The 56,203-nt window shown below is 67.7% G+C and carries 54 protein-coding genes and 1 tRNA gene (2 of these 55 cut by a window edge); 35 read left to right on the forward strand and 20 right to left on the reverse strand.

Annotated elements, in window-relative coordinates; all coding sequences use genetic code 11:
* Positions 1 to 418: the start of a HEAT repeat domain-containing protein gene (locus AAF604_00905; GenBank protein MEM7048179.1), read on the reverse strand. Its footprint begins 1,697 nt before the window's first position; only the first 418 of its 2,115 coding nucleotides appear in the window; its start codon is at positions 416 to 418; its stop codon lies beyond the left edge, outside the window.
* A 190-nt stretch (positions 419 to 608) separates the two neighbouring features.
* Between AAF604_00905 and merB the strand changes: the two genes are divergently transcribed.
* Together merB and AAF604_00915 are read left to right on the forward strand one after the other, a co-directional pair.
* Positions 609 to 1,049, forward strand: coding sequence for an organomercurial lyase (gene merB, locus AAF604_00910; GenBank protein MEM7048180.1), 441 nt, complete (start codon positions 609 to 611; stop codon positions 1,047 to 1,049).
* Between the two features lie 6 nt (positions 1,050 to 1,055).
* Entirely contained in the window at positions 1,056 to 1,283 is a 228-nt protein-coding gene (locus AAF604_00915) for a hypothetical protein (GenBank protein ID MEM7048181.1), read from the forward strand.
* 81 nt (positions 1,284 to 1,364) lie between these two features.
* Here the strand turns inward: AAF604_00915 and AAF604_00920 are convergent, their stop codons facing one another.
* Together AAF604_00920 and AAF604_00925 are read right to left on the reverse strand one after the other, a co-directional pair.
* Positions 1,365 to 2,408 carry a fatty acid desaturase gene (locus tag AAF604_00920; GenBank protein ID MEM7048182.1) on the reverse strand — a complete coding sequence of 348 codons (1,044 nt, stop codon included), beginning with the start codon at positions 2,406 to 2,408 and terminating at the stop codon, positions 1,365 to 1,367.
* Between the two features lie 118 nt (positions 2,409 to 2,526).
* Positions 2,527 to 3,051 (reverse strand): hypothetical protein, encoded by a 525-nt coding sequence (locus AAF604_00925; protein MEM7048183.1) that lies wholly within the window; start codon positions 3,049 to 3,051, stop codon positions 2,527 to 2,529.
* 325 nt (positions 3,052 to 3,376) lie between these two features.
* On the opposite strand from AAF604_00925, the gene AAF604_00930 reads away from it, so the two are divergent.
* Together AAF604_00930 and AAF604_00935 are read left to right on the forward strand one after the other, a co-directional pair.
* Positions 3,377 to 5,242 carry a response regulator gene (locus tag AAF604_00930; GenBank protein ID MEM7048184.1) on the forward strand — a complete coding sequence of 622 codons (1,866 nt, stop codon included), beginning with the start codon at positions 3,377 to 3,379 and terminating at the stop codon, positions 5,240 to 5,242.
* Between the two features lie 42 nt (positions 5,243 to 5,284).
* Positions 5,285 to 5,977 carry a class I SAM-dependent methyltransferase gene (locus tag AAF604_00935; GenBank protein MEM7048185.1) on the forward strand — a complete coding sequence of 231 codons (693 nt, stop codon included), beginning with the start codon at positions 5,285 to 5,287 and terminating at the stop codon, positions 5,975 to 5,977.
* A gap of 11 nt (positions 5,978 to 5,988) precedes the next feature.
* On the opposite strand, the gene AAF604_00940 is transcribed toward AAF604_00935, so the two are convergent.
* The 4 genes from AAF604_00940 to AAF604_00955 all read right to left on the reverse strand — a co-directional run bounded on the left by AAF604_00940 (position 5,989) and on the right by AAF604_00955 (position 8,515).
* Positions 5,989 to 7,146, reverse strand: a complete 1,158-nt coding sequence (locus AAF604_00940; protein ID MEM7048186.1) for a DJ-1/PfpI family protein — start codon at positions 7,144 to 7,146, stop codon at positions 5,989 to 5,991.
* Between the two features lie 109 nt (positions 7,147 to 7,255).
* Positions 7,256 to 7,639, reverse strand: coding sequence for a hypothetical protein (locus tag AAF604_00945; GenBank protein ID MEM7048187.1), 384 nt, complete (start codon positions 7,637 to 7,639; stop codon positions 7,256 to 7,258).
* A gap of 216 nt (positions 7,640 to 7,855) precedes the next feature.
* On the reverse strand, positions 7,856 to 8,161 hold the full coding sequence (locus tag AAF604_00950) for a hypothetical protein (protein MEM7048188.1): 306 nt from the start codon (positions 8,159 to 8,161) through the stop codon (positions 7,856 to 7,858).
* Between the two features lie 69 nt (positions 8,162 to 8,230).
* Positions 8,231 to 8,515, reverse strand: a complete 285-nt coding sequence (locus AAF604_00955) for a hypothetical protein (GenBank protein ID MEM7048189.1) — start codon at positions 8,513 to 8,515, stop codon at positions 8,231 to 8,233.
* Positions 8,516 to 8,606: 91 nt separating this feature from the next.
* Here AAF604_00955 and AAF604_00960 point away from each other — a divergent pair, with 91 nt between their 5' ends.
* The 6 genes from AAF604_00960 to AAF604_00985 all read left to right on the forward strand — a co-directional run bounded on the left by AAF604_00960 (position 8,607) and on the right by AAF604_00985 (position 16,574).
* Complete coding sequence (locus AAF604_00960) at positions 8,607 to 10,814, forward strand: S46 family peptidase (GenBank protein ID MEM7048190.1); 2,208 nt, start codon at positions 8,607 to 8,609, stop codon at positions 10,812 to 10,814.
* Between the two features lie 190 nt (positions 10,815 to 11,004).
* Positions 11,005 to 12,366: a replicative DNA helicase gene (gene dnaB, locus AAF604_00965; GenBank protein ID MEM7048191.1), complete on the forward strand. Its 1,362-nt coding sequence runs from the start codon at positions 11,005 to 11,007 to the stop codon at positions 12,364 to 12,366.
* A complete protein-coding gene (gene alr, locus AAF604_00970) occupies positions 12,335 to 13,588 on the forward strand; it encodes an alanine racemase (GenBank protein ID MEM7048192.1) in 1,254 nt (417 codons plus the stop codon). Before dnaB ends, alr begins: the two co-directional genes overlap by 32 nt.
* Complete coding sequence (locus AAF604_00975) at positions 13,585 to 14,322, forward strand: ABC transporter permease (protein MEM7048193.1); 738 nt, start codon at positions 13,585 to 13,587, stop codon at positions 14,320 to 14,322. Before alr ends, AAF604_00975 begins: the two co-directional genes overlap by 4 nt.
* Positions 14,323 to 14,325: 3 nt before the next feature.
* Positions 14,326 to 15,081 (forward strand): ABC transporter ATP-binding protein, encoded by a 756-nt coding sequence (locus tag AAF604_00980; GenBank protein MEM7048194.1) that lies wholly within the window; start codon positions 14,326 to 14,328, stop codon positions 15,079 to 15,081.
* 17 nt (positions 15,082 to 15,098) lie between these two features.
* Positions 15,099 to 16,574 carry an MlaD family protein gene (locus tag AAF604_00985; GenBank protein MEM7048195.1) on the forward strand — a complete coding sequence of 492 codons (1,476 nt, stop codon included), beginning with the start codon at positions 15,099 to 15,101 and terminating at the stop codon, positions 16,572 to 16,574.
* A gap of 174 nt (positions 16,575 to 16,748) precedes the next feature.
* Here AAF604_00985 and AAF604_00990 read toward each other — a convergent pair whose 3' ends face one another.
* Positions 16,749 to 17,609, reverse strand: coding sequence for an AraC family transcriptional regulator (locus AAF604_00990; GenBank protein ID MEM7048196.1), 861 nt, complete (start codon positions 17,607 to 17,609; stop codon positions 16,749 to 16,751).
* A 143-nt stretch (positions 17,610 to 17,752) separates the two neighbouring features.
* On the opposite strand from AAF604_00990, the gene AAF604_00995 reads away from it, so the two are divergent.
* The 3 genes from AAF604_00995 (at position 17,753) to AAF604_01005 (ending at position 21,534) form a co-directional block, all read left to right on the forward strand.
* Positions 17,753 to 18,523, forward strand: coding sequence for a nuclear transport factor 2 family protein (locus AAF604_00995; GenBank protein MEM7048197.1), 771 nt, complete (start codon positions 17,753 to 17,755; stop codon positions 18,521 to 18,523).
* Positions 18,524 to 18,772: 249 nt separating this feature from the next.
* Positions 18,773 to 21,031: a TonB-dependent receptor gene (locus AAF604_01000; protein MEM7048198.1), complete on the forward strand. Its 2,259-nt coding sequence runs from the start codon at positions 18,773 to 18,775 to the stop codon at positions 21,029 to 21,031.
* Positions 21,019 to 21,534, forward strand: a complete 516-nt coding sequence (locus AAF604_01005) for a TlpA disulfide reductase family protein (protein ID MEM7048199.1) — start codon at positions 21,019 to 21,021, stop codon at positions 21,532 to 21,534. The genes AAF604_01000 and AAF604_01005 overlap by 13 nt, the downstream gene beginning before the upstream one ends.
* A 37-nt stretch (positions 21,535 to 21,571) precedes the next feature.
* On the opposite strand, the gene AAF604_01010 is transcribed toward AAF604_01005, so the two are convergent.
* The 3 genes from AAF604_01010 to AAF604_01020 all read right to left on the reverse strand — a co-directional run bounded on the left by AAF604_01010 (position 21,572) and on the right by AAF604_01020 (position 24,880).
* Entirely contained in the window at positions 21,572 to 23,833 is a 2,262-nt protein-coding gene (locus tag AAF604_01010) for a hypothetical protein (protein ID MEM7048200.1), read from the reverse strand.
* A complete protein-coding gene (locus tag AAF604_01015; GenBank protein ID MEM7048201.1) occupies positions 23,830 to 24,117 on the reverse strand; it encodes a hypothetical protein in 288 nt (95 codons plus the stop codon). Before AAF604_01015 ends, AAF604_01010 begins: the two co-directional genes overlap by 4 nt.
* A 148-nt stretch (positions 24,118 to 24,265) precedes the next feature.
* Positions 24,266 to 24,880 carry a TetR/AcrR family transcriptional regulator gene (locus tag AAF604_01020; protein ID MEM7048202.1) on the reverse strand — a complete coding sequence of 205 codons (615 nt, stop codon included), beginning with the start codon at positions 24,878 to 24,880 and terminating at the stop codon, positions 24,266 to 24,268.
* A 170-nt stretch (positions 24,881 to 25,050) separates the two neighbouring features.
* On the opposite strand from AAF604_01020, the gene AAF604_01025 reads away from it, so the two are divergent.
* On the forward strand, positions 25,051 to 25,596 hold the full coding sequence (locus tag AAF604_01025) for an SDR family NAD(P)-dependent oxidoreductase (GenBank protein ID MEM7048203.1): 546 nt from the start codon (positions 25,051 to 25,053) through the stop codon (positions 25,594 to 25,596).
* Between the two features lie 18 nt (positions 25,597 to 25,614).
* The gene (locus AAF604_01030; protein MEM7048204.1) at positions 25,615 to 25,941 is read left to right on the forward strand and encodes a hypothetical protein; all 327 of its coding nucleotides are present in this window, start codon (positions 25,615 to 25,617) and stop codon (positions 25,939 to 25,941) included.
* A gap of 12 nt (positions 25,942 to 25,953) precedes the next feature.
* Here AAF604_01030 and AAF604_01035 read toward each other — a convergent pair whose 3' ends face one another.
* From AAF604_01035 to AAF604_01045, 3 genes are read right to left on the reverse strand one after another with little or no spacing between them, the layout of a single operon-like run.
* Positions 25,954 to 27,411, reverse strand: a complete 1,458-nt coding sequence (locus tag AAF604_01035; protein ID MEM7048205.1) for a DoxX family membrane protein — start codon at positions 27,409 to 27,411, stop codon at positions 25,954 to 25,956.
* Entirely contained in the window at positions 27,411 to 28,301 is an 891-nt protein-coding gene (locus AAF604_01040) for a phosphoribosylaminoimidazolesuccinocarboxamide synthase (GenBank protein ID MEM7048206.1), read from the reverse strand. Before AAF604_01040 ends, AAF604_01035 begins: the two co-directional genes overlap by 1 nt.
* A gap of 31 nt (positions 28,302 to 28,332) precedes the next feature.
* Positions 28,333 to 30,357, reverse strand: a complete 2,025-nt coding sequence (locus tag AAF604_01045) for a hypothetical protein (GenBank protein MEM7048207.1) — start codon at positions 30,355 to 30,357, stop codon at positions 28,333 to 28,335.
* 210 nt (positions 30,358 to 30,567) lie between these two features.
* On the opposite strand from AAF604_01045, the gene AAF604_01050 reads away from it, so the two are divergent.
* The 7 genes from AAF604_01050 to AAF604_01080 all read left to right on the forward strand — a co-directional run bounded on the left by AAF604_01050 (position 30,568) and on the right by AAF604_01080 (position 39,466).
* Complete coding sequence (locus tag AAF604_01050) at positions 30,568 to 32,049, forward strand: leucyl aminopeptidase (GenBank protein ID MEM7048208.1); 1,482 nt, start codon at positions 30,568 to 30,570, stop codon at positions 32,047 to 32,049.
* Positions 32,050 to 32,112: 63 nt separating this feature from the next.
* Positions 32,113 to 33,726, forward strand: coding sequence for an ABC transporter ATP-binding protein (locus AAF604_01055; GenBank protein MEM7048209.1), 1,614 nt, complete (start codon positions 32,113 to 32,115; stop codon positions 33,724 to 33,726).
* A gap of 241 nt (positions 33,727 to 33,967) precedes the next feature.
* Entirely contained in the window at positions 33,968 to 35,593 is a 1,626-nt protein-coding gene (locus AAF604_01060) for a TolC family protein (protein ID MEM7048210.1), read from the forward strand.
* Between the two features lies 1 nt (position 35,594).
* Complete coding sequence (locus AAF604_01065) at positions 35,595 to 36,311, forward strand: YIP1 family protein (GenBank protein ID MEM7048211.1); 717 nt, start codon at positions 35,595 to 35,597, stop codon at positions 36,309 to 36,311.
* Positions 36,312 to 37,529: an efflux RND transporter periplasmic adaptor subunit gene (locus tag AAF604_01070; protein ID MEM7048212.1), complete on the forward strand. Its 1,218-nt coding sequence runs from the start codon at positions 36,312 to 36,314 to the stop codon at positions 37,527 to 37,529.
* Complete coding sequence (locus AAF604_01075; protein MEM7048213.1) at positions 37,526 to 38,239, forward strand: ABC transporter ATP-binding protein; 714 nt, start codon at positions 37,526 to 37,528, stop codon at positions 38,237 to 38,239. The genes AAF604_01070 and AAF604_01075 overlap by 4 nt, the downstream gene beginning before the upstream one ends.
* A gap of 3 nt (positions 38,240 to 38,242) precedes the next feature.
* Positions 38,243 to 39,466, forward strand: coding sequence for an ABC transporter permease (locus AAF604_01080; GenBank protein MEM7048214.1), 1,224 nt, complete (start codon positions 38,243 to 38,245; stop codon positions 39,464 to 39,466).
* A gap of 36 nt (positions 39,467 to 39,502) precedes the next feature.
* On the opposite strand, the gene AAF604_01085 is transcribed toward AAF604_01080, so the two are convergent.
* The 3 genes from AAF604_01085 to AAF604_01095 are packed head-to-tail and all read right to left on the reverse strand — an operon-like array spanning position 39,503 to position 43,150.
* The gene (locus AAF604_01085) at positions 39,503 to 40,762 is read right to left on the reverse strand and encodes an aspartate kinase (protein ID MEM7048215.1); all 1,260 of its coding nucleotides are present in this window, start codon (positions 40,760 to 40,762) and stop codon (positions 39,503 to 39,505) included.
* Positions 40,763 to 40,775: 13 nt separating this feature from the next.
* A complete protein-coding gene (metX, locus tag AAF604_01090) occupies positions 40,776 to 41,831 on the reverse strand; it encodes a homoserine O-acetyltransferase (GenBank protein ID MEM7048216.1) in 1,056 nt (351 codons plus the stop codon).
* Positions 41,828 to 43,150, reverse strand: a complete 1,323-nt coding sequence (locus AAF604_01095) for an O-acetylhomoserine aminocarboxypropyltransferase/cysteine synthase (protein MEM7048217.1) — start codon at positions 43,148 to 43,150, stop codon at positions 41,828 to 41,830. Before AAF604_01095 ends, metX begins: the two co-directional genes overlap by 4 nt.
* A 662-nt stretch (positions 43,151 to 43,812) precedes the next feature.
* Between AAF604_01095 and AAF604_01100 the strand changes: the two genes are divergently transcribed.
* Genes AAF604_01100 through AAF604_01110 form a run of 3 tightly spaced genes read left to right on the forward strand, consistent with a single transcriptional unit; the run spans position 43,813 to position 45,946 of the window.
* The gene (locus tag AAF604_01100) at positions 43,813 to 44,106 is read left to right on the forward strand and encodes a DUF3649 domain-containing protein (protein MEM7048218.1); all 294 of its coding nucleotides are present in this window, start codon (positions 43,813 to 43,815) and stop codon (positions 44,104 to 44,106) included.
* The gene (locus tag AAF604_01105; protein MEM7048219.1) at positions 44,103 to 45,683 is read left to right on the forward strand and encodes a PepSY-associated TM helix domain-containing protein; all 1,581 of its coding nucleotides are present in this window, start codon (positions 44,103 to 44,105) and stop codon (positions 45,681 to 45,683) included. The genes AAF604_01100 and AAF604_01105 overlap by 4 nt, the downstream gene beginning before the upstream one ends.
* A complete protein-coding gene (locus AAF604_01110; protein ID MEM7048220.1) occupies positions 45,680 to 45,946 on the forward strand; it encodes a DUF3325 family protein in 267 nt (88 codons plus the stop codon). Before AAF604_01105 ends, AAF604_01110 begins: the two co-directional genes overlap by 4 nt.
* Positions 45,947 to 46,291: 345 nt before the next feature.
* On the opposite strand, the gene AAF604_01115 is transcribed toward AAF604_01110, so the two are convergent.
* A complete protein-coding gene (locus tag AAF604_01115) occupies positions 46,292 to 46,537 on the reverse strand; it encodes a hypothetical protein (GenBank protein ID MEM7048221.1) in 246 nt (81 codons plus the stop codon).
* Between the two features lie 184 nt (positions 46,538 to 46,721).
* Positions 46,722 to 46,808, reverse strand: a tRNA-Leu gene (locus tag AAF604_01120).
* Positions 46,809 to 47,094: 286 nt separating this feature from the next.
* On the opposite strand from AAF604_01120, the gene AAF604_01125 reads away from it, so the two are divergent.
* Genes AAF604_01125 through priA form a run of 5 tightly spaced genes read left to right on the forward strand, consistent with a single transcriptional unit; the run spans position 47,095 to position 51,717 of the window.
* Positions 47,095 to 47,610, forward strand: coding sequence for a CarD family transcriptional regulator (locus tag AAF604_01125; GenBank protein MEM7048222.1), 516 nt, complete (start codon positions 47,095 to 47,097; stop codon positions 47,608 to 47,610).
* A 15-nt stretch (positions 47,611 to 47,625) separates the two neighbouring features.
* Positions 47,626 to 48,426: a hypothetical protein gene (locus AAF604_01130; protein ID MEM7048223.1), complete on the forward strand. Its 801-nt coding sequence runs from the start codon at positions 47,626 to 47,628 to the stop codon at positions 48,424 to 48,426.
* Positions 48,423 to 49,019: a tetratricopeptide repeat protein gene (locus tag AAF604_01135; GenBank protein MEM7048224.1), complete on the forward strand. Its 597-nt coding sequence runs from the start codon at positions 48,423 to 48,425 to the stop codon at positions 49,017 to 49,019. Before AAF604_01130 ends, AAF604_01135 begins: the two co-directional genes overlap by 4 nt.
* Positions 49,020 to 49,046: 27 nt before the next feature.
* A complete protein-coding gene (locus tag AAF604_01140; protein ID MEM7048225.1) occupies positions 49,047 to 49,271 on the forward strand; it encodes a PP0621 family protein in 225 nt (74 codons plus the stop codon).
* Positions 49,272 to 49,281: 10 nt separating this feature from the next.
* Entirely contained in the window at positions 49,282 to 51,717 is a 2,436-nt protein-coding gene (gene priA / locus AAF604_01145) for a primosomal protein N' (protein MEM7048226.1), read from the forward strand.
* Here the strand turns inward: priA and AAF604_01150 are convergent.
* The gene (locus tag AAF604_01150; protein MEM7048227.1) at positions 51,703 to 52,455 is read right to left on the reverse strand and encodes a winged helix-turn-helix transcriptional regulator; all 753 of its coding nucleotides are present in this window, start codon (positions 52,453 to 52,455) and stop codon (positions 51,703 to 51,705) included. The genes priA and AAF604_01150 overlap by 15 nt on opposite strands.
* A 112-nt stretch (positions 52,456 to 52,567) precedes the next feature.
* Between AAF604_01150 and AAF604_01155 the strand changes: the two genes are divergently transcribed.
* The 5 genes from AAF604_01155 to AAF604_01175 form a co-directional block, all read left to right on the forward strand.
* The gene (locus AAF604_01155) at positions 52,568 to 53,890 is read left to right on the forward strand and encodes a vanadium-dependent haloperoxidase (GenBank protein MEM7048228.1); all 1,323 of its coding nucleotides are present in this window, start codon (positions 52,568 to 52,570) and stop codon (positions 53,888 to 53,890) included.
* An 84-nt stretch (positions 53,891 to 53,974) separates the two neighbouring features.
* Positions 53,975 to 54,370, forward strand: coding sequence for a hypothetical protein (locus tag AAF604_01160; protein ID MEM7048229.1), 396 nt, complete (start codon positions 53,975 to 53,977; stop codon positions 54,368 to 54,370).
* A gap of 60 nt (positions 54,371 to 54,430) precedes the next feature.
* On the forward strand, positions 54,431 to 55,687 hold the full coding sequence (locus AAF604_01165) for a TolC family protein (protein MEM7048230.1): 1,257 nt from the start codon (positions 54,431 to 54,433) through the stop codon (positions 55,685 to 55,687).
* Positions 55,684 to 55,980, forward strand: coding sequence for a hypothetical protein (locus AAF604_01170; GenBank protein MEM7048231.1), 297 nt, complete (start codon positions 55,684 to 55,686; stop codon positions 55,978 to 55,980). Before AAF604_01165 ends, AAF604_01170 begins: the two co-directional genes overlap by 4 nt.
* Positions 55,964 to 56,203 carry the start of an HlyD family efflux transporter periplasmic adaptor subunit gene (locus AAF604_01175; GenBank protein MEM7048232.1) on the forward strand. Its footprint extends 1,377 nt past the window's final position, so 240 of the gene's 1,617 nt are visible here — the first part of the coding sequence; the start codon lies at positions 55,964 to 55,966; the stop codon falls past the right edge of the window. Before AAF604_01170 ends, AAF604_01175 begins: the two co-directional genes overlap by 17 nt.

Genomic DNA, 56,203 nt, shown 5'->3' on the forward strand with positions numbered 1-56,203 from the left:
CGACCGAATCGAAGGCGATGGTGGTCACGCCGCGGTCGCTCAGCTGCTGCGCTAGCTCCTCGGCGCCAGAATCCTCGGGGACGTCCTCCTGCAATTGCTCGAGGAGCGTCAGGAGATCTCCGGTGGCGATCCCCTCGCTGAAGGTGATGACCGCAACGTTGCGCAGATAGAGGGCATTGGCGACCAGCGCCACTCCGACTCCGTCGATGTGCTCTTCGTCGGAGATCAGGGCTTCCTTCGCCACTCCGAGCTTGATCTCGGCGACCGGCGCCACCAAGCCCTGGATGATCGCACTGCACTTCTCGAGGGCACCCTCGCGCGCCGGATGGCCCTCCGGATAGAAGAGGAGCTTGCGCCAAGCGATAGCCAGCTCGCTGACGAACTCCCGCAGTGAGAAGGTCGGCCCCGTAGACTCCATAATCTTGCCGACAGTCTACCGTTCCGGCGCCGACGACTGAAGAAGCCTTGCGGCGACTCCGCGATCATGCAAGCGCGCAATCAGCGAGGAATCAGGGGGTCGCCTTCTCTTCATTTCTCCGCGAATCTCGCAATTGGGGTTCGCTGCGCAGTCGGCCATGCCCTCCGTCCCGCCGTGCTAGCGTCGAGGAATGGCAGTCGAAAGAGAGGTTCGGCTGGCGGTATATCGCCACTTCACGGACTGCGCAGCGGCGCCGACGGTGGCCGAGACGGCCAGGCGTACCGGCTTGCCGGACAGGCAGGTGCGCACCGCCTACGGCGCCCTTGCCGAGCAGCGCATCCTGGTGCTCGAAGAGGATGGCGAGACCCTTCGCATGGCGCCGCCCTTCTCGGCGGTGGCGACGCCGCATGTCGCGACCATCGACGGCAGGAGTTACTTTGCCAACTGCGCTTGGGATGTTTTCGGCGTGGTCGCGGCTCTGGGTGGAGAAGGAGTGGTCGAGTCGCGCTGCGAGCACTCCGGGACAGCCCTCCGGCTCGAGCTTCGAGGCAACGGCCCCGAGGCCTCACCCTGGCGGTTTCACTCCCTCCTTCCGGCCTCTCAATGGTGGCGAGACATCGTCTTCACTTGACAGAACATGGTTTTCTTCCGGTCGGAAGAAGCGCTCCAGAGCTGGTGTCGAGATGCTCGTCAGGCGCGCCGCCCCTGCCTCGGCCTCCCCACCCTCTGGCGCCTCGCCGAGGCCTGGTACGGCTCTCGGCTACAGCCCGATTGGCGGCGCTTCGAAGCGGCGGAGGTGCGGCAGCTGTTCGATCGACTCGGGATGGTCGACCCCTTCTGGGATCCTGCTACGAATCACAACTGAGCGCGTCTTGCAGGGCCGGCGGGCGGCGAGCGGGGGAAGAGACCGACCCCCGCATTCGCGAGCCCGCGGCGCGCCGCGAGATCAGACCGCCATCGGCCGATGCTTCAGGTCGCCGAATCGAATCAAGCGGTTGGAACCCGGGTCCCAAAGGGCGAGGTGGGCACAGCGCAAGCTCTCGCGAATGGTCAGGCGCGTGACGTGGCGCAGATCGCGCACCTCGCGAAAGCAAGCCTGGAGGCGATAGTTGGGAATCCGGCTCGCCAGATGATGCACGTGGTGGAAGCCGATGTTGCCGGTGAACCAGTGGAGGACGGCGGGCAGGTCGTAGAAGGAGCTGCCTTCGATGCCGGCGGCGTGAAAATTCCACTGCGGGTTCTCTTCCCAGTAGGTGTCCTCGAACTGGTGCTGGATATAGAACAACCACAGCCCCGAGGCGCAGGAGATCACCGTAATCGGTAGCTGGACGAGCAAGAATGCCTTGAGGCCGATGGTGAACGCCATGACCAGCAGAATGACCGCCAGGCTCAGGTTGGTGCCCATCACGCTGCGCCATTCCTTGCGCCAGGCTCGCGGTAGATCGAGGGGCAGCCGATGCTTGAGGATGAACTGGAAGGAGGCACCGATGGTCATCAGGAAGAAAACGTTGCGATAGAGGCGATAGCCGGCTCGCCGGAGCTTGCTCAAGGCGAGGTACTCCTCGACGGTCAAGGTTCTGATGTCGCCGAACTCGCGTGCATCGAGGTTACCCGTCGTCGCATGGTGCATGGCGTGGGTGCGACGCCAGTAGCGATACGGGGTGAGGGTCATCACTCCAATGGTGGCTCCGACCAGATGGTTGAGCCGCTGCGAGCTGAAGAAGGAACCGTGGCCGCAGTCGTGCTGGAAGATGAACAGCCGGGTGATCAAGCCGGCCGCCGGCAGCGCCAGCAGCAGGGTCAGGCCGTAGTGAAACTGCAGACTCCACCACATCAAGGCCCAGTTGGCGGCGAACAGGGCGCCGGTGGTGAGGAGCTGAAACCAGGCCCGGCGGTCGTCGGCGCGGCAGTAAGGTGCGAGCAGACGCTGCCAGCGGCGGGCGACACTCTCGGGATTGACAGCCGGTTGGGCTGCGACGCTGGCGGACATGGGCGACTCCTCTTCGTGCGAGTGGTGTGGACTCCGGCGACCCCTGCACGCTACCAGCGCCCAACGTCTGGCAGCGTCAGATTTCTGTCATGTTCGGGCACACCAGGAGCCCCAGCCTTTACTCGACGCGGCGCTCGATCTGCTCTGAGAGCATGGTGGCGGCTTTGCCGTGGTACTGAACGAACACCACCGGGGATCCAGGATAGTCGTCGGCGAAGAAGAAGCTGCCGCGCGAACCGTCCCCATGGTCGACCTCATAGAGCCAACCATCCAGCTCTCCAAGGGGGGTCTCTCGGCGCTGACGCCGGCGCTCGGCGCGATCCGCTGGAAAGCGAGCGTGGTCCCGCAGCTCCGTCCACGAGGCCTTGTGCTCGGCGACCTCGGGCAGGTAATTCCCATCGGGGTCCGTCTGCTGCGCGCTCAGGGTCACCTGCTCGCTGTCGGCGGCGATCACCTCGGTTCGCGTCAGGATGGTCTGGCCGCTGGCCTCGACACGGCTCACCACCACCAAGCCCGGCACCCAGGCCTCGCGGATCTGCTCGGCGGTGTAAGGGGTCGGTAGGGTTTCGGAAGCCAGCATCGGAGCAGCGGCCAGCAGAAGAAGGGCGACGAAAGTCAGCCTCGCCGTGGTGAATTGCTTCATTCGCTTTCCTTTCGATCGCCTCATCGCCGAGGCCGTTGGTCGTACGTCTTGCGAGGGGCGCCCCTCGCCGGGCGAGCCGGCCTCCTAGATACGCAGCGCCGAGGTCCGGGTTCGCCGATCAGGATACCTGCCAGGAATGCTCCGTCGCAGCTTTGGACGGAGCCGAAGGTAGGAGTCGCCGACCGGCGGCTGTGCCGTAAATCGGCCTCGGCGTTCCAATTCAGTACACCGCATCCGCCCTTCCGACCCTCAGCGCCGCTGCCTGCACCTGGCATGTCTGTTGCTGCCTCGAAGGGAGGAGGGGAAACGACGCGCTCTCAATCCGATGAAGACTCCTCACAGCACGCCCCGCCTCGATCTCGATTCCCGCGAGGATCCTGCGGCCAACCTGCTGCCGCGGCTGCGCTGTGTCGTCGAGAACCTCCAGGCGGGCATCCTGGTCGAGACCGAGGCCCGCGAGATCGAGTGCGTCAACCAGGCCTTTCTCGACCTCTTCCACATCCCCCTCACCGCCGAGGAGCTCGTCGGCCTCGACTGCCGTCAGGCAGCCCAGGGACTCGATGGCCTGCTCGCCGATCCGGTGGCCTTCGGGGCGCGGATCGACGAGCTCCTCGCCGCCCGCGAGCTGGTCTCCGAGGAGGAGATCGAGCTCACCGATGGTCGCACCCTGGTGCGCGACTACATTCCCCTGGCCGAGGGAGATCGTTCCCTCGGCAACCTCTGGGTTTATCGGGACATCACCGATCGGGTACGAGCGACCCAAGCCAAGAGCCAATTCCTCGCCGCCATCAGCCACGAGCTGCGAACGCCCTTGACCAGCATCATGGCGGCTGCCGAGATGCTGTCGCAACGTCGTCTCGACGACGACGGCGCGGAGCTCTTGGTGGCCCTGCGAAGGAACGCCGAGAGCCTGCTGTCCCAGATCGACGACCTCCTCGACCTTCCTCTGCTCGAGGCGGAGCCGGGAGAGGCCGAGACCGTCGGCTTCGAATGGCGGCCGTTGATCGCCACCGTCGAAGCCCGCCACGAGCCGACCGCCACCCTCGCGGGCCTCACCTTGACAACGTTCGTGGATCCTCGGCTGGCCGGCGTTTGGCTGGGCGCCGAGAACGACCTGTCGCGGGTGCTCTCGAATCTGGTCGACAACGCCGTCAAATTCACCGATCGGGGCGGCGTCGAGATCTCCGTGGCGCTGACCGAGGAGCCGGACAGACGGGGTCGCGAGGTCGTCGAGCTGCGGGTCGAGGACTCCGGGATCGGCATCGCCGCCGACGATCTGCCACAGATTTTCGAACCGCTCGATCAGCTCACCCCGGAGCCCTCTCGCAGGCGGCGCGGAATCGGCCTCGGGCTGCACGTCACTCGCCTGCTGGTGGCTCGCCTCGAGGGCGCCATCGAGGTCGACAGCGAAACCGGTCGCGGTACCTCCGTGCGCGTCCGGGTGCCCTGCCATCGGGGTTCCTGGGCGGGTCACAAAGGTGAGGCCCCCAGCCTCGTCGGCACCAAACTCTTGCTGGTCGAGGACAACCGCGACGGCCGGCTTCTGTGCCAACGCATCCTGGAGCAAGGCGGTGCCCACGTCACCTGCACCGGCTCCGGCCGCGAGGCCCTCGCCCTGCTGCAGCGCAAGACCTTCGATGGTGTCTTGATGGACGTCGAGCTGCCCGGCCTCGACGGCATCGAGACCACTCGCCGGTTGCGGCACCGGGAAAGCCAGGAAGGGCTTCCCGCAACGCCGGTCATCGCCCTCACCGCCCACGCCGTGGACGGCTACCGTGAACGCTGCCTCGCCGCCGGCATGAACACCTACCTCACCAAACCCTTTCGCCGGCTCGGGTTGCTGCGAGCCGTTTCCGAGAGCCTGCCCGGCGGCCGCCTCGATCGGGCTCCGATCCGGGTGCGGATCGATCCCGACATCGCCGACCTGGTGCCAGCCTTCCTCAACGCGCGCCGCCGTCAGCTCACCGCCATGCGTGCCGACCTGGAGGCGAATCGGCTGCCGGCGGTAGCCGACGCCGCCCACCAGATCAAGGGCGTCGGAGCTTCCTATGGTTTCGCCGGCCTCTCCCGCCTCGCGGCCCGCCTGGAGATTGCCTGCAGCCTGGGAGACCGTCGCGAGGCCATCGGGCTGGTCGAGCGGATGCTCGCCGATTTGATGCGAACCCAGGTCCAATCCGACGACGGCTCCTGAGCGGCGGTCGTAAACTCGCTCTCGAACCGACCTCGCGAAGCCATGAGTAATCCAAACGACTCGCTGTTGCCCTATTACGAGCGGCGCGCGCCAGAGTACGAGGCGATCTATCGCAAGCCCGAGCGGCAAGACGACCTCGCCAAGCTCGCGGCCCGCCTGCCGGCCCGCTTCACTGGCCGCCGGGTTCTCGAGATCGCGGCCGGCACCGGCTACTGGACGCGACGGTTGGAAGAATCGGCCCGCCTCCTGGTCGCGGTCGACGCCGCCTTCGAGCCGCTGATCTTGGCCCGCCGGCGCATGCACAACCCGGCCTTGCGTGGGGACGCCTTCGACCTCCCGCTGGCGACCGCGTCCTTCGACGCCGCCTTCGCGGGATTCTGGTGGTCCCATCTCGAATTACGCCAGCGGTCGACCTTCTTGGCGGGCCTCCATCGCGTACTCGAGCCCGCCGCGCGGGTCGTGCTGCTCGACAACCGCTACGTCGCCGGTAGCAGCACTGCGATCAGCGACACCGATGCGGCGGGCAACACCTACCAGCGCCGCCGACTCGCCGACGGCAGCCACCATCGCGTGCTGAAGAACTTTCCGGACGGTGACGAGCTCTGTGCGCTGGTTCGCGCGTGCGACGGCCGCAGGCCGCGCTTCGAGGAGCTGGACTACTACTGGCTCCTCGAGTACGAGCTGGCCGCCGCTCGAGGGCCTTCACCGGAGGACCGTCTCCCCGGCCTCCGGTGAACCATCCAGGGTCATGGACCTCCGGGGGCGTCGCCCCGAACCTCCTCCCGAAGCGCCGCCTTGAGAGCCGGAACGCTCGGCGTCGCCAGGTCGAGGTTGCTGGTGAAGGGATCGCGGCTCGGATCTTCGTTCCAGTCGTACTCGGCCATCGCCGCCACCATGCGGGCCCCTTCGATGCCGAAGAAACGCGCCATCAGGGCCAGGCTCATGTCGATTCCGGCCGACACCCCGGAAGACGTCATGACGCGTCCGGACTCGACCCAGCGGGCCTCCTCGATCCACTCCGTGTCGCCACCGTAACCCTTGATATAGCTGAAGAAGGCCTTGTTGGCGGTGGCCCGCTGTCCGTCGAGGAGCCCGGCTTTGGCAAGGATCGCGGCGCCGGTGCAAACGGACGCCATCACCTGGACCTCGGGCGCCCGCGCAGCGACGAACTCGATCAGCTTGCGGTTGTCGACCTCGCGCAGGGTTCCGATGCCCCCGGGCACCATCAGCACATCGAGCGGCGGAGCGGACTCGAAGGAGTACGGCACGTCGAGACGCGGCGCGAGGTCGGCGGGGTAGGACACCGTGCGGACCACCACCGGGCCGGCGGTTTCGGCGATCAGGTGGACCCGAATCAGATCCGGTCCAGCATTCATCCACATCTCGAGGGGGCCGAAGAGATCGAGCGGCTCGACGCCGTCGAAGACCAGGACGCCGATGTCGAGCGGGGCTTCGTAGTCACCGATCGCGGCGCTGTCCTTCTGGCGGGCGATGTGAAAGCTCGAACGGCTTCGCCCTTCGGAACCCGGCTGCGACCACGACAGGACGTACTCACCATCCGGCATCGTGCCGGAGACGAAGGCCATCAGACCGTTGTCCTCCATGGCGTGCAGGCCGCGCAGAGGGAGATCGCCCGCCGGGCCGGTCAGCCTGAGGTCGAGGCGGGCCGGATCGTGAGCTTCCGAGAGCCACAGGCGAACGCTGCGCAGGGGTTGGTCGAGAACTGCCCCGTCCGCCGGCTCGGTGCGGACTTTCGATTGGTCGGCGACCTCTTCCGGCGCCGCCTTGCGGCCCATCGGATCATCGCCGGGATCGCTGAAATCGTCTGCTCGTACTGCGCCGAGGGGGGTGACCGCCAGCACGGCCACCAACCCCCAGAGAACCCTTTGCTGGAGCTTTTTCATCGTCATCTCACCTTGGAAACCGGAATCCACCATCGCGGACGAGCGTCGACCGGCTGGACGCCCCTCGTCCGAACGTCGCCTTTGCGAGCCTGGAGGCTCGGGAATTCGTCTAGGCTGAGGAGGTGAGGGGAGCCGGCGGGCCGCGCGCAGGGAGGGTTCCGGATCGCCGGTCGGAGCGATCGACGGGCGTGGGCAGAGCCACCCTCTGAAGGGAGACGAGGGCCGGCCCCGGAGCGTTCGAAGAAGGCTCGAAGGCGGCGTTGAAGGTGGCGCCGAGAGGACAGTGGTTCTCCTGCGATGAATCCTCGCCCTGCGCCGGAGCAGCAGGGTCCATCGGCATCAGCCCAGCGGCGTGGGCCGGACAGATCTTGACCGGTAGGCCTTCCGAGAGGGAGGCCGGCATGAAGCCGATCGGCACCAAGGCGCGCAAGGTCAGCCCGAGTAGTGCGACTCCCAGGAGGGCGAGGCGCGAGGGCTGATGCAGTGGCTTCATTTTGGCGGATGGATCTTCAGGTCTTACCAAACCTGGGGAGACCGTAGCACGCCGCGCCAGGATCTGGGGCCGCCTCGAAGAGCGCTGTCGGAGGGAACCGTCGTCGTCGACGGGGTCAAGAAAAAGGGCGGCCCCGCGACGCGAGGAGCGCCGCAGGCAGCCGGCGATCCCCGCGGGGGCCAGGGCGGTCGCGGGAACCGCCGGATCGGTCCGAGATCAGTCGGGCCAGACGTAGCAGAACAGCGCCATCATGCCGCCGTGCTCGGCGCACACGTCGCCGAGCAGGTCCTTGCAGACATTGATCGGAGTGCCGGCGGGGCAGGCGAGAACGCCGTCGTGCCCGTCCTCGCAAAGAAAACGGCATTCGGTCTGCCCGACCGGCACCGCCACCTCGGGACCGCTCGAGGCCACGGTGCCGCCGCGGGAGGTCACGACCGGATCCGCCGTCACCATCGGAGAGGCGACCATCAACACGGCCACCAGGGCCAAACCGGCGACCAACAGGAGCTGGATCTTGTTCATCGTCTTTCCTTTCTCGGTTCGGGTTGTCTCGAAGCTCTCGCTGAACGGAGGTGTCGGGGGTCGACCCGATCAGCGAACGTTGTCGCAGGCGACGGCGACCAGACCACCATGGTCGACACAAGGATCGCCGAGGAGGTCGGCGCAGACCTGGACCGGTGTTCCCGCCGGACAGGCCAGAACCCCGTCGTGGCCATCGGCACAGCGGAAGCGACACTCCACCTGCGGCGTCTCGAACTCCTTCGGCGCCTCCTGGTAGACGCCGATGGCGGCGCCGCTGCTGCCGGCGATGGCGATCACCCCCAGAAGACAGGCCAGTCCCAGGGCGCCGGCGAGAACCTTTCTCGGATTCGTCATCGATCTCTCCTTGCATCAGGTGAATAGGAGTGCTTGTCTGACAAAGCGAGAACCGAAGCCGGATGGAATAGGCCGCGCTATGATCGTTTCCATGGCTGCGCGATTCCTTCTCCTGACCGTGCTTCTCGCCCTACTCGGCGCTCCGCTCTGGGGCGTCGGGGGTAAATGGACCCCGGAACAAATCCTCGACCACGATCCCGGTTGGCTGCGCAAGCTCGGCCTCATCCTGCCGCCGGAGGACCTCTGGAGCGCCCAAGGCGGCGGGCTCCTCGAGGCGATCGTTCAGATCAATGGCTGCTCCTCGGGCTTTGTCTCCGACGACGGTCTCCTGATCACCAATCATCACTGCGTTTTCTCGCTGCTGCAGGAGCACAGCACGGCGCAGCGAGACCTGATCACCGACGGCTTCCTGGCCGCCGATCGCAGCAGCGAGCTGCCCGGTACCGGGGCCCGCGCCACGGTGCCGCACCGCTTCGTCGACGTCACCGCCGAAGTGGAAGCGGCCCTCGCCGGCATCGACGACGACGCGGCGCGGTTTCGCGCCGCCGAGAGCAAACGCCAGGAGCTGGTCTCGACCTGCGAGACCAAGCCGTCTCGCCGCTGTCGGGTGGCGACCTACGACGATGGCGTGCAGTACGTTCTGATCGAATCTCTCGAGCTGCCGGACGTGCGCCTGGTCTACGCGCCGCCGCGTTGGGTGGGAGAGTTCGGGGGCGAAACGGACAACTGGTCCTGGCCGCGCCATGCCGGCGACTTCGCCCTGCTGCGGGTCTATGCGGACGGCGACAACCAGCCGGCGGTGCAACGCGCCGAAAACCAGCCCTACCGGCCGAAACGCTCCCTGCGGATCGCTCGTCAGCCCTTGGCCGCCGGCAGCTTCGTGATGGTCGCCGGCTACCCGGGGCAGACCCACCGATCGCTGGTCGCGGGCGAGATGGCGATCCTCGCCGAGCTCTTCTATCCGCGACGGGCCGAGCTCTACCGTGGTTGGATCGACATCATGCAGGCCCAGGCAGCCGCCGATCCGAAGGCCGCGATCCTGCTGGCGGACCGCGTCAAGAGCCTCGAAAATCGCCAAAAGAACGCCCGCGGACAGATCGCCGGCCTCGAGCGCGGGGCCCTCCTGGCCAACAAGCGCGCCTTTGAGAAAGAGGCCCTGGCGGCGGCGGATGAAGCCGCCCGCGCCGCCTACGACGCCCTGACCGAAGGCGCCGAGAGCCACCGGCGCCACGGCTGGGAGCAGGAATTCCTGGTCACCGAGCTCCGCCGACGGGTACTGCCCCTGGCCCTCGCCCTCGACATCACGCGCGGATCGATCGAGGCTGCCAAGGCCGATGTCGACCGCGATCCGCGTTATCAGGAGCGCAATCGCGCCCGCCGGCTGGCCTTCCAGGAACGCAGCCAGAAGCGCCTCCATCAACCCACCGAGATCCTGATGATGGCCGATCTCCTGGGCCGGCTGCGGCAGCATGGCGCCGAGCTCACGATTCTCGAACGCTGGCTGCCGGCGGGTGCCTCGCCGCAGGCGGTGGCCGAAGAGCTCCTCGCCGGCTCGCAGATCTGGGATTCCACCAACCGCCGTGCCCTCTTCGAGACCCCGGTGGCGGAGCTGCGCCGGCAGAGCGCCGATGAGCCGCTCCTGGCCTTCACCTTCGACCTCGTGCAGGATCTCGAGAAGCTCGAGGCGGCGGCCGACGCCCGGGCCGGTGCCGCCTTGCGCTGGCGCCCCACCTGGCGGCGCTTTCTGGCTCGCCATCTCGGCCAGCCGATCGATCCCGATGCCAACGGCACGCTGCGGGTGAGCCTGGCCGAGATCAAGGGCTTCCGGCCCCGGGACGGGGTCTGGATGGAGCCCTTCACGCGCGTCAAGGGCATCGTCGAGAAACACACCGGTGTCGAGCCTTTCGGGGCCCCGCAGTCGATTCTGGACGCGGCCGCCGCGGCTCCCGAGAGCCGTTGGGCGTCGAAGAACCTGCGCGATGTGCCGGTCGGCTTCCTGGCCACCGGAGATACCACCGGCGGCAGCTCCGGCAGCCCCGTCCTCAATGGCCGGGGCGAGCTCGTCGGAGTGAACTTCGACCGCGTCTGGGAGAACGTCGCCAACGACTTCGGTTACAACCCGGAGATCGCGCGCAATGTCAGCGCCGACGTTCGCTACCTGCTGTGGAACCTCGAGATTCTCGACAGCGATCCGGCGCGGGCGCTGATCGAGGAGCTGGGGGTGGGCGAGGAGGCTCCGGAGGATCCCGCCCGGGCGGTGCTCGAAGCCTTCGGCGTTTCTCCCGGCAGCGGTCCTTGATGGGCTAGCCTTCGAGGCCCGCTGCCGTGACCGGTTGCCCGCACCGGCACCGGCTTCCTTGTTGAAGGCAAGCGCGAGCCCTCGGCAGGGATCTCTGGGCCGGGCTCCGGCGGCGCCCGCCATCGGGCGATGCCACCGCATCGCCATATTGCGCCTCGCTTCTCCCCGCGGAAGGCGTAGAATCGCTCCGATGCTCGACACCCTTCAGGCGCCCAAGAGCCTGCCCCACAGCGAGGAGTCGGAACGCGCCGTGCTCGCCGCGGTGCTCATCGACCCGCGCATACTGCCGACCATCTCCGGTCGTCTGCGCTCCGAAGACTTCTATTACGAGCGCAATCAGGTGATCTACCAGGCGATGGTGGATCTTCAGAACGAGGGCGTCGACGTCGACCAGCGCACCCTCCAGGCGACGCTCGAGCAGCGCGCCGAGTTCGAGCGCGTCGGCGGGGTGGCCTACCTCGCCAGCCTCGACCTCGACCTGCCGGACCTCGGCCGCATCGAGACCTACGTCGAGATCGTCAAGGAGCGTTCCGTTCGCCGCCGCCTGATCGAAGCCTCGGGCGAGATCATTCGCGATTGCCTGGACGGCGGCCTGGTGGCCCAGGAAGCCCTCGGCAAGGCGGAGCAGGCGGTCCTCGGCCTCGGCGAGGAGGCGATCCAGAAGGGCTTCGCCAGCATCGGCGAGATCTTCCACCAGACCCTCGAGGACCTCGAAGAGCGACCCGGCGCGACCCTCATCGGCGTGCCCACCGGCTTCACCAAGCTCGACGAGATCACCCACGGCCTGAATCGCGGCAACCTGATCATCATCGCCGGCCGGCCGGGCATGGGAAAGACCAGCTTCGCCCTCAACATTGCGCAGAACGTCGCGCTGCGAGAAAAGCGCGGTGTCGCCGTCTTCAGCCTCGAGATGTCGCAGCAGGAGCTCGCCCTGCGCGTCCTCTGCTCCGAGGCGGACGTGCCGTTCTTCAAGATCCGCACCGGCCACCTGTCACAGAACGAGTGGGGCCGCATCATCCAAACCGTGCGCAAGACCACGGCGGCGCCTCTTTACATCGACGATTCCCCCAATCCCAGCCTGCTCGAGATCGCCTCCAAGTCTCGCCGGCTGAAGGCCGAGAAGGGCCTCGACCTGGTGATCCTGGACTACCTCCAGCTGATGCAGGCGGGGGGCAAGTACGAGAACCGGAACCTCGAGATCGCGGCCATCAGCCGGGGCATGAAGCAGCTCGCCAAGGAGCTCGACATCCCGGTCATCGCCCTCTCCCAGCTCTCCCGCCAGCCGGAGCGGCGCGGCGGCGATCACCGTCCCCAGCTCGCCGACCTGCGCGAGAGCGGATCGATCGAGCAGGACGCCGACATCGTGGCCTTCGTCTACCGGGACGAGATCTACAATCCCGACGACGAAGAGGTCAAAGGTCTCGCCGAGCTCATCCTCGCCAAGCACCGCAACGGCCAGACCGGGACCGTCGAGATGGTCTTCGTAGGCGACATCACCTCGTTCAAGAACCCCGACCCGCATGGTTTCGACTCCCAGTTTCCTCCCGCCTGAGGCCGATCGCGAAGCAGACTCTTCGCCCCGCGGTCTGTCGGGAGCGCTGCGGCCTGCCTGGGTCGAGGTCGATCTCGACGCCCTGGTGGGCAACTTCGAGCGCCTGCGCCGAACCGTGGCGCCGTCTCGGGTGATGGCCGTGCTCAAGGCCGACGCCTATGGCCACGGGGCTCCCTTCGCCGCCCGCGCCCTCGCCCGGGCGGGGGTCGATTGGATCGCCGTCGCCCTCCTCGAGGAAGGCGCCGAGCTGCGCCGAGCCGGGGTCGAGCAGCCGATCCTGGTGCTCGGCACGGCGCAGCGGCCCCAGCTACCGCTCTATCGCCGCTACAGCCTGACGCCGACCCTCTCGAGCCTCGACCAGATCGACCTGTGGAGGGCCTTCGGAGAAGAGGTTCGCCGCCGCCAGCCGGTGCACCTCAAGGTAGACACCGGCATGAACCGCCTGGGCGTCGCCACCGACCAGATTCCTCGCGCCCTCGAGCTGCTGCGAAGCGATCGACACCTCGAGCTCAGCGGCTTGATCACCCACTTTGCCGAGGCCGACACTCCGGCGAGCCCGAGCAACGCCGCCCAGCAGAGGCGGTTCGAGGCGGTTCTCGACCAGCTGACGGCGGCGGAGCGGTCGCGCCTGCTGATCCATGCCGCCAACAGCGCCGCCGGCCTCCATCATCCCGCCAGCCGGCACCAGCTGGTGCGCTTCGGCCTCGCCCTCTTCGGCCTCGACCCGGCCGATCGCGAAGCCGCGAGAGGCGCTCCCGGCGATCTCGAACCGGTGATGTCGGTGGTCACCCGCATCGTGCAGCGACGCACCCTCGAGGCGGGCGCCGCGGTCGGTTACGGCGGCCGCTGGCGGGCCGAGCGGCCTTCCGAGATCGCCGTCGTGCCGGTGGGTTACGCGGATGGCTACGCCTGGCGTTTGACGCCGGGGGCCCGCGCCCTGGTCGGTGGCACTTCGGCACCGCTGGTGGGCTCCGTGACCATGGACATGTCGATGATCGACGTCACCGGGCTCGGCGCCGAGGTCGGCGACGAGGTCGTCCTGCTGGGCCGCCGCGGCGACCACGCGATCGACGCCTGGGACCTCGCCGAGTCGGCCGGCACCATTCCCTGGGAAATGCTCTGCCTGCTGGGTTTGCGGATGCCGCGTCGCTACCGTTCCGAGGGACGCATCGAGGAGGTCTCGGCGCGTTTCAGCAGCAGCCGCGGCCAAGGCCTGTGGTGAGCCGCTTTTTCACCGAGGTCGGCCGCCTGTTCTTGATGCTGGGACAGGTGCTGCGCTGGACGCCGCGCCCGCCCTGGGAGGTGCGCGAGCTGCTGCGCCAGATGGTGCGGGTTGGCCTCGACTCGATTCCGGTCGTCCTCCTGACCGCCCTGTTCACCGGCATGGTGCTGGCCCTGCAGACCTTCAACACGCTGCAGCGCTTCAACGCCGAAGGCTTCGTCGGCTCGCTGGTGGCCCTCTCGATGGTGCGCGAGCTGTCGCCGGTGATCGGTGGCCTGATCGTCGCCGGCCGCTGCGGCTCGGCGATGGGCGCCGAGCTCGGCACCATGCGGGTGACGGAGCAGATCGACGCTCTCGAGGTGATGGCGACCAATCCAATTCACTACCTGGTGGTGCCGCGGGTTTGGGCGACGACCCTAACCTTGCCGATGTTGGTGATGATGGGCAACGCCGTGGGGATCTGGGGTGGCTATCTGATCGCGGTGGTCCTGTTGGGCGCCAACCCGGTCACCTACATGGAGAACACCTTCCAGTTCCTCGACCTCAACGACGTCGCCTCGGGGTTGATCAAGGCGGCCGTCTTCGGTCTCCTGATCGCCGTCATCGGCTGCCAGAAGGGCTACTACACGGAAGGCGGCGCCGAAGGCGTCGGGCGCTCGACCACCGAAGCGGTGGTGATGGCCTCGATCGCCATCCTGTTCTCGGACCTAATCCTGACCAAGTTGCTTTTCTAGGCCGTGGAAACCTCCTCCAAGATCCGCCTGCGCGGCGTCCGCAAGGCCTTCGGTCCGAAGGTCGTCCTCGCCGGCCTCGACCTCGACATCCAAGAAGGGGAGTCGCTGGTGGTGATCGGCGGCTCGGGCAGCGGCAAGAGCGTGCTGCTCAAGCACCTGATCGGCTTGATGGCGCCCGATTCCGGCAGCGTCGAGGTCGACGGCGTCGATCTCGCCAGCCTCTCCAGCGCCGAGCTGACGCACTTTCGCCGGCGCTACGGCATGGCCTTCCAGGAGGGCGCCCTGTTCGACTCGATGACGGTCTTCGAGAACGTCGCCTTCCCGCTGCGCCGACGCCGTGAGCTCAGCGTTGCCGAGATCGAGGCCCGGGTCTCCGGTTGCCTCGACGTCGTCCGCCTCGACGGCGTCGACGACAAGATGCCGGGCCAGCTCTCCGGCGGCATGCGCCGGCGCGTCGGCTTCGCCCGCGCCATCGCCCTCGAGCCAGACATTCTGCTCTTCGACGAGCCGACCACCGGTCTCGATCCGATCACCACGGCGCTGATCGACGACGTCATCACCCGCATGCTCGATCGCCTCGGCTCGACCGCCATCACCATCACCCACGACATGACCAGCGCCTTTCGCATCGCCGACCGCATCGGCCTCCTTGCCGGCGGCCGGATCGTCGCCCTGGCGCCGCCGAAGGAATTCCAGGAGCTGCCGGATCCGCGGGTTCAGCAGTTCATTCACGGCAAGGCGGAAGGCCCCCTCGCCTGAGCACCCAGGAGAACCCGATGACCCAGGCCATCAAAGTCGGAATCTTCGCCACCGTGGCGCTCCTCGTGTTGATGTATTTCGTGATTCGCATCGAGGACCTCAATCCCTTCGCGCCGGATCAGCAGGTGGTCGAAGCGGTGTTCGATACGGTCGCCGGTCTCGACGACAAGGCGCCGGTGCGCATCGCCGGCGTGCGGGTCGGCCGGGTCGACGGGATCCGCCTCGAGGGCCGTCGGGCTCGGGTCCGCCTTCTGCTCGAGCAGCCGGTGCCGCTGACTGCTGGGAGCGAGGCCCACATCTCGAACCTCGGGCTCCTCGGCGACAAGTACATCGAGCTGATGCTCGGCCCCGAGGGCGCGCCGGAGCTGGCGGCGGGGGAGCCCCTGGTCGGGGTGACGCCGCCGTCCTTCGACGACGCCATGGCGAAGCTCGGCGACATCGGCGACTCGATCCAGAACGTTACCGATTCCCTCGCCGACCCGGCCGGCGGCGGCTCCCTGGCGCGGCTCCTCGACAACCTCGAGGCCACCACCGCCGAGATCCGCTCGCTGGTGGCCGACAACCGCCAGCAGCTTTCCGGTACGATCCGCAACTTCGAGAGCGCCAGCGGTACCCTCGCCAGCGAGCTGCCGGTGCTGGCGGAGAAGATCGCCACCCTGGTCGACTCCCTGACCTCGGTGGTGTCCGAGAATCGCGATCAGCTCGCCGGCAGCCTGGGAAATATCGAGACCCTCTCCGCCAGCCTGCAGACTTCGGCCGAGAACCTCAACACCATCACCGATCGCCTGGCCCGCGGCGAGGGCACCCTCGGCAAGCTCCTCACCAGCGACGAGATGCACGACGAGATCGTCGACACCCTGGGCTCCATCGAGGGCGGCGTCGACACCCTGTCGGACACCCTCGGCCGAGTCGGCGATCTCAAGCTCGATCTCGAGCTCGGCGGCTTCTACCTGCAGGATGCGGAGGAGTACCAGGGCTCCCTCGCCCTGCAGCTCGATCCCGGCCGCGGCAGCAATCGGCTGTACAAGATCGCCCTCGTCGAGAACGCCGTCGGAGACGAGTTCTTGAAGACCCAGCGGGTCACCGAAACCCTCCCCGACGGCAGCACCGAGGTGCGCACCATCGAGACCTTGACCACCGAGGACGAGGCCGTTTTCTCGGCCCTGCTAGGGGTTCGCCTGCGCAACGAATCGCGCCTCTGGGCCGGCCTCATCGAAGACAACTTCGGCGTCGCCATCGAGTATCCCGTCCCCACCCTCGACCGCCGCCTGTGGCTCGACCTCGAAGCCTTCGACTTCGACCGCGAGGGCGATCGCGACCCCCACCTGCGGCTCACCACGCGCTACTTCGTCAACCGCAACGTCTACCTGATGGGGGGCTACGACGATCCCCTCGAAAGCGACCGCGACTCCTTCTTCTTCGGCGGCGGCATCCGCTGGAACGACGACAACCTGAAGTACCTCCTCGGCTCCGTCCCGACCGGCGGCTTCTAGTCCGCCCTTCTCACGAGGTTTCCTCGCGAGAGGGCGTAGGTTCTTGAAGATGCAAGGCATCCGTCGCTGCCACGACGCCGCCGTACTCGACGTGCTGAGGAGAGCAGGCGACGGATAACGCAGCAGAATCGGGGACCTACGGACGCGCAGCGGAAAGATGGTGAGAAGGGCGGGCTAGCCTCGATAAAGGGCGCGGAAGGCCGAGGGGGTGGTGCCGATCAGCCGCTTGAAGAACTTCACGAAGTTGGTCGCTTCGGAAAACCCCAGTCGCAGCGCGATGGTCTCGACGGCGAGGTCCGTGTGCACCAGCAGGCGCTGGCCTTCGAGGGCGACGCGGCGGTCGATGTGGGCCTTGGCGCCGATTCCCACTATCCGCCGGCACCAGCGCGACAGGGTCTTTTCGGAATAGCCCAGGGTGCGGGCATACCAGGCCAGGTCGCGGTGGTGGGTGAGCTGCTCTTCGAGCAGACTTTCGAAGGCCTCGAATGGCTCGCTCACCGGGAGACCCTGACGATCGAGCTGCCGCCGGACGGCGCCCTCGCAGAGCTCCAAGAGGGCCGGCAGGAGTCGCCACACGACGCGGTCCGGGGCCGCGCTCAGCTCGCGAACCTGAAGGTCGAGCATCAGATCCACCAGCTTCCGGAGGGCGTCGAAGTCTTCCGGCGTCGGGACGATTCGTGCCGGCCAGCGGCGCGGTGGCGCCTCGGCACCGCAGACTTCGGGCTGGAAGAGGGCGACGAAGCCGGCCAGGTCATGCTCGCCATCGAAGCGCTGCACCTGACCCGGAGCGACGTGCACCAGGGCGCCCGCCTCGACCGGGTGCTGATCGAAATCCACCATGTGCCAGCCGGCACCGCCGGTGATCACCAACAGGAGGTGGAAACCGGTGCGATGAGCCCGGAAGATCGAGTGATCGAGCGAGCGTCGTCGCAGCTCTTCGAGGATCAGAACCTCGACTCCGAAGGCCGCCCGCTGGCCGCCGTCGAAGGGGACGGCCGGAACGCTTCTAGGGGTCGATTGTCCGTTTTTGACCATCGAACGTCAGCTTACGACCTGGCGAGGTGGCGAGTCCAGGCGTAGCGTTCTCCTGTCGCAGGGGTTGCGACCGACACTCGACAGAAATACTTAAGAGTCCGGGGTGTTCGAAAAGCGCCTCGCACCTTGCCAGGAGACCGACCATGGAACCGAAACAGATCGTCCTCAGCGCCTTCGCCGCCCTCTTTTCCGACTTCGATCCGCAAGCCGCCGAGCAGCATCTGGCACCAGGCTACGTGCAACACAACCCGGCGGTGCCGACCGGCGCAGCGCCGATTCTGGGACTGCTGCCAGCATTGCGCGACAGCGGCCTGAAGGTCGAGACCCACCGCGTCCTCGCCGACGGCGACTATGTCGCCTTGCACAACACCTACCGCAATGCCCAGGCCTTCGGCGCCGACGAGATGGTGGCCTTCGACATCTTCCGGGTCGAGGACGGGCGAGTCGCCGAGCACTGGGACAACCTCGCCGCGGTGACGCCGCCGAACCCCTCCGGCCGCAGCCAGACGGACGGCCCGACGGAGATCTCCGACCGCGACCAGACCGCCGCCAACAAGGCTCTGGTCAGCGACTTCGTCGCCACCGTCCTGCGCGACGGTGAGGTCGACCGCATCACCGACTTCGTCTCAACCGAAACCTACCTGCAACACAACAGCCAGATCGCCGACGGCCTCGAAGGACTCGGCGCGGCCCTCGCCGCCTGGGCCGAGCAGGGCATCACCATGAGCTACCGCGAGACCCACCTGGTGATCGCCGAGGGCAACTTCGTGCTCACCGCTTCGGAAGGCGATCTCGGGGGAGAGACGATGGCCTTCTATGACCTCTTCCGGGTCGCCGACGGCAAGATCGTCGAGCACTGGGACGTGATTTCCCCGATTCCCGCCGAGATGGCCCACGACAACGGCAAGTTCTGAGCTCTGCGGGTGGCGAAAGGCCCCGGTCGGTGCGCAGCGCGGCCGGGGCCGCCGTCCCCCCGCGCGGCGGGGGATGGGCTCGCCGAAGCGCTATCAGATGAGAACCGCAGAGACTCGCCAAGGAAGAGGCGGTGGGTCCGCAATCATCAGTCGATATCTCCTAGAACTTGATTTTTGACTAATCAAAATATAGTCTTCGCTTGACCGTATCCGAGGGCAATGCCCAAGATCCGAGCGAGGACCGAACCGATGAGCACTTTGCGCACCCTGACCCTGACTCTGACCCTGCTCCTCCTGACCGTGCCGGCATTGGCTGCGGATGCCGAGGAGTGTGATCTGCGCGCCACCATCGTCGACGGCAACCAGCAGCCGGTGAGCGACGCGGTGCTGCATCTGCTCGACGCCGATGTCGAGCTGACCAGCGATGGCGCCGGCGTGGTCTGCGCCCCGCGGGTGCCCGACGGACGGCAGACCCTGCTGGTGATCGCCGCCGGTTTCTCGGTTCTCGATGCCACCGTCACCAAGGAAACGGACGCGCCGCTGCTCCTCGAGCTCGAGCTGACGCCGGCCTTCGGCGAGGAGATCGTGGTCACCGGCACGCGCACCGCCAAACGCTTGGCGGAGACGCCGGTGCATGTACAGCGCATCTCGCGCGACAGCATCGAGGCTTCCGCCTCTCGCACCCTCGCCGACGCCATCGAGCTGACCCCCGGCGTGCGCATCGAGAGCAACTGCCAGAACTGCAACTTCTCGCAGGTGCGCATGCTCGGCCTCGAGGGTCCCTACTCCCAGATCCTGGTCGACGGCCAGCCGACGGTGTCCTCCCTGGCGCTGGTCTACGGAGTCGAGCAGTTTCCCGCCAGCGCCCTCGAAAACATCGAGGTGGTCAAGGGTGGGGGAGCGGCAATCTACGGTGCCGGCGCCGTCGGTGGGGTGATCAATCTGATTCCCCATTCGCCCCTCGACACCCACTTCGCCCTCGACGCCCGTGGCCTGCGCACCGGCGGCGAGGCCGGCTACAGCCTGTCGGCGATGGCCGATTGGAGCCCGCGCCAGCGGCGCACCGGCTTCTCCTTCATCGCCCAGCTCGACGAGGTCGACCCGGCGGACCTCGACGGTGACGGCTTCACCGAGGTCACCAGCCGCGAGCTGACCACCTTCGGGGTGCGCGGCGAGCACTACCTGCTGGCGGACCAGGCGCGCCTCAGCGGTGAGCTCAACTTCACCGATGCCCGGCGGCGCGGTGGCGACCTCGTCCGCTTCGACCGGCGTCCCGACGAGACCGCTCTGACGGAGGAGATCAGCACCGAGCGCCTCGGCCTGTCCCTCGGCTTTCTGCACACCGTCTCGGCACGCTTCGACTACCGCCTCGCCGGCTCCTATGCCGACACCTCGCGCGACTCCTACTACGGCGGCGGCTTCGATCCCAACGCCTACGGCACCACCGAGAACCCGCTCTGGATCCTCGACTCGCAGGCCAACCTCTACCACTCCAGGGGCACCTACAGCTTCGGCGCCAGCTACAGCCGCGACGAGATCGACGACCGCCAGCCCGGCTACGACCGCCTGCTGCAGGAGAGCAACAGCAATCTCGGCGTCTACGTCCAGGACGACCGCACCCTGGGCGACAAGGTGACGGTGATCTACGGCCTGCGCGCCGACGACCACTCGGCGCTGCCCGATCCGGTGCTGCTGCCGCGACTGGCGGCGATGCTGGCGCCGCGCGACGACGTCACCGTGCGCCTGTCCTACGCCCAGGGCTTCCGCGCTCCGGTGACCTTCGACGAGGATCTCCACATCGAGCTCGCCGGTGGCGAAGCGCAGGTCATCCGGCCCGCCGCCGACCTCGTCGAGGAGCGCTCGGACGCCTACTTGCTGTCCGTCGAGTGGCGGCCGACCTTCGGGCGCAAGGGCAGCGCCGCGCTCGAGGTCGCCGGCTTCCGCACCGACCTCGAAGACCTCTTCGACGTCATCGAGGCCGACGACCCGGCCACCGATCAGCGCGAGTTCCTGCGCGTCAACGCCGCCGGCGCCCAGGTCGAAGGGGTCGAGCTCGCCGCCTCCCTGCGCTGGGGCTCCCGCCTCTCGCTGCAGGCCGGCTACGTGGTGCAGAGCTCCCGGTTGGCCGAGGCGGAGCCCGACTTCGGCAGCCGTGAGCTGTTCCGCTCGCCGGACCAGTACGGCACCTTCCTTCTGCAGTCCCGCCTGCCGGCGGCGATCGAACTCTTCCTCGGCGCCCGCTACACCGGCGAGATGACCGCGCCCCACTATGCCGGCTTCATCACCGAGGACCGCCTCGAAAGGACGCCGTCCTTCGTCGAGCTCGATCTCAATCTGTCACGCGATTTTCGCCTCGCCGGGCGCTCCGTGACCCTCACCGTCGGCGCCAAGAACCTCACCGACGAGTACCAGGAAGATCTCGATCGGGGCCCCGACCGCGACTCCAACTACGTCTACGGGCCGCGCCTGCCGCGCTCCTACCAGGTCGGCCTGCGGTGGCAGTTCTGAGGCTTCGCGGAGCCCTCCGCGGGGGTGTCCTGGCGCTGATCTTCGCCTTCGCCCTGGCCGTGCCGGCCGCCGCCGACTCGATCTGGCGCAGCGAGGAATGGACCGACCTCACCGGCCGCACCTGGACCGCCGATGACCTCGAGGGTCGCGTCGTCCTGCTCGACTTCTGGGCCACCTGGTGCGCCCCCTGCCTGGCCGAGCTACCGGACCTGCGCGAGCTCGATGCGGCCTATGGCGAGCGCGGTCTGGTGATCGTCGGCATCGCCCTCGACGCCCTCGAGCGGCGCGACCTGCGCTCATTCCTGCTGCGTCACGACATCACCTGGCCGCAGGTCCACGAGCGCGCCGGCACCCAGTCCGACATCGCCCGCCGTTTCGGCGTCGAGGCGGTACCGGTGACGGTGCTGGTCGATTCCGCAGGGCGCGTCGTCGCCCGCGATCTGCGCGGCAAGGCCCTTGGCGCCACGGTCAAGGCGCTGCTCCGCAGCTCGGCGGTGCCCTGACCCCAAGGGCGCCCTGATCCCTCAATCTCGGGGCAACTCAGTCGCGGGGCAACTCCAGCTCGAGAAGGCCGCCGGCCGCGAGGTAGCCCTCGGCGCACCGTTCGCCGGCGGAGGGTACCCCGGGATGGCGGGGGAGGGTGGGCGCGGCCCGTCGAGCGCAAGCGCGGTAGTGGCCCGGAGCCAGCTTGGGATAGGTGATTGTGGCTCCCGGGGCATCGGTGACGCCGTGGCCGGCGCGCCACTGGCTCAAGACCTGCGCCGAGAGAGGGATCCCGTCCTGCATCACCGCCAGAACTTCGGGATTCTCGTGCCGCCGGTAGTCGCGATCGATGCCCGTTGCCACTCGCAGGGAGCCCCCTGCCGCCGGTACCTCGAGGCTCACCCGCTCTGCCATCGGCAGAGAGAAGGCCTTGAGGGCATGGCCCGGTGGACTGACGATGGCGGTGAGCTGGCGCGCGGCGGCCGGCAAACGGGCCTCGAAGCGCCCACCGCCGTCGCTCGAGCGCCGATCGAAGCCGCTCGCGACCACCGGTTCGGCCACCCACAGATCGACGATCGCGCCAGGAACCGGTCCGCGCTCGGAAGTCACCGCGCCGGAGACCGCCACCTTCGGTCGCAGAATCAGCTCGACCGGCGCCGGAGCGGCATCCTCTCGCACCTCGACCGTGCGGTGGTCGCTCACCAGCGACTCTCCTCGCCGACGTCCCTCGGCGGAAACCCACACCACGCCCTCGGTGAAGGCACGGAAAGTCGCTTCGCCCCCCTCGTCCGTGGTATCCGAAAGGGCGCCATCGACGGTGACCAGAGTGACCCAAGCACCCTCGACGGCCGCACCGTCCTGGTCCACGGCGCTCACCGACAGCTCGCTGGCCGGCAGCTCGATCTCGACTTTCGCGACGCCCGCGCCATCGGGTACCACCTCGACCCGGGCGACCCGCTCGAGGCCCTCGGCCTCGATTTCGACCCGCCACCAGCCGTCTTCGGCGACGACTCCGTGGAAGGCACCCTCGCGATCCGCCTCCATCGCCACCCGCGGGGCGACGTGGCGGCCTCCGAAGGAAATAGTCCCCGCGATCCCTTCGTCACGATGGGTCAGCCGGCCGACCACCTCGATCAAGTCGAGGCGCACCTCGATGTCGCCCTCGCCTGGCTCGACCGTCAGCCAGGGCTCGATGAAGAAGCTGTTGTCCCATCGATCCTTGACCTGCAGCGAGAAGGTTCCCGGCGCCTCGCCTCGGACCACCACCTCGCCGGCCCGACTGGCCGGCCCCTGGAAGGCGAACTCACTCCCGGCAGCTCCGGAGAGGGGCGATCGACGCAGCAGCTCGACGATCCAGGGGCGTCCGCTCGGATCGAGGGGCGGGTCGATCGTCGCTCGCAGATCCATCGGCGGCTGGAGGATCAGCGGCGCCGCGAGACGCGTCTCGCGGCCGTCCCATAGCTCGAGGGGAAATTGCCGGGAGATGGCATAGGCGGGATGCTCGATTTCCAGCAAGTAGGTCCCGGCCGCCAAACCGGAAAGCTGAAAGAAGCCCGTCGCCGAGACCGCGACCTCGTCGGTCTTCGAAGTCAGGCGCTCCCGGAGCGCCGTGCGAGGTGCCAGAGGAGAGAGACGCGCCCTGGCGCCCGCGTCGAAGCTTTTTCCGCTGGCGGTTTCCACCCACCCGACGAGCGAAGCGCCGCGGCGCAGTGCCATCGTCCCCAGGTCGAAGGCCTCGCCCCCACCGGAATCGACACCGCCGAGATCGCCACTCCCGAGATCGATACCGCCGAGATCGATTCCGAAGCGGTAAACCGGCGCGAACCCGGCGGGCCTGATCTCGAGATCCAGCCGTGCCGCCGGCACCTCGCAGCGCCAAGCTTTCTCTGCCAGGTGGCAATGCACCGAGTGCCGGGTCAGGCCCCCGGCAGCGGATGGCGCTCCGGCCTTCGGCAGCAACGAGAAGGCCATCCGCAAGCGATCGGGCCACTCGCCCTCGGCAAACCGACCGTGAACGATCACCGTCGGCAGGGGAGAGAAGCGCAGTCCCTGCTCCCGCCGTGCCTCGACGACCTCGCACGGAGCCCAGAAGCCGGGCGCTTCCAGACACGCCGTCCAGACCGAGCCCTCGGGCAGTGAACAGGCGGTCGCGGCGCAGGTCCGCTCCTCGCCGCCCGCCGTCGGTGTCCATCGAACCTCCGCAGCCACGCCCTCCGGAAGACCGGTCGCGACGGGAATCAGAACGTCGTCACCGGCTGCGCCCACGCTCGGCATCGCCCACAGGGTCAGCGCCAAGATCCAGACCAGCGGCCGGTTCACGGGCAAATGTCCAGGCAGTCCAGCTCCTCGCCGCCATCGACCTCGACGTTGAAGCAGGCGCCACCGTCAATGTGACAGGTCCAGCCCTGGATCGGGTCGTAGACCATTTCGCACCGGATCCCGGCGCCCATCTCTTCGTCGCCCACCTGGGTGCAGCTCCAGGCGCATGGCGTCCCGAGAACGTGGCACGTGGGAACCCGGTTCAGGCAAACCCAACAGCCCCACTGCGCCGAGGTCGCAGGAAAAGCCATCAAGAGCAGACCGGCCAACAAGATCCTTCGCATCGCTCCAACCTCCGAGGCAGTCGACCTACGGAATATTCGATATATCGCAATCGTAGAATCGACCCGTGACCGAGTCAAGAGAAAGGTCTTCCTCGCGGTCCGGAAACAGGACGCCTTTCCGGCCCGGAATATGGTGCCGGCGAAGCCCCTAGAAACCGGTGGGCGCTTCGCCGTAGCGGGCCAAGAAGGTCTTCACCGAGTCGGAGACGATCGCTTGCCGCTCGGCCTGGTTGGGCAGCGCTCGGCTCGGTGCGATGACCTGCTCCCAAAAGGTGAACGCCTTGAGCATTCCCGTGAGCTGGGTCGCCGCCGCCACGGGATCGGAGACGGCCAAACGTCCGTCCTTCGTAGCCTGGCGCAGCCAGCGGGTCAGGCCGTCCTCGCCGGAGTGGGCCCGCTCCCACACATCGCGCGCCGCCTCCGGGGAGCGGAAGCACTCGGCGAGCATCATCCGGACGGTGTCCAAGAACTCCGGATCCAAGTAGAGGTCGACGAGGTTGCGAGCGATCTGCTCGAGGCCGTCACGAATTCCCTCGGCGGCTCGGTAGGGCCGTTCGCTGGCCTCGGCGGTGCGTTCGACGAGCAGGGCGCTGATCTCTTCGAAGAGCGCCTGCTTGCTCGCGAAATGCTTGTAGACGGTGCGCTTCGAGGCCGGCGCCCGGGCCGCGATGCGATCCATGTTGGCGGCCTGAAAGCCATGCTCTCGAAACTCGGCCAGGGCGGCTTCGAGGATGGCCCTTTTTTTGGGATGGGTATCGGTCATCGACTCTCGGTAAACTTTTCGGTTTACATAGCCCGTATCGACGAGTACACTTCCGAGTGTACAGGCCGAGAGAGCTTCCCCTCGGCCGTCCTCACAAGATTAGCGCAGAGCTCTGCGATACCCCCGCCTCGCGCCGCGGCGCGCTGGCTCGAGATCAGGAGGATCAGCCCATGCCTTGGACCCGCGACCAGATTCCCGACCAGATCGGCCGCTTCGCCATCGTCACCGGAGCCAACAGCGGCATCGGATTCGAGACCGCCCTCGCCCTGGCGAGCAAGGGTGCCCAGGTCGGTCTGGCTTGCCGCAGCGCCGAGCGCGGACGGGCAGCGGTCGAGCGAATTCGCGCCGAGCATCCCACCGCCGAAGTCTCCGTCGCGCCGCTCGACCTGGCCGACCTCGACCACGTCGCCCACTATGCCGAGGAAGTTCTCGCCAACCGCGAGAGACTCGACCTGCTGGTGCTCAATGCCGGCGTCATGGTTCCTCCGGCCTCGAAAACGGCCCAGGGATTCGAGCTCCAGCTAGGCGTCAATCACCTCGGCCACTTCGCCTTGACGGCCCGGCTCCTGCCACTCCTCGAGGCCACCCCGGAGGCGCGCATCGTGGTGGTGTCGAGCCTCGCTGCCCGCCAGGGCAAGATCCATTTCGACGACCTTCATTTCGAACGTCGCTACTCCCCTTGGCCGGCCTACGGTCAGAGCAAGCTGGCCAATTAGCTCTTCGTCCGCGAGTTGGTGCATCGTCTGCAGGAGGCCGGATCGAGCGTCACCGTCACCGCGGCTCACCCGGGCTGGACTGCCACCAACCTGCAGCGCACCAGCGGTCTGGCTCGCTTTTTCAATCCGATCTTCGCGATGACGCCTCCGCAGGGGGCGCTGCCAACCCTACGAGCCGCGACCGATCCCAGCGCCACCAGCGGCGACTACTTCGGCCCAGACGGCTTTTTGGAGTTTCGTGGCTATCCCCGGCGGGTCAAGATGGCGCGCCGAGCGGAGAATCGAGAAACCGCCCGCCGCCTGTGGGAGGTCAGCGAGCGGCTCACCGGGCTACACCCCGCCTAGCAGAAGCTCGGCTCAGGAGGGCGGGACGACGACCGTGGTTTCCGCCGCCAGCACCTGGCCATCGACCACGAAGTCGCGGTGATCGCTACCGTTGAGGGTGACGACGATGCGGTTGTCGCCCGGGGCCAGCTCGCCGAGGTGGAACCAGGGGCCGTAGAGGCGGCCCACCTGTCGGCCGTTGACGAAGACGTGGCCGTGCCCCTCGTTGGCCACCGTCGGCTGGCCGGATTTCTCCGGCGTGAAAGTCCAGTCGGTGAGCTCGACGTGCAGGTCGTAGCTGGCGGGCAGCTCCTCGACGACCTCGAAGCGAATGAACTCTGGGACCCGCTCCGCATCGGTGAGGTCGAAGGCCGCACGGCCATGGACCAGACTCCGGTCGGTGGCGATGGCGTCCTGGTACTGGCGGTGGGCGGACCAAGAGTAGGCGCCGAGGAAGAGAGCGATGATCAGAAGATAGTTCAAGGCGGCGAAGGCGACTCGCCAAGAGAGCCGCCGGTGGATCGCGATGGGCGGCCTGTAGAGGGTGCCGGCGCCGTTGAGAAGAAACACCACCAGGGCAGCGTGCAGTGGCGTATGGCCGATCACCTCGATCTTTCCGAAGACCAGCGTGGTGGTGAAGAAGACCAAGGTGATCACCGCCGCCAGCGGCCGACCGAGGAGGCCGATCAGGAGTAGAAAACCGAGACCGATCTCGACGAAGGCAGCTCCCTGGAGGAAGAACTGCGGCGGCAATCCGAGGGCGAGCTGGGGACTCTGATCGAGGAGGTAGAGCGCCCAGCTCGGGTAGAACAGCTTCTCGTAGCCCAGCCAGATGAGGGAGAACCCCATCGTGCCGTAGAGCGCCGGCAACCCGGCGTTGCACAGCTTCTGGTGCCGGCTGGCGCTGACCAGCAAGTAGAAGCCGATGCCCAGGTAGTGCAGATAGTCGAGGATGTGGAAGAGGCCGAACTCGAAGACCGAGGCGGCGAAAATCGCCAGAACGCCGGCTCCGCCGAGGCCAACCAGGCGCGGAAAGAGCAGCAGCACGGCGACCACGAACTGCAGCCAGACGAGGGTCGGGAAGCGCGACGTCAGCTCCGGCGCCAACACCGCGTCGGAGGCCCAGGAGATCAACAGCACCGCGGCCATCGCGCCGCGCATCACCAGCAGGCTGTAATCCTGGCGGGCGCTCAACCATCGGTGGAGATGGCGATACCAACCCGTGCCGTCGAGGCGCTGGTCGAGCATCACCAGCAGGGCCATCACGACGGCACTGACGGCCACCAGAACGAGGAAGGTGGGGGTGATCACCGCCGCCACCGACAGCGGTGGCGTGTGGTAGTCGAAGTCGCTGAACCACTTGACGTGGGCGAGGGCGAGGGGTGCCGTCAGCGCCAGGCCACAGCCGGCGAGCAGGAGGACAAGCCGCTGGCCGAAGGTCCGCGAGGCCCGCCTTGGCGCCGGCCCCGGGGCGCCCGCCAGAGGGGCCATCAGAGATCGACCTGGTGGCCGGTGAGGCGGCGGAAGGCTTCGAGGTAGCGCTGCCGTGTGCCGGCGACCACCTCGGGAGGCAGCTCCGGCGGCGGACTGTTCTTGTCCCAATCGGTGGTGTCGAGCCAGTTGCGGACGAACTGCTTGTCGAAGGAGGCGGGCTCTTCGCCCGGGGTCCAGAGGTCCGCCTCCCAATAGCGGCTGGAGTCCGGTGTCAGAGCCTCGTCGATCAGCCGCAGCTCGCCGCCGACCAGCCCGAACTCGAACTTGGTGTCGGCCAGGATCAAGCCCCGGGAGGCGGCGTGATCGGCACCGCGCCGGTAAAGGGCGAGGGTGAGGTCGCGCAGACGCGCCGCCAGCTCAACCCCCAAGGCCTCGGCCATGACCTCGAAGGAGACGTTTTCGTCGTGGCCTTCCTCGGCTTTGGTCGCCGGGGTGAAGATCGGCTCCGGCAGGCGATCGGCCCGTCGCAAGCCTGCCGGCAGCGGCAAGCCGCAAACGCTGCCGTCGGCCCGGTACTCACGGAATCCGCTGCCGGCGAGGTAGCCGCGGGCGACGCACTCGAAGGGAACGACCTCGGTCTTGCGGACCACCGCACTGCGACCGGCCAGCACGGGATCCTCGGCCACCGCCGGCGGCAGCGCCGACGCGAGACCCGGCTCGAGATGGTGCGGCACCAGATCCGCCAACTGATCGAACCAGAACAGCGAGAGCTGATGCAGGATCTTGCCCTTGTCCGGAATCCCCGGCGAGAGCACCCAGTCATAGGCCGAGATGCGGTCGGTGGCGACCAGCAGCAGGCGGTCGCCGAGGTCGTAGACGTCGCGCACCTTGCCGCGACGCGGCTCCGGCAAACCGGCGACCTGGGTCGAGAGCACGGCTTGACTCACGATCGAGCTCCTCGATTCGGGTGATGGAAGATCACAGGCCCGCGGGAGCGAGCTGCTTGAGGGCCTGTTGCAGCGAGTCCGTTTCGGCTCGCGGCAGCTTCAAGCCTTGCCAGCGAGCGCCGTCGACGACCTCGAAGATGGGAACCTTGCCGAGGCCCTTGAGGTGGGCGTTGCCGAGGCGCCGCAGGGCGACCAGGAAGTCGGGATTCTCCGGCTGGCCGTAGGCGATGTATCGGCGGTCGCCGTCTTCGACGCGATAGAGGGGAGTGCCCTGGATGTCGATCTCGAGCTGGGCGATGTAGGCGTCGGTGGCGACGATGCCCTCGTTGATGAGCTGGCCGTTGGCATTGACGTAGGCGTAGAACCGGCGAGCCTTTTCACGCCGCTCCATGAAGTCCGCATCGCGCTTCACCAGGGGAGAGAAGAAGCGATAGACGGTCTGCTCCGGGTACCCCTGGTTGATCAGCATGTTCTGGATCTCGTCGATCTCCTTCGACGATTTGCCGGTGATCAGCCGGGTGAGCTCGACGACTCCGTGACCGAAGAACTCATAGCGTTCCGGACCGCCATCGCCGAATCCGATGGGTAGCAAGCGGTAGGGGCCGAAGTTGAGGGCGATGCGGACGCCGCGATCGAAGGGCAGCCCCTGCTCGACCGCCTGGCGATAGGCGCGCTGGATCATCACCGCCGCGTGCACCAGCTTGGAGCCGTGGCGGCTGGAGTAGAAGGCGCCGTCGCCGAGGTACTTCTCGAGGCTGAGGCGGAAGTCCCGAGCCAGGCGGTTGATGCGCCGCTGGAAGGTGAAGATTTGGCGGAAGGAGCCGTCCTGGAGATCGCTGCCGGAGCGTCGGATCACCGACACCACCTCGGAAAAATCGGTGAGGTCGTAGATCAAGCCAAAGCGATGAACCAGCGGCTCGACCACCCAAGGCGCCATGAAATCGAGCGGACGGGTCGCCGGCGACAGCACCAGGGAGCGCCGACCGGGCAGGCTGCGGGTCGCCCCTTCGGAGCGGAACACGAGCTGCCCCTGGTGCTCCCGCACCGGCACCAGGAAGCGCCGCACGGTGTGGATGAGCTCGAACTCCTTGAGCTTGAGGAGCAGGGATTCCCACTGCTCGACGCCGGATGGATCGAGCAGCCGGCGCGCCGGGTAGTCCGGTTGCTCGGCGAGGAAACGCGCGTAGCCGGGGCGGGTGAGGAGCTCACGCCCGCGGCTCGCCGGATCCGGTTCGCCGAGGTTGCTCGGCAGCGGCGAAGCGCGCAGCAGATGCTCGACCACCAGCCGCAAGGGCCCCGGGCGATCGAGGCTGGCCCGATGCCAGTCCTCGAGAGCTTCGAGGCGGTTGCGCAGATCCCGGCCATCGACGCGCAGACAGCCGTGGAAGTAGCTCGCCAGCTCCTCGAGATTGCGGCTGATGTGCTCCTCGGTGAAGATCAGCACGTTGTCGCGCATGTGCGACAGCAATCGCGGGAAGAGCTCTTCTTCGTTGCCCTCGGTGCGTTCCGCCAAGCGGCCGGCGAGCTCATAGGTTTCGGTGAAGACGAAGCTCAGATAGCGATCGAGGACACGGAACTTGATGCTGTCGCCGTGGCGCCGGGCGATCTTCAGATCGAGGCGCAGCAGGCGGCGCGGAGCGTCGCGCAGGACGCGCGCGACATCGAGCGAGTGGTAGAGCCAGAAGGTCGCTGGAAAGGCGCGACCGTAGGAGGACAGGGTGACGTTCTCGATCACCCGAGCCAGGTGCGAACGGTAGCGCTCCCAGGCCTGGGAATGGGCCTTGCGATCGAAGGAGCGACGCTGAAAAACGGCGACCTGGACTCGCTCCTCGGCCTCGAGAAAGGCCTCCAGCGCCTCGCTGAGATGGCGCATGCCCGGAGACAGCAAGATCGGGAAGCCCTGGATCGGGGTGGCTTCCTCATCGGCGAGAAAGATCTGATGGGGCGACGGCAGGCTGCTGTCGATGTCCGGCATCAGCCCCCGGATCTCCTCCGGATCACGCCGCAGGAAATTGAAGGGGCCGGGAAAGAGCTCGAGGAATTCGGTCGGCGTCATAGGAGATCAGAAGCGCGCAAAGGGCGAGCCTACAACAATCCCCGTCGGGTTCCGGGAAGGCGATTCCCAGGCCTTCGGCCCGCCCCGGCGAAGAACCCTCGGGAGCACCTTCGAAGCCCTCTCCAGGGCCCCCGAAAGACCCCGGGATAGGCACACCCGGAGCCTGGTAGACTCCCTCGCCGACAAGGCTTTACTTCTGGGGAGATCGAGATGAATTCGATGCCGAGGCTGAGCGTGAGCGAACGCCAGGAGGTGGCGAGCGAGCTTCTGGTCGTGGGATGTTTCGAAGGTGCCGCTGCCGAGGCCGAGGGCCTCCCGGCTCCCCTGGTGGAAGCCATCGAGGGACTGGCGAATCGCGCCGGCTGGAGTGGCCGCGAAGAGCACAGTGGTGAAACCGAGGCGCGCCTCGACGGCGCCAGCGTGGTGGTTCGCCTGCAAGGGCTCGGCAAAGCGAAAGAGCTCACCGCCACCGCCCTGACGGACTGGCTGCGGGACCAGGTGGAGGAGGCCGGCGGTCAAGGCTACGAGTCCCTCGCCGTGTTGTTGCCCCACCATGACCTGACGGTCGGGGCGGCCGCCGCCGGACGCAATCAGCGGGCACTCCTGTTGGGCGGCTACCGCTACGACCGTTTTCGCACCGAGGCCAAGCGGACGCGCGACCGCGTCCTCGAGGTTTCCCTGCTTCCCCCGCCGGCGGCCGAGGCCACCTATCGGGCGTGCCTGGTGGATTCCCGCCAGGTGGGAGAAGGGATCGCCTTCGCCCGCGACCTCGGCAACGCTCCGGCGAGTCTGGCGAGCCCGGAATGGATGGCCGATCAGGCCCGCACCATGGCTGAAGGAGAGGGCATCTCCTGCACCGTCCTCGGCCCGGACGAGCTGAAAGAGAAGGGCATGGGCGGCATTCTGGCGGTCGGCGGCGGCTCCGCCCACGAGCCCCGGCTGGTGAAGCTCGAGTGGGGAGACCGCGGACCGACGGTGGCGATCGTCGGCAAGGGCGTCACCTTCGATACCGGCGGCATCTCCCTCAAGCCCGCCCACGCCATGGATGAGATGAAGTACGACAAGTGCGGCGCCTGCGCCGCTCTCGGCATCGCCCAGGCGGTGGCGCGCCTCGACCTGCCGCTTCGCCTGCGGGTCTACGTGCCCTTGGCAGAGAACATGCCCGGCGGCGCCGCCTACCGTCCGGGCGACATCGTGCGCTGCTACAACGGCAAGACCGTCGAGATCCTCAACACCGACGCCGAGGGCCGCATGATTCTGGCGGACGCCCTCGCCTGGGCGGTGGAGGAGAAGCCCGATGCCCTCCTCGAGCTTTCCACCCTCACCGGCGCATGTGTCGTCGCTCTGGGATTTCAGGCCGCCGGCCTCTATGCGCCGAACCGCGCCTTCGCCGACGAGCTGCTGGCCGCCTCCGAGCGCAGCGGCGAGCGTTTGTGGCACATGCCCCTGTGGCGGGATCACGTCGAACAGATCAAGGGCGTTCACGGCGACCTCAAGAACCTCGGCGGGCGCTGGGGCGGCGCCAACACGGCGGCGGCCTTTCTGTCGCAGTTCGTCGGCGACCTCGAGCACTGGGCGCATCTCGACATTGCCGGCGTGGCCAACATCGGCCCCGATCAGGAGGCGCCCCAAGGGGCGACTGGATTCGGAGTGGCCCTCGGCATCGATTGGCTCCGCTCGCGGCTCTCCTAGGCACACGATGAAGCAGACCTCGCGGGCGACTCATCCAGCCCGCCTCCCCCTGCGATAGGCGCGATGGGAAGATCGCCCAGCGGGCGTAGCGAGGCGACCTCGGCCGACCCGCGACCGGTCCTGACCACCACCGATCTGCGGGTCACGACCCGCCGCGGCGAGGCGCTCGTGCGCGGTGTCGACCTGCGCGTCGCGGCTGGCGAGATGGTCGGTCTGGTCGGCGAGTCCGGCTCCGGCAAGACCCTCACCGCCCTCGCCGTGGCAGGCCTCCTGCCGCACCGGGAGCTGCGCTCGACGGGTGAGATTCGGCTCGGCGGCGAAGCCATCCACGGCCTGCCACCGGGCCCCCGCCGACGCCTCCTCGGGCGCCGCATCGGAATGGTCTTTCAGGAGCCGATGGCGGCCTTCAACCCGTCCTTCACCATCGGTTTCCAGGTCGGAGAGGTGCTGCGCCTGCATCACGGTCTCGGCAAAGCCGAAGCACGGCGCGAGACCCGCCGGTTGCTCGACCGCATGGCGATCCCGCAAGCCGAAGGGCGGCTGCGGTCCTACCCCCACGAGCTCTCCGGAGGGCAGCTGCAGCGGGTGGCCCTCGCCATGGCCTTGGCCGGCCGCCCCGAGATGCTGTTGGCGGACGAGCCGACCACCGCCCTCGATGTCACCCTCCAAGCCCAGATCCTCGACCTCCTCGAAGAGCTGCGTCACGACCTCGATCTCGGCATCCTGTTCATCACCCACGATCTGGCGGTGGTCGCCAACCGCTGTTCCCGCGCCATCGTGCTGCGCCACGGCGAGGTGATCGAATCGGGGCCCGTCGCTGACGTCCTCCAGAACCCCGAGCACCCGTACACCGGCGAGCTCATCGCCGCCTATCCGCGCCTCGAACCACGGGCGACGTCGGCATCCTTGCAGGGCGCCGAGATCGTCGCCGAGGCCCGTGACCTGCACCACACCTATCGCCTGCCCGGTGGTGCCGAGGTCAAGGCTCTCGACGGCATCGACCTGCGCCTCGCCGCCGGCAGCACCCAGGCCCTGGTGGGGGAGAGCGGCAGTGGCAAGTCGACCCTGGCACGAGCCCTGGTCGGTCTGCTGCGGCCCGATTCCGGCGCGGTTCATTTCGGCGGCGAGGACCTCCGCACCTGGAGCGGTGCGGAGCTGCGACGCCGGCGACGCCAGTTTCAGCTCGTCTTCCAGGATCCCGGCGGTTCCCTCAGTCCCCGGGTCCGGGTCGGGAAGCTGCTCGCCGAACCGCTCGAGATCCACCGCCTCGAGGCTTCGGCGGAACGAATCGCCGAGCTCCTCCGCGAGGTCGGGCTCGAGCCGAAGCTGGCGCGGCGCTATCCCCATCAGCTCTCGGGAGGACAGCGCCAGAGGCTGGCGATCGCCCGGGCCCTCGCCTGCGGCCCGCGGCTGGTGGTGGCCGACGAGCCGGTCTCCGGCCTCGACATGTCCCTGCGGCGCCAGGTCCTCGACCTCCTCGCCGAGCTGCAGCGCACCCGCGGCATGACCTTGGTGCTGGTGTCCCACGACCTGGCGATGGTCGCCCGCGCCGCCGATCGCGTCGCCGTGATGCAAAACGGCAGAGTGGTGGAGGAGGGGCCGACGGGCGAGATCTTCGCCTCGCCGAAGCACCCCCATACGACCGCCTTGTTGGCGGCCAGTCCGCGCCTGCCCTAGGGCGCCCCGAGGGCGGTGGCGTGGGGTGCCGAGCGGTCGCCGACGCCTCCGTTCGCCGGTGGAAAGCGAATCTCCTGACGAAACCAGTCTTCGAGGGCGCGGTTGCGGCATCGACCCGCACCTTTTGGAGAGGAACAATTCGCCCCGGACCATCGTAGGATGGAAGAACGGCCGTGCGCGGTCGTATTTACCCTATGACTTGACGACAATTTCGCAGAATCTGATCGATAAGGGGATCTCTATGACCGACCGACAGAGCCGATTCAAGGTCATGCCTCGGGCCTTGGCTCTCATCCTGGTGGCCGCCCTGCTGGCGCTGCCCGCCGCCGCCCAGTCGCGACAGGTACGGACTACCGTCGGCGAGACCGCGGCGCCACCGAGCTTCGTCATCTCGGGTGAAACCGCCAGCCTGACTTTGGCGGACGCCATCGAGATCGCCCTCGACCGTAACCTCGATCTCGAGTTGCAGCGCTACGACCGCAGCACCTCCCTGTTCCGGATCGAGCAGTCGGAGTCGATCTACGACCTCGGGGCCTCGCTCAGCGTTGGGGTGTCCGAGAACACCAGCCCGTCGTCGTCCCAGCTCGACGGCGCCGCGGTGATCGACTCGAATCGGCGCGACCTCTCCTTCGGGCTCAGCCAGCTCACCCCCTACGGCGGTACCGCCCAGTTCAGCCTGACGGCGGATCGCAGCTCGACCAACAGCTCCTTCTCCTTTATCGACCCGAGCTATAGCGCCAACGGCTCGTTGACCTACTCGCAGCCGTTGCTGCGCGGCTTCGGCAAGCTGTCGACGGAGCGCTCGATTCTGCAGGCGAGGATCAACAGCGATTCGAGCCAGGAGCTGTTCGAGCAGGAGGTGACGCGCATCGTCCAGGCGGTCGAGCAGGCCTATTGGAGCCTGGTCGACGCCCGCGAGCAGCTCGTCGTGGCGCAGGAAAGCCTCGACCTGGCGGAGGAGCTCGACGAGCGCAACCGGGTGCAGGTCGACGTCGGCACCCTGGCGCCCATCGAGCTGGTGCAGAGCGAGGCCACCGTCGCCACCCGCCAGGAAGGCATCATTCAGGCACAGACCACCGTCGGCGACGCCGCCGACCGTCTGCTGCAACTGCTCAACGTTCCGCCCGGGGAGCTGTGGGACGCCGAGATCGTGCCGGAAACGCCCTCCGAGCTCGAGCGCATCGAAATCGATTCCTCGGCCGCCCTCGAGCAAGCCTACGACCAGCGTCCGGAGCTACGGCGCAGTGAGCTCGGCCTCCAGGTGCTCGAGATCGACTCCCAGTTCTTCCAGCGCGAGAAGCTTCCCAACGTCGACCTGGTGGTGGGCTACGGAGCCGGCGGCCTGGGTGGCCGGGGCAACATTCCCGATCCCATCACCGGCGATCCGGTGCGCGTCGACGAAGACTTGATCGACGCCCTCGACGAGGTGGCGAGTCGCGACTTCGACGGCTGGAACTTGCGCGTCAACGTCGGCTACGCCTTCCAGAACCGCAACGCCAAGGCGCAGAGCGCGATCGCCGACCTGGCCCTCGAACGGGCGCAGAAGGAGCTCGACCAGCTTCGCCTGCAGATTCGCACCGAGGTCCGCGCCGCCGTCCGCCAGCTCGACAGCGCGGCGCAGCGCATCGACACCGCCCGCGCCTCGCGGCGAGCCCAGGAGCGCAATCTCGAAGCGGAGCAGAAGCGCTACGAGAACGGTATGTCGACCAGCTACCAGGTGACCGAGATCCAGGAAGACCTCAGCCAGGCGCGCAGCCGCGAGGTGAGCGCGATCACCGAGTATCGCAACGCCCTCACCGAGTTCTATCGCGCCACCGGCCAGTTGCTCGACGTCAGCTCGATCGAGCTGGTGGCGGCAGGAGACTGAAGTGTCCGACAACGGTAGTGCCCTGAGCTGGCTGGTCGCGGTCCTGACCTCACCCGCCAAGACCTTCGCCCAGATCGCCGAGAAGCCCCGCTGGTGGGTGCCGATGGTGGTGATGATCCTGGGGGTCGGTGCGCTCACCCTGGCGGTTCATGCGCGCACCGACTATCGCGAGCACACGGCCAACGTCATGGAAATGCGCAACGTCCACACCATGTCCGCCGAAGACCTCGACCGGGCGGCCGAGATGCAGGAGAAGTTCGGCTCCCTGGGAGCGGTGATCGGCGGTATCGCGGTCGGCGTCATCATGACCGTGATCGGACTCTTCTACTGGGTGCTGCTGCGCCTGATGGGCAGTGAGATCACCTTTGCCCAGAGCCTCGGGACCCATCTCTGGGGTGCCATACCGGTGGTCCTCGGGATGTTGATCGCGATACCGATCGTGCTGGCCGGCGGCGATCTCTCGACGGAACAACTGTTGAGTCGCAACTTCATGGCTTCGAACCTGACCTTCCTGGCGGGCGAAGACACCAGCCCCTTGGTCTTCCAGCTCCTCGCCAGCATCGACTTCTTCGCCATCTGGTCGGTGATCATCACGGCCCTCGGCTTTCAGATCGTCGGCCGGGTGTCGAAGGGCGTCGCCTGGGGCGCGGTCCTGCTGATGACCCTGCTCGGCGTCGCCATTCGCTTGGGCTCGACGCTGGCCGCGGGAGGGGGATAGATGAAGAAGGCCTTGATTGCGATCGGAGTGGTCCTGGCGATCGCTCTGATCGTCTTCGCCAGCCTGCGATCCAAGGAAGAACCCGGCGAGGAGGTGCGCACCGTCGCCGTGGAGCGCCAGGACATCTCGTTGATCGTCAAAGCGAGCGGCGAGATCGACCCGCGGGTCAAGGTCAAGATCTCGTCGCCGCTGGTCGGACGCATCGAGCGCCTGTACGTCGAAGAAGGCGACTGGATCGAGGCCGGACAGCCCTTCCTCGAGCTCGAGCGCGAGGCTTTCCTGGCGGCTCGGGACCAGTGGCGGGCGCAGCTACGTAGCTCGCGCACGGCGGTGCGCCGCTCCGAGATCGAGCTCGCCGATGCCGAGCTCAAGCAGCGCCGCTTCGAGCGCCTGGCGGGGGATGGCATTGTCACCGCCGAGCAGCGCGAAGCCTCCGATCTCCAAGCTTCGTCGGCGGCCCTCGGCCTCGAGCAGGCGCGCGACGCCGTCAGCCAGGCGCGGGCCAATCTCACCAAGGCCGAGGACGACCTTTCCAAAGCCTCGATCTCGGCGCCCTTGAGCGGCCGGGTGATCCAGCTCAACGCCGAGGAAGGGGAGGTGGTGGTGTCCGGCACCATGAACAACCCGGCCTCGGTGATCGGCACCATCGCCGATCTGTCGGAGATTCTCGCCGTCGTCGAGGTCGACGAGACGGAGATCGTCGACGTCACCCTCGGGCAGAGCGCCGAGGTCATCGTCGACGCCATTCCAGATCATCGCTACGAGGGCCGGGTGGTCGAGATCGGAAGCTCCGGCTTCACGCCCAACCATCAGCAAGACGTCATCTACTTCAAGGTCAAGGTCTTGCTCGAGAACGCCGACGAGCGCCTGCGGCCGGGGATGTCGGCGCGGGCCGAGATCGTCGCCTCGGTGCACGACCAGACCTTGGCGGTGCCGATCGAGGCGGTGGTCGAGCGCCCCGACCCGGAGGACGAGAAGGAGCGCATCAAGGTGGCCTACGTCTTTTCCGAGGACGGTGCCGAGGAACGGCCGGTGACCACCGGGATCGCCAACACCACCCACGTCGAGGTCACCGCCGGTCTCGACAATGGCGACGAGGTGATCGTCGGGCCCTATCGCACCCTGCGCGACCTCGAGGCCGGCGATGCGATTCGCCGCCTCGAGGAAGACGAGGACGACGAAGACGGCGACGAGGAGCCAGCGGAGGCGGCCGGGTGAGCCTGATCGAGATTCGCGGCGTACGCAAGACGTACCGGATGGGCGATGTCGAAGTACATGCCTTGAACGGCGTCGATCTCGACATCGCCCAAGGGGAGTACCTCGCCATCATGGGCGCTTCCGGCAGCGGCAAGTCGACGCTGATGAATCTCCTCGGCTGCCTCGACACGCCGAGCGCCGGCAGTTACCTGCTCAACCAGGTGGCGGTCGAGACCCTCGGAGACGAAGAGCTCGCCGCCATCCGCAATCGCGAGATCGGCTTCGTCTTCCAGACCTTCAACCTGCTCGCCCGGACCACCGCCCTGAGCAACGTCGAGCTCCCCCTGGTGTACTCCGGGGTGGCGCGCAAGGAGCGCCGCCAGCGAGCCCGCTCCGCCCTCGAGCGGGTCGGCCTCGAAGACCGCATGGACCACCAGCCGAACGAGCTCTCGGGGGGACAGAGGCAGCGCGTCGCGATCGCCCGGGCGCTGGTCAACGACCCGTCGATCCTGCTCGCCGACGAGCCCACCGGCAACCTCGACACGCGCACCTCGGACGAGATCATGGAGCTGTTCGATGCTCTCCACGGCAGCGGCAACACGGTGATCCTGGTCACCCATGAGGACGACATCGCCGCCCACGCCCACCGGCGGGTGGTGTTGCGCGACGGCAAGGTCCTCAGCGATGAGGTGACGCGCCCCACGGCGGCCGTCTCTTCCGAGTCGGGCTGAATCATGCTCTGGCTCGAGAACCTGGTCGTCGCCTTCGGCGCCCAGCGCGCCAACAAGATGCGCGCTGCCCTGACGACTCTGGGCATCGTGATCGGCGTCGCTGCGGTGATCACCGTCGTGTCGATCATCCAAGGTCTCCAGTACCTGGTCGTCGGCCAGCTACAGGGCGTCGGGACCACCTACCTGCGGGTGCTGCCCAGAGTCACCTTCGTCGCCCCCGGCCAGGTCACCCGACCGGTGCTTCTGACCGTCGAGGACGTCGCGGCGATCGACGACCAGGTCGCCGACATCGAAGCCATTTCGCCGATGATCTTCGGTACCGAGACCCTCAAGTTCCGCGAGCTACAGCATCGGCCGTCCTTCGTCGCCGGCGTCAATCAGTACTGGCAAGAGGTGGCCAATCAGCTGGTCGACCGCGGGCGGTTCTTTTCCGCCGTCGACATTCAGCGACGACGAAAAGTCGCGGTCGTCGGCCAAACGGTGGTGGAAGAGCTCGACCTCGGCACCGATCCCATCGGCAAGGAGGTCTACCTCGGCAGCGTCCCGGTGACCGTGGTCGGCGTGATGGAGGAGGCCGGCCAGACCCTCGGCCAAGACGGCGACGACGTCGTCTTCATTCCCTTCGACACCGCCCTCTCGGTGTTCGGCCGGCGCGCCGGGGACCAGGTCCAGGTGCACGCCCGGGTCACCAGCACCGAGGCCGTCGAGGGTGTGCGCGACCGCATTCGCCGGGTCCTGCGCCAGCGCCACGATCTCGGGGAGGACGACGCCGACGACTTCCAAATCCAGACCCAGGACGACCTGCTCGATCTCTTCACCTCGATTCTCCGCGGGGTCACCGCGGTGGTCGCCGGCATCGTCAGCGTCGCTCTGGTGGTCGGCGGCATCGGCATCATGAACATCATGCTGGTGTCGGTGACCGAGCGCACCCGAGAGATCGGGCTCCGCAAGGCCGTCGGGGCGCGCCGCCAAGACATCATGCTGCAGTTCCTGATCGAGGCCATCGCCCTATCCCTGGTCGGCGGCGCCATCGGCATCGCCCTCGGCTACGGTGTCGGCGCCGGCATTACGGCGGTTCTGCCGGTCGATCTGCCGCCGGCCCATGTGCCCCTGTGGGCCATCGCCCTGGCCTTCGGGTTCTCCACCGTGGTGGGCATCTTCTTCGGCATCTATCCCGCCGGCAAAGCGGCGGCTCTCGATCCGATCGAAGCGTTGCGCTACGAATAGCGGGTCGGCCGCCACGCCGACCCGCTCGCGCGGCGCTTAGCCGCCGGAGGCCGCGCCCAACGAGCGCAGAGCCGCGCCCCGCACCGCCCGATGGAGGGAGCGCAGAGCCGAGCGCGCCGCCTTCGTCGGCACCAGCAAGCGGACGATCGGACCACCGCACCAGGCACTCACCGGATAGTCGTCGAGCTCGAGGAGACGGCGCAGCCCATCGACCTCGGCGCCGGGTCCGAGGGCCACCAGCAAGCTGTGATCGCCATCGCCGTCCGGAGCCGCCTCGGCGAGCAGCCGCGTGCCCGCCGCCGTGCGCATCAGCCAGCCTCCGGGCGGCAGCGCCTCGCTCGCCTCGACCGGCCGCCGGCGAAACCCCGAGATCAGACCAAACGCCGGTTTGCGCAAGCGGTCCTGGCCCGGCAGGATGCGCGTCCCGGGGTGAGCCACCCGCAGGGCGTTGCGCAGCACGACCGGCAGAGCCCGACCCCGCAAGGCCCGCAGGGTCCGCCGATCGAGCACCCGTGCGCCGGCATCGGCCAAGGACTGCGCTTCCCAGTAGGAGAGTGATCCCAGGGACTGCGCCTCCGGGACGATCCCGGGGTCCGCCGAGAGCAGTCCATCGACATCGGACCAGATCTCGAGCTGCTGAGCATCGAGGAAGCCGGCGAGGAGCGCCGCCGAGTAGTCCGAGCCATTGCGACCGAGGGTGGTGGTGCGCCCCTGACGGTCGCGGCCGAGGAAGCCCGCCACCACCGGAATCGTGCGCGCCGGCGCGCGGCCGAGATCTTGCTGCGCCTGCTGTCGTGTCGCCGCTCGATCGACGACGGCGTCGCCAAAGGAGGAGTCGGTCACGATGGGAGGGCGGGGGAAGGGCAGGGCGGTCAGTCCGCGGTGGCGCAGAACCGCCGTCACCAAGGCCACCGACGCCCGTTCCCCGGCCGCCAGGATGGCGTCCCGACGCGCCGCCGGCGGGATCGCCAGGGCCAGGCCACGAGAGCCGGGATCGCCGGCGCCGAGATCCCTCGCCAGGGCCTGGAAAACCTCGCCGAGGGCCACCTCCGCCTCCTGGTCTCCTCGGCCGTCGGTGACGAAGGCCAAGGCCCGACGATAGCGCTGCTCGACCATCTCGACGACCCCGGCTCCGGCCATTTCGGAGGCCGCCGCCAGACTGTCCGTCACTCCCGCCAGGGCCGACACCACCACCACCACCGGACCGCGCCGCCGGGCCCGGTCGACGATCGCCGGCACTTCCGCCAAGGCGGCTCGCGCCGCCAATGAGCTTCCTCCGAATTTCAACACTCGCATGATGCTCTCCGTTTCAGGCCGCCGAGCGCTTCGTCAACCGCCGCCGAAAGGCAGCCAAACGCTCGCTGAGATCTCGTCCTTCGGTCAGGAAGCCGTCGTGCCCGTGGCGTGACGACAGGATTTCGAGGCGCCCCGCCGGCAGCCGGCGATGGAGCTCGCGCTGCTCCTCGACGGGGTAGAGCACGTCGCTGTCGACCCCCACCACCAGCGCTGGCTGGGAGAGGCGTCCGAGGGCCGCAGCGACGCCGCCGCGGCCGGCACCGACGTCGTGCCGGTCCATCGCCCGCGTCAGCACCATGTAACTGTTGGCGTCGAAGCGCTGCACCAGCTTGCGGCCCTGGTAGTCGAGATAGCTCTCGACCTGGAAGTAGCCGGGCTGCCGTTCCTCGCGCTCGAAGCGCCCGAAGCTCTGCCGACTGCGATAGCTCACCAGGGCCATCATGCGAGCCACCGCCAGACCCTGCTCTGGTCCCTTCTCGGCGCAGTACCAGCCGCCGCGCCAACAGGGATCGGTCTCGATCGCGCGGCGCTGTGCCGACGACCAAGCGATGCACCAAGGCGAGTGCCGCGCCGAAACGCAGATCGGCGCGATCGCCTCGACCCGCTGGGGATAGAGGGCGGCCCACTCGAGGACCTGCATGCCCCCCATCGAGCCGCCCACCACCAGGGACAGGCGCCGCACCCCGAGATGCTCGAGCAGCCGGGCCTGGGCGCGCACCATGTCGCGAATGGTGAGGTGTGGAAAGTTGGGCCCGTAGTGGCGGCGGCAGCCCGGCCGTGGGCTGGCCGGTCCGGTCGAGCCGTAGCAGCCACCCAGGACATTGCTCGCGATCACGAAGTCGCGGCGCGGGTCGAGGGCGCGCCCTTCGGCCAGCAGCTCCGGCCACCACTGGTCGACATCGGCGTTGCCGGTGAGGGCATGACAGACCAGCACCGCATTCGAGCGTCGCGAGTCGAGCTGCCCCCAGGTGCGATAGGCGAGGCGGAACGACGCCAGCCGCTCACCACTGTCGAGGAGCAGCCCCTGGGACGACTCGAAGGTGCGGGTGTCGACAGAGTGGAGGGTCATGCCACTTGCCGTCCCGCCACCCGCTGGAAGGCCTGCTCGAAGTCCTCCCGGATGTCGTCGATGTGCTCGATTCCCACCGACACCCGCACCAGATCGGGCTGCACGCCGCTGGCCTCGCGCTCGGACTCCGAGAGCTGCTGATGGGTGGTCGAGGCGGGGTGGATCACCAACGTCTTGGCGTCGCCGACGTTGGCCAGGTGACTGGCCAGCTCGACGCTGTCGATGAACCGGCGGCCGGCCTCGGCCCCGCCGCGGATGCCGAAGGTCAAGACGGCGCCGAAACCGTGGCGCAGGTACTTCTTGGCCAGACCATGGGAGGGATGCTCCTCGAGGCCCGGGTAGTTGACCCAGGCCACCGCCGGGTGCTCCGCCAGCCAGCGCGCCAGAGCCAGGGCGTTGGCGGCGTGGCGCTCGACCCGCAGCGACAGGGTCTCGAGACCGAGCAGGAAGTTGAAGGCGTTGAAAGGACTCAGGGCGGGGCCGATGTCGCGCAGTCCTTCCACCCGCGCCCGCACGATGAAGGCGATGTTGCCGAAGGGCCCGGAAGGGCCGAAGGTCTGCCAGAAGTCGAGGCCGTGGTAGCCCGGTGCCGGCTCGGTGAAGAGAGGGAAATTGCCGTTGCCCCAGTCGAACTGGCCGGAGTCGACGATCACGCCGCCGATCGAGGTGCCGTGGCCGCCAATCCACTTGGTGGCCGAGGCGACTACGATGTCGGCGCCGTGATCGATCGGACGGCACAGGTAGCCACCGGCGCCGAAGGTGTTGTCGACGATCAGCGGAATGCCGTGGCGATGGGCCAGCTCCGCCAGCGCCTCGAGGTCGGGCACGTTGAAGCCGGGATTACCGAGGGTCTCGACATAGAGCGCCTTGGTGCTGTCGTCGATCTCGGCCGCGAAGGCCGCCGGATCGTCGCCCTCGACGAAGCGCACGTCGATACCCAACCGGGGCAGGGTGACCTTGAACTGGTTGTAGGTGCCGCCATAGAGCAGGCTGGTGGAGACGATGTTGTCGCCGCTGGCGGCGATGGTCGTGATGGCGAGGAACTGGGCCGCCTGGCCACTGGCCGTGGCGAGGGCCGCGACGCCGCCTTCGAGGGCCGCGATGCGCTGCTCGAAGACGTCGGTGGTGGGATTCATGATGCGCGAGTAGATGTTGCCGAACTCCTCGAGGGCGAAGAGCCGCGCCCCATGGTCGGCGTCATCGAAAGTGAAGGAGGTGGTCTGGTAGATCGGCACCGCGCGGGCATTGGTTCCCGGCGCCGGCGTCTGGCCGGCGTGCACCTGCAGGGTCTCGAAGCGATGGTTGGTTGGATTGCTCATCGGTGGGGTCCTTTCCTCGCAAGCTGGGGATTCGTCCGGATACAGCTCTCCCGTGGCGAGGACCGAGCACACCTCGACCTCGAATGGGGAGAAAACTCTTTCTCTGGGGCCTCTTCAGCGGCTGTCAGGCTGGAGAGGAGCTACTCGGCGTCTTCGGGCCTCCGATTCGCCACCGCGCCGGGGAAAGGGCCAAAAACGAAAACGACCCGCTCCGGCAGCGCCGTCGCGGGTCGTTGAGGAATTCGTTCTCGTGTGTTCGGCTGGCTCGAGCTCCTAGTCCTCCCGCGCGGCTGTCATGCGCATACAAATGCACATCATGGCCATGACGCCCTCGACGGAGGAGCGCTTGACGGAGGAACGGGGAGTCGATTCGCTGAACATCGAAAAAAGAGTATGAGCGTGGCAGCCGCCTTGTCAAGCCCCTCGCGGCCGGACCGCAGGCCGTGCATCGAGGACCAAAACGTATAGGATCGGCGATGGGTGAGAGCCCAACACCCTGCCACGACTTTCTTCGAAAGAGCCTCAATGCTGACAGAGAATCCCACCTCTGCTTCGCTCGGGACCGTGGGCCTTCTCGCCGCTGTCCCCGTCGGCCTCTCCCAGAGCCCGCAAAACCATCTTCGGCCGACGGCCGAGACTCGACCGGCGAAGGTCTGCTGACCATGGCGAGAAAGGCTCCCGGACGCTGGCACGTCACCTCACGGGTGGTGGCGGCGGCGATTCCGGGCCTGATCCTCACCAACACCCTCGCCATCCTGCTGTCCTTCCTGCTGCCCGGCGACAAGATCACCGCCGTCGCCACCGCCACCGTCCTGAGCTACGCCATCTACGGAGCTCTCATCCTCTGGATCTTCAGCGTCCAACGCTTGCGGACGGTCTGGATCGGCCTCCTCTCGGGGATCGTCGTCACCGCCGCCGGAGCTTGGCTGATGTACACCCTGGAGGCGGCGTCATGATCGGCACCTTCCGACAATCGATGGGCTGGCTCCACACCTGGGCCGGCCTGGTGTTCTGCTGGCTCCTGTACTTCATGTTCGTCACCGGCACCCTCGGCTACTTCGACACCGAGGTCGACCACTGGATGAAGCCCGAGCAGCCAGCGCCGCAGACGGTCCCCCTCGAACCCAGCCTGGCGGCGGCGCTGAACCGTCTCGAGGCCGAGGGTGTGGGCGCTGATCGCTGGTCCATCATCCTGCCCAATCGGCGCGAAGTCCCCCACATGCGGATCTCCTGGCGCGGCCCGACACCGGCAGAGGGGGAGGAGCGGCAGTCCGGCAACGAGACCCTCGACGCCTGGACCGGCGAGCCCCTGCCCGACAACGTGCGCGACACGGGCGGCGGCCAAACCCTCTACCGCATGCACTACACGCTGCACTACATCGATCGCCAGATCGCCTTCCGCTTCATCGGCGTGGTGACCATGTTCATGTTCATCGGTCTCGTCTCCGGGGTCGTGATCCACAAGAAGATCTTCAAAGACCTGTTCACCTTCCGGCCTGCCAAGGGCGGACGCTCGTGGCTCGACATGCACAACCTGCTGAGCGTGTCTTCGCTGCCCTTCCAGCTCATGATCACCTATAGCGGCCTGCTGTTCACGGTCACCACCTGGATGCCGCTGATCGCCGTCGGCAGCTATGGCTTCGACACCAAGAAGGTCGCCTCCGAGCTCGGCACCCTGGCGGACATCCAGATCGAACGGGCCGGCACCAGCGCCGAGCTCACCGATGTCTACGGCCTCGCCGCCGAAGCCGAAGGGCTGTGGGGAGAGGGTCAAGTGCAGAGCGTCAACGTGCGCTTGCCGGGGGACGCCAATGCGCGCGTCATCGTGCTGCGCAATCGCGGTGTCGGCACGGTGGGGGAGCAGCGGGTCTACGACGGCGTCAGCGGCGAGTACCTTCAGACCATCGACCCACGGACCCGCACTCCGATCGCCATCGCCTCGGCGCTGATCGGCCTCCACGAAGGCCTCTATGCCGGCCCACTGCTGCGCTGGCTCTACTTCCTCTCCGGCCTCCTCGGCGCCGGCATGGTGGCCACCGGCGCCATCTACTGGACCCGCAAACGCCGCAAGAAGCTGCCGTACCACGAGCTCAGTCGCGGCTACCGCATGGTCGACGGCCTCAACCTCGGCACCATTCTCGGCCTGCCGATCGGAATCGCCGCCTACTTCTGGGCCAACCGCCTGCTGCCCCTCGGCCTCGACGGCCGCGCCGAATGGGAGGTCCACTGCCTGTTCATCACCTGGGCGGTATGCCTCCTCTACCCGCTGGCGCGCACCGTCCAGGCGGCCTGGCGTGACCTCGCCTGGATCGCGGCCTGCGCCTTCGCCGCCATTCCCCTGATCAACGCCATGACCACCGACGCCCACCTGGTCAACAGCCTGCGCACCGGCGATCACGTGATGGCGGCCTTCGACGTCACGGCGCTGGTCTTCGGGCTGCTATTCGGAGCTCTCGCCACCGCCCTCGGCCGCACCAAGGTCACCACCCGCCCGGCGACCGCCAAGACGCCGACGGCGGTCGGTGTTCCATGATCGTCCTCGCCCTCAACCTGCTCGCCGCTGTCGCCCTCAGCGTCTCCATGCAGCGCCACTGGAAACAGGTGCTGGAGGGGCGACCGTACTCGCGTCCCCGGGCCCTCGCCCTGCGCGCTGTCGGCTACCTGCTGCTGCTGGTGGCCGGCATCGTCGCCCTCCGCACCCACGGCGCGGTCGCCGGCCTGGCCTTCTTCTGCGCCATGTTCACCGTTTCCATCGTCGGCATCGCCGTGGTGCTGCCGTACTGGACCGGTCGCTAGGAGCAGACTCCACGGATCGGAGAGTCGCTTCGCCCCCTACTGCCCGGGCTGGGATGAACTCGAGATCGAATGGGAAAAGAACTGGCCTCTGGAGAAGCGCCTGTCAGGCTGGAGAGGAGCTACTCGGCGTCTTCGGACCTCCGACTCGCCACCGTGCCGGCGAAAGGACCACAAACGAAAACGACCCGCTCCGGCAGCGCCATCGCGGGTCGTTGAGGAATTCGTTGTCGTGTCTTGGCCCTGATGCCCTGGGCGGAAGAACGGGGGTCATTCTCGCCCTTGTCAAGGGGGCACGCAGTTGGGATCGGCCCCTGGACACCCCAACGAATCCTTCCAGGTTGGGACCTACGGAGGTGCGACCTGCGGTGTGCACTTTGGTGCCAGCCAGTTCTGAGCACCTAGGACATCCGTCGAATCGAACATCTTCCACTCGTAGACGTGGTTTCCGCAGTGATAGCCAACCAAGGTCTTGCCAGTTCCCTCGAGTTCGAGGGCGATAATGTTCTCGTCTCCAGGAAAGGCAGTCGCAGCGGCAACAACAACCGTCGAGACCAAAAGGGCTCCCATCAACAGCGCAAGCCATCGTTTCATCTTGGAATCCTCTGAAATAAGTTCAAATTGAAGGCTGACACCCGAATAACTATACATTCTAAAGTGTTAACCGTCTGAGAACTCGGGACAGGAACCTACGAGTCGCTCTCCCGCGGCCGACGGGATCCGGTCGCGAAGCCATGGACCGTGAAAGTCCCAGCGACGAAAACGAACTAAGAAAGGCTGGTACCGGAGGCCGGACTCGAACCGGCACACCCTCGCGGGCGGGGGATTTTGAGTCCCCTGCGTCTACCAATTCCGCCACTCCGGCAAGGGAAGAGCCAGATCCTAGAGGCGCCCTCGAATGGTGTCAAGGTTGGGCCTCCGGCAGAGCAGCGCAGGCGAATCCCAATTGCTCGCGGAGGGCGGGCCGTGCTAGCGTCGGTCCTACAGCAGGCGCTTCCCACCAAGCTCTTCCGACCGGCCACTCGCGGCTGGGTGGGGGAGGCTTGACATTTTCCGCCGTTTCCGCTATCCTGCGGACAGTTAAATGTAAGTCTGGCAAGGGCTTACCCCACCTCAACGGATCCGCACAGCGCGCAAGGGAGTCAGGGAACGTGACATTCAAGCCCGGACAGAAAGTGGTCTACCCGAATCATGGAGTCGGGATTGTCGAGAAGATCGAGCCTGGAGCGATCGATGGGATCGAGCAGACCTACTACTTCCTGCGCCTGCTTTCCAACAATTCCAAGGTGATGGTGCCGGAGGACAACCTCGACCTCGTCGGTCTGCGGCCTCTGTGCACGGAGAAGGAGATCTCCGAGCTGTTCGAGATTCTCGAGGACGGCAACATCGACACCTACAAGGATTGGAAAGGCCGCTACAAGCAGAACCTCGACAAGATGAAGACCGGTCACCTCACGGAGGTGGCGGAGGTGCTCAAGAACCTGCGCCTGGTGAGCCAGCGCAAGAGTCTTTCCTTCCGCGAGAAGAAGATGTTCGAGCGCGCCAAGTACTTCATCGTCTCGGAGGTCGCCCACGTGCGGGACATCAGCGAGCGCAAGTCCGAGGAGCAGGTCGAGGACGCCCTCGCTTCGAGTCTCGAAAAGCGCGAGCAGGCAAAGGCCAGCTAAGGCTACCGACAGACCATGTCGACCTCTCGACGGTCGTTGCAAAAGGCCGCTCTCCCGGAGCGGCCTTTTGCGTGTCGTTCGCTCAGTGACTTCCTCCGCCATCGCATCGGCATCGCTCTGACGCTTCTGGCGCTGGTCGCCTCAGCACCGCTCACGGCGCAGAATGCACGCTCCGTCAATGGCGCGTTGCTGGAGCTCGAAGAGCAGCTTCTGCAGTCCGACGCCACCGCCCTTCGTGAGCAGCGCCGCTCGTTGCAGACGGCCCGCCAGCAGATCGAGGAGCGGGAGGAGCGACTAGCCTCGGCACTGGTTGGAGAGCTGCCGCCGCGCGCCGAGCTCGACCGCCTGCGCCAGGCCCTGGTCGAAAGCCGCGCCGCCGCCGCCGAAGCGCAAGAGGCCTTCGATCGCCTGTGGTGGCGGATCGAAGGACGCCTCGATCGCATGGTGGCCTTGCGCTCCAACCTCGGCCAGGTGGACGACCGGCTGCGCGAGGTGACGCCGGCCTACGGACGCTGGTTGATCAACGTCCAGCCGGAAGACCTGAGTGGCACCTTCCGCCTACGCCAGAACGGTGCCGTGGTCACCGGCACCTACACCCTCGGCGACGGCAGCGCCGGATCGCTGCGGGGCACCTTCGTGGATGGTGAGCTCGAGCTCGAGCGTGTTGACAGATCGCTCGGTTTCGACAGAATCTTCCTCGGCCGGTTGTCGACCACAGGGAACGAGATCGAAGGCACCTGGCAACCCACGACTCTCAGCGATGGTGGCCCTGGTGGTGGCACCTGGACGGCGCGACGGCCGGAGGAGCAAGAGTGAATCGAGACAACGCGCTATTTCTCGCCGCCGGCATTCTGGTGGGCTTTCTGCTGGGCTACTTTCTGTTCGAGTCCGTCGCCGAGCGTCAGCCGCCGCGCTTGCCGATGGGAGCTGCCGCTGCTGCCGGCGGTGTTCCGCCGGCAGCCGGTGCGCCGGCCGCCGGCGCGGTCGAGGGCCCCTTCATGGCGCAGGTCCGCCGACTCGAAGAGCGCCTGCGCCAGAATCCGGAGGATGCCGATGCGGTACGCCAGCTCTCGGACCTCTATGTCGATGCCCAGGCTTGGGAGCCGGCGACGCAGGGCTATGCGCGCTATCTGCAGCTCCGCCCCGGCGATCCCGACATTCTTTCGGAGCTCGGCACCGCCCTTTATCAGCTCGGTCGCTACGAGGAGGCGCTGCAGCAGTTCGATCTCGCCCAGGAGATTGCCCCCAACCACTGGGAGTCGCTCTTCAACCGCGCCGTCACGCTGGCCTTCGGCCTGTCGCGCTGGGATGACGCCCTCGCGGTCGTCGAGCAGCTCCGCAGCCTGCGGCCGGATGACGCTTCCGTCCAACGCCTCGCCGAAGGAATCGCTACTCGTCGCGGCTCCTGAGACGCCTCACCAAGGGGACCGCTCGCCGTGTTGTTGAGGTTCCTCGCCATTGCTCTGGTGGTCTATCTCGGTTGGCGCGGCCTGCGCCAGCTACTGGCGCCGTCGGCTCCCGACCGCGGTCCGTCGACGACGGTCCAGGAGGTTCTCGTGCCCTGCGACCGTTGCGAGGTCTTGGTGCCCGAAAGTCGCGTCCTGCGCGACGGCTCGGCGAGCTTCTGCTCACCGGACTGCCAGCGAGCCAGCAGCGAGTGAATCCTCTCCGATGACCGCATCTCCTCCGGGAGAGGGAGCCATCGCCCAGGTCGCGGTGCCGGCTCCGCTGCCAACGGCGCTGTCTTACAAGATCCCGCCGGGGCTGTCGTCGGCCATCGTTCCGGGGGTTCGGGTGGTGGTGCCCTTGGGAAGGCGCCGTCTCCGCGGCGTCGTCGTGGGGCGCAGCGACGAAGCGCCTGCGGGGGTTCGGCTGCGCGCCATCGAGGAGGTCCTCGACCTGCAGCCGATCCTGACTGCGGACCTCCTCGAGCTCGCCACCTTCACCGCCTCTTACTACCTCGAGCCGATCGGCGAAGTGATTCGGGCGATGGTTCCCTCGGACCTGCCGCCATGGGGGGATCGCCGCGTCTGGCTGACCGACGCCGGGGCCTTGACCCCACCCAAGAACGACGCCGAGGCGGCACTGGTGGTGGCGCTCCAAGAGTCCGGCCGAACGACCCTCGCCAAGCTCCAGAAGCTGGTCGCCCGGCGCGACTTCGGCGAAACCCTCGCCGTTCTCGAGGAGTCCGGGCGAGTCGCCGTCGAGGCGCGCCGCAAGGCCGGCGGCGCGAGGTACCTCAACGCCGTCGAGCTGCCGGGGGGCGACCTCGAGAGTCAGCTCGCCGCCGTCGGCCGGTCTCCGAAGGGGCGCGCCGTGGTCTCCCACCTCCACACCCTCGGCCGGCCGGCGACGGTGGAGGAGGTGACCGCCGCCGTCGGCTGCACCGCCAGCGTCGTGCGACGGCTGTTTAAGAGCGGCCTGCTGCGCCAGTTCACCCAGGTCGAGCGCATTGACCTCGACCGGCACTTCCTGGCCTCCGAGGAGCACCCACCTTTGGTGCTACGGCCCGATCAGGCCGCCGCCGCCGACGTGCTGCGGCCGGCCGTCGAGGAGCACACCTTCGCCGCCTTCTTGCTCGCCGGCATGACCGGCTCGGGCAAGACCGAGGTCTACCTGCAGGCCGCCGACGCCGCCGTCGAGTCCGGACGGACGGTGCTCCTGCTGGTGCCCGAGATCGCCCTGGTGCCGGCCCTGGCGCGCACCGTCCGGCAGCGCTACGGCGATCGCGTCGCCATCCTGCACTCGAATCTCGGCACCGCCGAGCGCCATCAGGAATGGGAGCGCATCCGCAGCGGCGCGGCGCGGGTGGTGCTGGGACCGCGTTCGGCGCTCTTTGCACCGGTGGAGAATCTCGGCCTGGTGGTGGTCGACGAAGAACAGGACCCGGCCTACAAGCAGGATTCGAGCCCGCGCTACAGCGGTCGCGACCTCGCCCTGGTACGGGCGCGGCGGGCCCGGGCGGTGGCTCTCCTGGCGTCGGCGACGCCGAGTCTCGAAAGTCGCTACAACGTGGGAGTGGAGAAGGTGCGGCGCCTCGACCTGACGGCGCGCGCCGGCCACGGTACCCTGCCCGAGGGGGTGCTCGTCGATTTGCGCGAGGAGGGCCGGCGGCGCCCCGGCGAGGTGACCTTCTCGCCACGGCTGTGCGACGAGATCGAGCACTCCCTGGCCCACGACGAGCAGGTCGTTCTGCTCCGCAACCGCCGCGGCTACTCACCGATGCTGCTGTGCCGAGCGTGCGGCGAGGATCTGCGCTGTGAGCAGTGCGGCCTGCCGCGCACCTACCACCGCCGGGATGCCTTCCTGCAGTGTCACTACTGCGGCTCGCGGCGACGCTCTCCGGAGGCCTGTCCGACCTGCGACGAACCGGCCCTCGAACCGATCGGCGCCGGCACCGAAAGGGTGGAGGAGGACTTCAAGGCGCGTTTCCCCGGCATCGCCGTCGACGTGCTCGACCGCGACACGGTTCGCCGGCCCGGCGGCGCGGCCGCCGTCCTGGAGCGCTTCGGGCGCGGCGAGACCCAGGTCTTGATCGGCACCCAGATGGTCTCCAAAGGACACCACTTTCCGCGAGTCGGTTTGTCGGCGGTGCTCTCCGCCGACACCTACCTCGGTTTTCCCGACTTCCGGGCCGTCGAGAGGACCTACAACCTGCTGGTTCAGGTCGCCGGGCGAGCCGGTCGCGGCGAACGGCCGGGGCGGGTGGTGATTCAGACCTATCACCCCGAGCACTACGCCATTCGGGCCGCCCTCGAGCACGACGACGAGGCCTTCGCCCGCGAGGAGATGAGCTTCCGGCGGGCCTTTCACTATCCGCCCTTCACGCGCATGATCCAGCTCCTCGCCCAGGACAAGGACCGCGACCGCGCCGAGGGCGCCCTGCGCGCCGTGGCGCGCCAGATCTTCGCCCATCCGGAAGCCCGCCAGCTCCGCATCTCAGGCCCGGCTCCGGCCCCCCTCGAACGACTGAAGGACCGCTGGCGCTTTCAGCTGCTGGCGCGCGCCAAGCATGGCAAGGTGCTGCGTCGGGTGGTCCGCGAGGCTCTGCGCGAGGCACCCAACGCCGAGCTCACCGTCGACGTCGATCCTCTACAGCTCCTCTGACGACCTCCCGCGGCCGGCATTCGCACCGCGCCGGGCCAGGCGACGCTCGCGCCCGGGGCGCCGGCGCTCGAACCGGGCCAGACCGCTCAGAATCAGCCAGTCCGGTAGCTGGCGGATGAGAGCGGACGGGCCATGTACCCGGATCCGTCCGCTGCGGATTTCCGTCCGCAGGTCCCGAAAACCGCGCCAGGCTTCGACGAAGACCCGGAGATCCGAGGCGACCGCGACGTCGGCCTCGTAGCCGGGGTCCTTGAGACACATCTCGACCTCGCCATCCTGGCAGACCAGCCAGAAACGGCGCAGCTCCTTGGGCGTGCCGCTGAAGTCGAACTCGAGCACGACCCGCTGCGTCGGCATGGCGGCGACATTCATCCGGAGGTGCATGCTCCACACCAGAAACGCCGGATCGAGATCTTCCAGGCTGTTGTCGCGCGCCCAGCGCTGCCCCCAGACGGCCAGTTGGTCGACGATCGGCTCGAGCTCGCGACCGGCCTCCGTCAGCCGGTACTCGAAGCCCTTGGTGCCGGCGAGGGGAAAGCGGCGCACCAACCCCGCCTCCTGGAGCTCACCCAGGCGTTTGGAGAGCAGCGACGGCGAGATTTGGGGCAAGCCCTGGTGAATTTCGTTGAAGCGCCGACAGCCGTCGATCAGGCGACTGACCACCAGGATTGTCCAGCGCTGACAGAGGAGCTCGGCGGCAAGGGCGAGAGGGCAGTACTGACCGTATCCGTGAGCCATGACCCATGATGGACCCGATGGGGCCATGCAGCAACTACAGATCCTGTAGTGGACAGGCCGTGGTGCCTCGGCTTCAATGGGCTCGCCCTTGCTTCGACCGGAGGATCGCATCATGAGAACACCAACCGCCTTGGCAACTCTCGTCCTGACCGCCGTCCTCGGCTGCTCGCACCTCGGTCCTGGCGGACCAGAGAAGATTCCCAGCGACGTTTTGGCAGAGTGGAACCAGCTCGTACTCGAGCTCGCCGAGGAGGAGGACCGCTTTCTCACCCTCAAGGGTTTGCGCACCGCCGCCATGGTGCATCTGGCGATCCACGACAGCCTGCAGGCCATCGCGCCGCGCTACGAGCCCTACCTCGCGCCTTCCTCGGGGGCTCCCTCCGAGGTCCCGGCCGATCCCGTGGCGACCGCCGCCGCGGCGGCCCATGCGGTGGCCGTCGAACAGTATCCGCAGCATCGCGAGCGGCTCGACGAGCGGCTGGCGATCTGGCTCGAGAAGGTGGAGGAGAGCACAGCCCGGGAGCTCGCCTTGAAGCTCGGCGGTGAGCGCGCCCACGCCATCCTCGGCGATCGGCGAGGAGATGGCTGGGACGGAGAGCCGGAGTACCGCTGGCACCCGATGGCGCCGGGCGTCTATGCCGAGTTCAACCAGCACAGCGGTACCCCCGAGGGCTTCGTTTTCGGAGCCGGCTGGGCCGAGGCCCGGCCCTTCATGCTCGATGCGCCAGACCACTTTCGCAGCCCACCGCCACCGGCGATCGCCAGCCCGTCCTACGCCAAGGCCTTCGACGAAGTGCGACAGGTCGGCCGCTTCGACAGTCAACAGCGCACCGCCGACCAGAGCCATCTCGCCCTCTGGTGGAAGGAGTTCGTCGAAAGCTCGCACAATCGTCTGGCTCGCCGACTGATGCTCGACGAGGGCGCCGATCTGTGGTCTTCGGCGCGCTTCTTCGCGCTCCTCAACATGACGATCTACGACTCCTACATCAACGTCTTCGAGAACAAGTTCCACTACAACCATTGGCGGCCCTACACGGCGATCCGCTGGGCCGCGGAGGACGGCAATCCCGCGACCCACCCGGAGCCCGATTGGGACAACCACCACCGCCACACCTACGCTTTTCCGTCCTATCCCTCCGCCCACGGTACCGCTTGTGCCGCAGCCATGGAGATCTTTGCGGAGACCTTCGGTGGCGATCGTCCCTTCGCCATGGAAACTCCCGAGGTCGACCGGGCGGGACCGTTGTCCGAGAAGATCCCCATGGATCCTGCCGTTCGCCATTTCGACCGTTTCGCCGACGCCGCCGTCGAATGCGGCCAGTCGCGCATCTATCTCGGCATTCATTTTCGCTACGACGCCGAGGCCGGGACCGACCTTGGCCGCCAGGTTGGAGCCTTCGCGATCGAGAGCTTTCTGCGCCCCCGATCCCCCTGAGGGCCGCCACCATCAGGACACCGTTCCGAGGGGTGCGCCATCTCTCGCCTTGACGGAGGTGTTTGCCTCTGCGACCATCTTTCCATGTCAGGTCGCACCCTGCGGCTCGCGCTGCTCGTGATCGTTTTCGCTTGGATGGCACCGAGCGGAGCTGCCCTCGCCGTCGGCCTGCACGTCGCCTCACACCACCATACGCCCCACGGGGACGACCATGAGCACGGCCTCGACGAGCTGATCGAAGCGGTCACCGCGGCCCATCAGCACGACGCCGATCTCGGCCACGACGCCGATCTGCCGGACCCCTGCACCAAGCTCGACGTGCCGCCCAAGGGACCGCGCCTGATCTCGTCGCTCCCTTCCTTGGAGCGGACGCGGCATAGCCTACCTACCGCCCTCGAGACTCACGCCACAGCACCTCGAGTGATTCATCGGGGTCCACCCGACCCCCTGTTCACCAGCCACTGTTCTCTCCTCCTCTGATCCATCGTCGACGGCTGGGGCTCCCTAGAGCCTGAACCCTCGACATGGAAAGGAGAGAACATGAAGAAGTTGTTTTGGACCGGCTTTTTGTCGGTGATTGTCGCCGTGCCCTGCTCGCCGGCGGACGGTCCCTTCGTCACCGAAGCCGAATTCCTGGCGGTCCTCGACCGCGATCATCCGGCGGTGACCGAAGCCCGAGCCGGATTGGTCCTCGCCGAGGCGGCAGTCCTCGCTGCCGCCACCGCGAGCAAGCCGGTGCTCGGCTTGGTGCGCGAAGAGACCGGGCCACAGACCGAAGTCTCGCTCACCTGGGAGCTGCCGGCCCGCGCCCGACGGGATCGCATTGCGGCACGGCGAGCGAGCGCCCGCGGCACCGCCGCGACGGTCTCCCGGCGCCTCCAGGAGCTGCGATCGAACCTGCGGGCGACCTACGCCGCCTGGGCCCTCGCGGAAGCTCGCGCCGACCTGCTGCAGCGACGGGCGGATCGCGTCGCGGGCCTCGCCGAGCGCGAGGCCCGGCGTCACCAGCGGGGGGAGTCTTCCGGCCTCGAAGCGCATCGCTTGCGACTGACCGCCAGCACCCTGCGCTCCGAGGCAGAGCTCGCCCAGGCCGAAGGTGACCGCACCCGCGGCGTCGTCCGGCAGTGGTTTCCGGACCTCCCACCGCAGGCCCGTCCTCGACTCCCGGAGCTTTCGGCTTGGTCCTCCGAGGCCGCCACCCATCCCGCGGTGCGTGCCGCCGAGGAGGCGCTCGCGGCCGCCCGCCTCGAGGCTCAGGTCGCCGAGCGGTTGCTGCCCTCCCCAGCCCTTTCCGTCGGTTGGCAGCGGGTCGAGGAAGGCGCGGCGCGGGACGAGGGTGTGATTCTCGGCCTGGCCTGGAGACTGCCGTTCCTCGACCGCCAGATCGCCGAGCGGACCGCCGCCGCCGGCCGCCTGGAGCTCGCCGAGGCCCGCCTCGCTTTGGTGGGGACGGAGATCTCGACGGCTCGGTCGGCGGCCCGCGAGCGCTACGTGCGTCTGCGCAGCGCCACCGGCGAGGCACGCCGAGGTCTGGCCGCCAAGGCCCGCATGCTCGATGGCGCCGAGGCCGCCTTCGAAGTCGGCGAGTCGGACCTCACGGACCTTTTGGAGATCCACCGGGCGGTGACCGAAGGGGAGCTGGCCGCGCTCGAGCTGCACGCCGCCGCCCTCTCGGCCCATCGCCAGCTGGAGCTCCTCGAACCACCACCGGAAGCCTCCGTTTCGAACTCTCCGTCGGCCGGCATTGCCTCGGCGGACGCAATCTCGCCGCCATACCTTCCCGAGGACCCGCCATGACGAACCGGACCTCCTGCTGGACCTCTGCCCTCGCTCTCGCCGCCGCCGTGCTGCTCACCACCGCCTGTCGACCGGCCGAAGGGCCATCCCGCACGGCGCCCGCCGAGGGCGCCAGCGCCGAGAGTCCGCAGCCGACCTACGAGCCGGCCTATCCCGACGATGTCAGCGCCGACGAGCTGAGCTCTTCCGATGTCGAGCAACAGGGCGCCAGCCATTCCCATGGTGGTGCCGAGCACCGCCACGGGGCGGATGAAGATCACTCCCACGAGGGGCCCGATGCGCACCAGCACTGACTCGCCGGTGGCGGTCCCGCAGCGAGCTCGGCGATGGCTGACTGCCCTCGCTTTCCTCCCTTGCTGCCTTCTCGGTCTCGTCGGCGGCTGCGCTGAGCGAAGCGCCGAAGCGCCCATCGAGGACGACGCCCGGTCTTGGAGCATCACCGCTTGGGGCGAGACCTTCGAGGTCTTCCCGGAAGTCGATCCCCTGACCGTGGGGGAGACCGCCACCGCCTGGACG

The sequence above is a fragment of the Acidobacteriota bacterium genome, assembly GCA_039028635.1.
Taxonomy (GTDB): domain Bacteria; phylum Acidobacteriota; class Thermoanaerobaculia; order Multivoradales; family JBCCEF01; genus JBCCEF01.

Coding starts and splice junctions, on each gene's coding strand:
- merB (MEM7048180.1), top strand. CDS start 609: ATGGCAGTCGAAAGAGAGGTTCGGCTGGCGGTATATCGCCACTTCACG.
- AAF604_00915 (MEM7048181.1), top strand. CDS start 1,056: ATGGTTTTCTTCCGGTCGGAAGAAGCGCTCCAGAGCTGGTGTCGAGAT.
- AAF604_00920 (MEM7048182.1), bottom strand. CDS start 2,408: ATGTCCGCCAGCGTCGCAGCCCAACCGGCTGTCAATCCCGAGAGTGTC.
- AAF604_00925 (MEM7048183.1), bottom strand. CDS start 3,051: ATGAAGCAATTCACCACGGCGAGGCTGACTTTCGTCGCCCTTCTTCTG.
- AAF604_00930 (MEM7048184.1), top strand. CDS start 3,377: ATGAAGACTCCTCACAGCACGCCCCGCCTCGATCTCGATTCCCGCGAG.
- AAF604_00935 (MEM7048185.1), top strand. CDS start 5,285: ATGAGTAATCCAAACGACTCGCTGTTGCCCTATTACGAGCGGCGCGCG.
- AAF604_00940 (MEM7048186.1), bottom strand. CDS start 7,146: ATGAAAAAGCTCCAGCAAAGGGTTCTCTGGGGGTTGGTGGCCGTGCTG.
- AAF604_00945 (MEM7048187.1), bottom strand. CDS start 7,639: ATGAAGCCACTGCATCAGCCCTCGCGCCTCGCCCTCCTGGGAGTCGCA.
- AAF604_00950 (MEM7048188.1), bottom strand. CDS start 8,161: ATGAACAAGATCCAGCTCCTGTTGGTCGCCGGTTTGGCCCTGGTGGCC.
- AAF604_00955 (MEM7048189.1), bottom strand. CDS start 8,515: ATGACGAATCCGAGAAAGGTTCTCGCCGGCGCCCTGGGACTGGCCTGT.
- AAF604_00960 (MEM7048190.1), top strand. CDS start 8,607: ATGGCTGCGCGATTCCTTCTCCTGACCGTGCTTCTCGCCCTACTCGGC.
- dnaB (MEM7048191.1), top strand. CDS start 11,005: ATGCTCGACACCCTTCAGGCGCCCAAGAGCCTGCCCCACAGCGAGGAG.
- alr (MEM7048192.1), top strand. CDS start 12,335: ATGGTTTCGACTCCCAGTTTCCTCCCGCCTGAGGCCGATCGCGAAGCA.
- AAF604_00985 (MEM7048195.1), top strand. CDS start 15,099: ATGACCCAGGCCATCAAAGTCGGAATCTTCGCCACCGTGGCGCTCCTC.
- AAF604_00990 (MEM7048196.1), bottom strand. CDS start 17,609: ATGGTCAAAAACGGACAATCGACCCCTAGAAGCGTTCCGGCCGTCCCC.
- AAF604_00995 (MEM7048197.1), top strand. CDS start 17,753: ATGGAACCGAAACAGATCGTCCTCAGCGCCTTCGCCGCCCTCTTTTCC.
- AAF604_01000 (MEM7048198.1), top strand. CDS start 18,773: ATGAGCACTTTGCGCACCCTGACCCTGACTCTGACCCTGCTCCTCCTG.
- AAF604_01015 (MEM7048201.1), bottom strand. CDS start 24,117: ATGCGAAGGATCTTGTTGGCCGGTCTGCTCTTGATGGCTTTTCCTGCG.
- AAF604_01020 (MEM7048202.1), bottom strand. CDS start 24,880: ATGACCGATACCCATCCCAAAAAAAGGGCCATCCTCGAAGCCGCCCTG.
- AAF604_01025 (MEM7048203.1), top strand. CDS start 25,051: ATGCCTTGGACCCGCGACCAGATTCCCGACCAGATCGGCCGCTTCGCC.
- AAF604_01035 (MEM7048205.1), bottom strand. CDS start 27,411: ATGGCCCCTCTGGCGGGCGCCCCGGGGCCGGCGCCAAGGCGGGCCTCG.
- AAF604_01045 (MEM7048207.1), bottom strand. CDS start 30,357: ATGACGCCGACCGAATTCCTCGAGCTCTTTCCCGGCCCCTTCAATTTC.
- AAF604_01050 (MEM7048208.1), top strand. CDS start 30,568: ATGAATTCGATGCCGAGGCTGAGCGTGAGCGAACGCCAGGAGGTGGCG.
- AAF604_01055 (MEM7048209.1), top strand. CDS start 32,113: ATGGGAAGATCGCCCAGCGGGCGTAGCGAGGCGACCTCGGCCGACCCG.
- AAF604_01060 (MEM7048210.1), top strand. CDS start 33,968: ATGACCGACCGACAGAGCCGATTCAAGGTCATGCCTCGGGCCTTGGCT.
- AAF604_01070 (MEM7048212.1), top strand. CDS start 36,312: ATGAAGAAGGCCTTGATTGCGATCGGAGTGGTCCTGGCGATCGCTCTG.
- AAF604_01080 (MEM7048214.1), top strand. CDS start 38,243: ATGCTCTGGCTCGAGAACCTGGTCGTCGCCTTCGGCGCCCAGCGCGCC.
- AAF604_01085 (MEM7048215.1), bottom strand. CDS start 40,762: ATGCGAGTGTTGAAATTCGGAGGAAGCTCATTGGCGGCGCGAGCCGCC.
- metX (MEM7048216.1), bottom strand. CDS start 41,831: ATGACCCTCCACTCTGTCGACACCCGCACCTTCGAGTCGTCCCAGGGG.
- AAF604_01095 (MEM7048217.1), bottom strand. CDS start 43,150: ATGAGCAATCCAACCAACCATCGCTTCGAGACCCTGCAGGTGCACGCC.
- AAF604_01100 (MEM7048218.1), top strand. CDS start 43,813: ATGGCGAGAAAGGCTCCCGGACGCTGGCACGTCACCTCACGGGTGGTG.
- AAF604_01105 (MEM7048219.1), top strand. CDS start 44,103: ATGATCGGCACCTTCCGACAATCGATGGGCTGGCTCCACACCTGGGCC.
- AAF604_01110 (MEM7048220.1), top strand. CDS start 45,680: ATGATCGTCCTCGCCCTCAACCTGCTCGCCGCTGTCGCCCTCAGCGTC.
- AAF604_01115 (MEM7048221.1), bottom strand. CDS start 46,537: ATGAAACGATGGCTTGCGCTGTTGATGGGAGCCCTTTTGGTCTCGACG.
- AAF604_01130 (MEM7048223.1), top strand. CDS start 47,626: ATGTCGACCTCTCGACGGTCGTTGCAAAAGGCCGCTCTCCCGGAGCGG.
- priA (MEM7048226.1), top strand. CDS start 49,282: ATGACCGCATCTCCTCCGGGAGAGGGAGCCATCGCCCAGGTCGCGGTG.
- AAF604_01150 (MEM7048227.1), bottom strand. CDS start 52,455: ATGGCTCACGGATACGGTCAGTACTGCCCTCTCGCCCTTGCCGCCGAG.
- AAF604_01155 (MEM7048228.1), top strand. CDS start 52,568: ATGAGAACACCAACCGCCTTGGCAACTCTCGTCCTGACCGCCGTCCTC.
- AAF604_01160 (MEM7048229.1), top strand. CDS start 53,975: ATGTCAGGTCGCACCCTGCGGCTCGCGCTGCTCGTGATCGTTTTCGCT.
- AAF604_01165 (MEM7048230.1), top strand. CDS start 54,431: ATGAAGAAGTTGTTTTGGACCGGCTTTTTGTCGGTGATTGTCGCCGTG.
- AAF604_01170 (MEM7048231.1), top strand. CDS start 55,684: ATGACGAACCGGACCTCCTGCTGGACCTCTGCCCTCGCTCTCGCCGCC.